Source organism: Bacillus sp. AF62 (genome assembly GCF_050312695.1).
Classification (GTDB): domain Bacteria; phylum Bacillota; class Bacilli; order Bacillales; family Bacillaceae_G; genus Bacillus_A; species Bacillus_A cereus.
In genome coordinates, this window is record NZ_JBNPJZ010000075.1 from 1 (window position 1) to 57,671 (window position 57,671).

Consider the following 57,671-nt stretch of genomic DNA (forward strand, 5'->3'; position numbering starts at 1 on the left):
CTATCTATTGCATGTTCAGCTAGTTTTTCTGATTCATAACATTGCATATTTATTTTAGTTTTGCAACACCCTCATATAAGTAAAGTGTTTTGAAATTAGGAATATTTGACTAGAATCTTAATGATAGAAATTAAATGTCAGATAAGTACTTTCCAACATACAGACCACTTGCAGCTGCTTGAGATAATGAGTGCGTAACGCCTGAACAATCTCCAATTAAAAATAGCCCATGTATACTAGTTTCAAAATGATTATTAATTTTTATCGTAGGAGCATAGAACTTTCCATCAATTCCATATAGTAAAGTATGTTGATCAATAGGTTCTTGTATAAATTGTTCTAAACGTAATAAAAATTCTTTGAGCCCTTCAATATATAATTGAGGAATTTCTTGATTCAAATCTCCATAATCCCCCTGTAGTGTAGGCTGTATACGGCTATGTTCCATGCTGTTTTCCGCCGTAGGTTGTTTCTTTAGTAAGTCCTCTAAGCGCTGTATAACAATCCGATCTCGTCCTTGGTTAATGCCTTTAATAATTGAACTTGCGTATACATTTGCTTCTTTGAGAGTTGGAAAATAGCGAGGAATAAATAAAGTGAAATTTAAATTAGAAGTGCCAGTTCCTTGCTCTCGAAAATTTTGACCGTCAGGCATAACTAAACCTTCTTCGTACTTTCGAATGATGCGTCCTTTTGGATTCATACAGTAAGTAGTTGCTGTGAAATGCTCACCTTGATAAGAAAGTTTTGTTTCAAAAGTATCTTTTAATATAGAACGTAATTGATGTTCTTTCATTTCTACTCTAATCCCTAAATCTACACGTGTTTGCTCCTGAGAAATATTTAGGGAACTGCACATTTCTTTTAACCAATCGGCCCCAGAGCGCCCAGTTGCAAATACTAGTTGCTTAGTTTGAACTGTTCCTTGATTTGTATCTATTGTAAAATGATCTTCCTGTTTCAGAATATGTTGTACATCTATATGAAATTGGATCTTTATTTTCGTCAGTAAAAATTCATAGAGCTGCTGAAAAATGTTACTGGAAAGTGTAGTACCAAGATGTCTTACTTCTGTTGTTAGCATTTGTAAACCACACGCTTCAGCTCTCTTAGTGAGACTTGAATTTTCAGTAGAATATTTTGAAACTGAACTTCCACCAAACTGACATAGAATTTCATCTACTTCAGCCATGAGTTGTATAAAACCCTCTTTACCGACTTTTTTCTCAAGTTCTCCGCCAAATCCGTTTGTATAATTAAATTTCCCTTCAGATTTGCCTAAACCACCAAACCCGAAATATTTATCACATGTAGTACAATTACACACTTTTCCTTCGTCTAAAGGACAATGGCGATCTTCTAGCGCTTTACCTTTATCAAGAATTAAAACTTTTTTGTTACTTTTAGCTAGTGAATAAGCCATAAAAATGCTACTTACTCCAGCGCCGATAATCGTAACATCATACATATTCTTCCACCTGCTAACGAATAGTTTGTTTTTTATTTTTCTAGTGTATAACAATTTTATGAAGTTAAGAAATAGCTTTTATTAATAAAGTGGGAGTTTTTGAACTTGATGCTTTATTAATTTCTACGAGTGGTGGAGTAAATACAAAAATTTTTATTTGAAAGAAGAAACAGTTTAAAAAATAACTATGTCATATGATTAATAACATCTTACATAGAAAAAAACAGACCTTTTAAGTGAAGAGGTCTGTTAATGATTTTAAATCTTATTTAGCAAACACATGATTACCAATTACTGCTACTGTTTGACGTGTCGTAATCCACTTGTCCGTTGATGTTTTTGGATTGTAGAAATAAATCCAGTCTGAATCTACTCCATTTGTGGAGATAGCCTCTTCTACAGCCATTTTTGCTTCTGCACTTGCAGGTTGATTAATTCTTCCATCTGTAACAGGAGTAAATGCATATCCGTATTTAATAGGTTCATAAATAACGCCTGTTATTGTATTTGGAAAACCTTTTGCATTTACACGATTTAGTATAACTTTGGCTACTGCTACTTTTCCTTTATAGGATTCGCCACCTGCTTCAGCGGTAACTAAGCGTGCCATTAAGTCTTTTTCTTTTTGTGAAATACTTGAGTTGATTTTTAAATGTTGTCCTGTATAAAGCTTGTTTCCGACTGTATTGTTAATTTGTTTTATAGATTGGACAGTGACATTGTAACGCTTTGCTATCGTTTCTAATGAATCTCCCGGTTGTACTTGATAAATAATTTGTTCAGAAATGTTCGCAGGCTTGGCGTTTTGAGGAACAGTGATTTCATTTGATTTCACGGACCCTGGAATATGTAACTGTTCGCCAATAAAGGTTTTATCGTTTCCTTTATTATTAGCCTGTTTAATGGATTGTATTGAAACTCCGTATTGTTTACTAATGCCCCAAAGTGTATCGTTCTTTTTTACTGTATGAATGGTAGAAGCTTCAGCTGTACTTTGACTACATACGAATGTAATTGCGGCCGCAGATAAAGGAATTATATGTTTTATTTTTAGTAATTTCATTGTAAATCCTCCTAAGAAAAAATTAAGGTGAAACGATTAAGTAATGTAGTTTGAAATGTGTATATGCGTAATATATTAATGTAAGTATATTAGCACATATAAAATAAATAATCACTATAAGTTTCATATTCATTTAGTGTAGAGTCAGAATATGAAATATTGCATATGAAAATACATTGAAGTTCATATTTCTGATTACTATAATCTATTTAGTAGAAAGGGAATACGTTATAGAATTAATCATTATAGATTAATATAATGATTAATAATTATTAATAGGAGGATTGATGTAATGAAAATATTTCAAAAAATGTGTGCGTCAACTGTAATCATTACAACACTTTTAGGAACAGGAGGCACTATCAATAGTGTATATGCTGATTCTATAGAACAGCAGAGTAAATTAGGGATAGAACAAGAAACAGATAAGCAAATCATTGTAAAATTTAAAGCGAATTTGGATTTGCCATATGAAGATGGTATTGAAAAACAAATACAATCTCAAACGAATGATAAAGTAATAAAAGATCTTTTGACAGAATATCCAGATGTAACATTTACTCGTTTATTCACATCTGTAAGCCCGGAACAAATACAAAACCTTGAAGTGAAAGCACCTAATCATGTATCTACAAGTCTATTAAACTACTATATTCTTCAAAATCAAAATAGTGAGTATGAAGAAGAAATAGTAGATAAGTTAAAGGCATCTTCTTTAATAGAAGATGCGTATATGAAGAAACAAGAGAAAATAATGCCACCTGAAGTGCAATCATCAAGTGTAGCTCTTAATCCTAATAACAATCCTAGATTTAAAAAACAAGGTTATCTTGAAGCAGCCCCATACGGTATTAATGCGCCTTTCGCCTGGGGAATTCAAGGCGGTAATGGAAATGGTATTACTTTTGTTGATATGGAATACGGATGGCTATTAAATCATGAGGATTTATTACATCAAAATATTGAATTAATGTCTGGAAGAAATATAAATCAGCATGTCGGTCATGGGACGTCTGTACTAGGAATTGTATCCTCTGAGGACAATGAAGTCGGGAATATTGGGATTGCGCCAAAAGCGAAAGCAAAGGTTATCTCTCAAATAAGAGATAACGGACAGTATAATACGGCTGATGCAATATTAAGCGCTGTAAATCAGTTAGAAGCTGGGGATGTTTTATTATTAGAGGCGCAAGCATCCTTTGATGGATATGGTGATAAATATTTACCTGTTGAAGTACAACCAGATATTTTTGATGCAATTCGTGCTGGTACAGATAAGGGAATTGTAATTATAGAGGCTGGAGCAAATGGGTGGAATGATTTAGATCAGTTCAAAGATAGAAAGGGTAAGCAAGTCTTAAATCGTAATAGTAAAGATTTTAAAGATTCGGGTGCAATTATGGTAGGAGCTGGCTCTTCATCTTTCCCTCATGAACGTATGTGGTTTTCGAATTATGGAAGCCGTATTGATGTGTACGGATGGGGAGAAAATGTAGATACAACTACAGCCGAGCAAAGTAGAAGTGCTGTAAATCTTTATACTTCAAGCTTTAGCGGAACATCTAGTGCTTCGCCAATTATTGCTGGGGCAGCGACTTTAGTACAAAGCATTGCTAAAGAACATTTAGGACAACCATATAGACCAAGTGAACTAAGAGCAATATTAAGCAACCAGAGCACAGGAACAAAATCTAAAGATCCATATGCAGATAAAATTGGTGTTTTACCAGATTTGAAGTCTATACTAGTAAACTTAGGTTATGAACAAAGAAAATCAAACGGTGGAAATGAGTTACAAGTAACAGAAAATGAACCAAACAATGAGCCTAGACAGGCAAATAAAGTTAACTTTCATACACCGGTGAAAGGAACGCTACATACTAGTGATAGAGTAGATGTATTTACTTTCCAAATTGACTCGCCGGAAAATATTAATATTTCTCTACTAAATGAACAAAATATCGGAATGACATGGGTACTTCATCATGAATCAGATTTAAATAACTATGTAGCATATGGTGAAAATGAAGGAAATGTAGTTAAAGGAACTTATAATGCAAAGCCAGGGAAATATTATTTATACGTCTATAAATATGAGAATAAAGATGGTTCATATGTATTGAACATAAAATAAGCAAAAGGAACTTCAGATGAAGTTCCTTTAAATTTTTCTAATTTAGTATATGTGAATGATTTTTTAACTTTACTTCTATGCAATATTTCATATTGATGAAATGTTATTTATTTTTTATGAACTAGCTTATATTATATTCAATAAGTTTGATGTAAAAACAGAAAAAGTGAGGGATAATAATGAGCAATAAGAAGTTAATTTTGAAATTATTCATATGTAGTACAATATTTATCACATTTGTATTTGCTTTACATGATAAGAGAGTAGTTGCAGCTAGCTCTGTTAATGAGCTTGAAAATTGGTCAAAATGGATGCAACCTATACCTGATAATATCCCGTTAGCACGAATTTCAATTCCAGGAACACACGATAGTGGGACGTTCAAGTTGCAAAATCCGATTAAGCAAGTGTGGGGAATGACGCAAGAATATGATTTTCGCTATCAAATGGACCATGGAGCTCGCATTTTTGATATAAGAGGACGTTTAACAGATGATAATACGATAGTTCTTCATCATGGGCCATTATATCTTTACGTAACACTGCATGAATTCATAAATGAAGCGAAACAATTTTTAAAAGATAACCCGAGTGAAACAATTATTATGTCTTTAAAAAAAGAGTATGAGGATATGAAAGGGGCAGAAGGTTCATTTAGTAGTACGTTTGAAAAAAATTATTTTGTTGATCCTATCTTTTTAAAAACAGAAGGAAATATAAAACTTGGAGATGCTCGTGGGAAAATTGTACTACTAAAAAGATATAGTGGTAGTAATGAATCTGGAGGATATAATAATTTTTATTGGCCAGATAATGAGACGTTTACCACAACTGTAAACCAAAATGTAAATGTAACAGTACAAGATAAATATAAAGTGAATTATGATGAGAAAGTAAAATCTATTAAAGATACGATGGATGAAACGATGAACAATAGCGAGGATTTAAATCATCTATATATTAATTTTACAAGCTTGTCTTCTGGTGGTACAGCATGGAATAGTCCATATTACTACGCTTCTTATATAAATCCTGAAATTGCAAACGATATAAAACAAAAGAATCCTACAAGAGTAGGCTGGGTAATTCAAGACTACATAAATGAAAAGTGGTCACCATTATTGTATCAAGAAGTTATAAGAGCGAATAAGTCATTAATAAAAGAATAAAGATGATGAGAGTAAGAAGCGATAAAATATATCGCTTCTTTTTCTTTTCCAATAACCAACAATAGAAATTGTACTTTTATAATAGAAAAAAATAAAAACATAAGATATAATCATACATATAAAATTTGTACCTATAAATTTTATATATGTGAATGAATTTGATTTGTTGTAATGAAATGGAGGTATATACTATGAAGTTTCCACATGATTTTTTATTCGGAGCTGCTTCAGCTTCTTATCAAGTAGAAGGTGCATGGAATGAAGATGGAAAAGGTGTTACGAATTGGGACGAGTTTTCAAAAATTCCTGGCAAAACATACAATGGAACAAATGGTGATGTAGCTGTTGATCATTATCATCGATATAAGGAAGATGTTCGCTTAATGGCTGAGATGGGATTAGAATCGTATCGTTTTTCTATTTCTTGGGCGAGAATATTGCCGACTGGAGATGGAAAGGTAAATGAAAAAGGGATTGAATTTTATAACAACTTAATTGATGAATGTTTAAAATACGGGATTGTGCCGTTTGTCACTTTATATCATTGGGATTTACCATTACCGTTAGAAAAAGATGGTGGATGGACGAATAAAAGAACAGCAGAGGCTTTCGTAAAATATGCAGAAACTTGTTTTAAGGCATTTGGTGACAGAGTTAAGCATTGGATTACTTTTAATGAGACCGTAATGTTTTGTGGATTAGGTTATTTAAAAGGTGCACATCCACCAGGAATACAAAATGATGTTCCAAAGTATTTTCAAGCGACTCATTATGTATTTTATGCACACGCGAAAACAGTTGCGGTGTACAAGCAGCTGAAACAATATGGTGAGATTGGGATTACACATGTTTTCTTACCAGCTTATAGTGTGGATGATCAAAAAGAAAATATACAAGCAGCAAATCATGCGAATGAATATGAAACGTATTGGTATTATGATCCAATTTTAAAAGGCGAGTATCCGTCTTATGTTGTACAACAATTAAAGGAAAAAGGATGGACTCCTAATTGGACGGTTGCAGAATTAGAAATCATTAAACAAAATGCAGAAGAAAATGATTTTATTGGCTTGAATTATTATCAACCAATACGAGTAGAAAGATACGATATGGATATAAAGAGTGAGGAACATTCTCGAGAAAACTCAACGCTTGCTCCAGGTAACCCTTCTTTTGATGGTTTTTATCGAACAGTTAAAATGGATGATAAAACATATACAAAATGGGGATGGGAAATATCTCCCGAAGGTTTCTTAGAGGGATTGCATATGTTGAAAGCGCGTTACGGTGACATAAAGATGTATGTAACGGAAAATGGACTTGGTGATGAAGATCCAATCATTGACGGAGAAATTGTAGATGTTCCGAGAATTAAATTTATTGAAGCGCATTTAAAAGTAATGAAGCGTGCAATTGAAGAGGGAATTAACTTAAAAGGTTATTATGCATGGTCAGTGATTGATCTTTTAAGTTGGTTAAATGGATATAAAAAGCAATATGGCTTTATTTTTGTCGATCATAATGATAACTTAAAACGTAAGAAGAAACTTTCGTTTCATTGGTATAAACGTGTGATCGAAACGAGAGGGGAAGAGTTATAACAGATAAAAGAGTATTTTAGGAGAAAGTGTATGAGTGCAAAGTATAAACAAATTGCAGATGTGTTAGAGCAAAACATTCGAGATGGGCTTTTTAATGAAACGAAAAAACTACCTACAGAAGAAGCGTTGATGAATCGATTTGAAGTAAGCCGTAATACGATACGTAAAGTAATTAGTCAGCTTGTGAATAGAGGTTATATTTTTCAAGTGCAGGGTAGTGGCATGTTTTTACGCGAAACTTCTGTAACAGATTACATTAATTTAGGAAGTTTACGTGGATTAACGAAAAATCTTGTTTCACAAAATATTGAAACGAAAGTGTTAGAGCTGGAAGTAATAGATGCGGACGAAGAGATAGCAAAGCGGATGCAATGCGAAGCTGGAACTAGGTTGTATTTTTTGAAGCGCTTAAGAATTGTAGATGCTAAACCATTCTCTATTGAAGTAAGTTATTTCAAAAAGGATATTATTCCATATTTGAACGAAGAAATAGCATTAAGCTCTGTATACAGTTATTTCATTGAAGATTTACGATTAAATATTGGTTTTGCTGATAAAGTTATTAGTTGTGAAAAAGTAAATAAAGAAAATGCACAGCTTTTAGAATTAAATGAAGGTGATCCGGCGCTTCTTATTGAAAATACAGTGTATCTTGTAAATGGAACAATTTTTGAGTTATCTCAGTCGATGTTTCATTATGAAAAGGCGAAACTTTTAAATCGAATTAATTTTAAATGAAAAATTATCGTGTGAAAAAAGCAACTGGTCCTAAGTGATCAGTTGCTTTTTATTTTTTTTAAGTGGATGAGCAAAAAAACACGAAAGTGGTTGGTCCGCTTTTTGCAAACATCTATTATGATAAGAGAAGAAAGGTAGTATGTTATCAACGTTTTAAAGAGGAAGGTTTTTATGTAAGTTCTTTAATTAAAATAGATGGGTCTTAGAGAGGTGAAAAGACAATGAGTTTTGCAATTTCACTAGTCGTTATTATTGTAATTGTATCGCTATTTGGGACTGTACTAGTTGCAAGAAACGTGGAGGAGAATTACGGTAAGTCTACAAAAAGAAATGTGAAAAACTTATCTGCAATCTATATTCTTCTTCTTTTTGTTCTACTGGCCGGGGTAACATGGTACGCGGTAATGATTTAATAGTTTGTAAAAGAACTGAAATGAGAGTATGAAGTTGGAATTTCAGAAGCTATTGAGTAATCAGAAAGAGAACCATTTTGGATATATCCATTTACGGATAAGAAAATGTGACTAATTAATACTATTTTTACGGTGAATACTGTTAGTAAAAAATGAGGATAGTTCGTTTTGAAAGGAGGAAACTAGATGGAATGGAAACCAAATCGTGCAGATAAGACACCTGTATATAAACAAATTGCTGATTATATTGAAAGAGGCATTTCTTCAGGTGAATTTCCTTCTGATAGTAAGTTACCTTCTGAGCGTATATTGGCAAAGGAATTACAGGTGAACCGGAGTACAATAGTAGCTGCGTATGAAGAATTAAAATCACTTGGAGTAGTAGAACGGCAAAAGGGAAGCGGAACACGGGTTAATACAGACATATGGGGTGTCTCACATAAACGAATACCGAACTGGGGTAGGTACGTGGAGGATGGATCGTTCTTACCTAACGTACCACTCGTTCAACAAATTCGAACGGAAACACAAAAAGATGATTTAATTAATTTAGCGAGTGGTGAACTGTCACCAGAATTAATTCCGAGTGATAGATTTCGAACAATTTTGGCGGAGAAAACATTTATGGAAAATCTCGGCTATGACCATCCACTTGGAAATGAGATGTTGAGAAAAACAATTGCAGCACATGTTCAGCAATATAAACAAATTGAAGCAGATTCAAGCTCTATTCTTATTACGTCTGGAGCACAACAGGCGCTTAATCTTATCGTTCAATGTTTATTAAAACCTGGCGATGCGATTGCGATTGAAGATCCGTCATATTGTTTTTCGCTTCCAATGTTTAAATCGGCCGGTTTAAACATATTTCATTTACCTGTTGATGAGCATGGAATGAATCCAGATGACTTAATCGATTTGCACAAAAAGCATCGCATTCGTATGGTATTTTTGAATCCAGATTATCACAATCCAACAGGTACTGTGCTTTCATTAGCGAGACGTAAAAAAATTTTAGAACTGTCTTCTGAGTTCGGTATACCAATTGTAGAAGATGATCCGTATAGTTTAATTTCTTTTAATGGAGAAGTGAACCCGACATTAAAATCAATGGACCAAAATGGAAATGTTCTTTATATAAGTTCATTATCAAAAATTGTTGCATCAGGATTACGTATTGGATGGATAATTGGTCCTACACGTGTAATTGAGCGTTTAGCAGATGCAAAGCAACAAGTTGATTTTGGCCATAGTGTATTTACGCAGTGGGTAGCAAATCAATTTTTAGAATCAAAGGATTTTCATACACATATTACGATACTTCGTGGACAATTGAAGCAAAGAAGAGATGAATTAATTGCAGAGCTTGAAGGAACATTGGGAGACCGAGTTGAATGTTTCGTGCCAGAGGGTGGAATACATGTATGGTGTAAAGTGAAAGGAAAGTTTGATGAATATCACTTATTAGGTGAATCTATACGGAATGGTGTCGCATTTGTTCCGGGCAGTGTTTTAGGTTCGAAAAATGAATATATACGATTTACGTTTGGTAGAGCGAATATAGAACAAATTCAACTTGGAATTAAACGGTTTGCCGACACGCTAAATGAAATTTCATAATATGGATGTGTGATAGTGAAATGAGGGAAAGAAATGAAGTACGTGATGCTTTTACTTCAAGTAGGCGTGCTATATATATTTAGCTTAGTGGGTACGTGGATTCAGGAAATATTCCATCTATCAATACCGGGAAGTTTAATAGGGATGTTAATGCTGTTCCTGCTCCTTTCCACTCGCATTTTACCGTTAAAATGGTTTGAGTTAGGTGCGGAAAAGTTAATCGTATTTTTACCGTTATTTTTAATCCCTTCGACAACAGGGCTGATGGAATACGGGTCTTTTCTTTTAAGTAAGGGGAGTATTATATTCCTTTTAGTAGTTGCAAGTACTGTAGTAACTTTGATTGTTTCAGGGTATATAAGTCAATTATTAATAACAACAAAAAAATAAAATCGACAAGGTGCACGATTCAAATGGTCTTAATTATTATTACTGTAGCAATTTATTTCTTGGCGACAAAGCTATATAAAAAATTTACGTTTGCATTTACGTTACCGGTGTTAACAGTTACGGCAATTATGATTTGTTTATTTTTCATTTTTGGTATTTCTCATCATGAGTATAGGGAACATGGAGGAGACATTCTTTCAAGCTTATTGAGCCCTGCAATTGTAGCATTAGCCATACCTCTATTTAAAGAGCGAAAGATACTTATGAAAAATTTTTTATCGATACTTATTGGAGTAGTGATAGGTATAGTGGCTGTAACGAGTATGAATGTAGTGATTGGCGGAATTTTAAATATAGATAAGGAACTTATATTAACTACTTTACCACAGTTAGCAACGATGCCTATTGCCCTATCATTAGCGGATCAAATTGGTGGTATTCCATCTATGACTTCTAGTTTTGTAGTTGTTGCAGGAATAACAGGCGCTATTATCGGACCAACAGTACTTAAGTTTTTCAGTATAACAAGTACGATTGGAAAAGGAGTTGGAATGGGCTGTGCATCACATATTATCGGTGTGAGCCGTCTCGTGAAGGAAGGCGAGAAAGAGGCGACAATCGGTTCGGTAACGATGATTGTAACTGGAATACTCATTAGTATACTAATACCGTATGGAACGAAATTTATTTTTTAAATGTAATGGAGATGATAACAATGACAACATGGTTTATAGTTACATTATTTGTTTTTGGAGCTATTAAAGTATTAGTTTCTAGCATGCCCACTTCTGTTGTAGAATCAATTATTAGTAAATTTGAATTGCATCAAAAGCTTGAGGCGGAAAATACTTCTATATCGATAGATGGAAAAAATATAGAGGGAGAAATGAAACTACAAGTTATTCATGAATTTAATGAGGCTTTGTTTTTAGATAAACATTATTTCCCGCCGCACGGAGAAGGGACACCAATAGTCATTGATACGAAGAAAGGGAATAAAGAGATTAGGTTTTCTCTATATAGCTATGAGGAACATGTTGATGTCATTAAGCAATATAAGAAGAAAGTCGTTGCCTATCGTTTACGCTCTAAAAGCCTTCAAACACTGGCACCATTAGCAATAATGGAAGAGTATGCTTAAGAAGGGACCTATAATGGTCTCTTTATTTTTTTATCCAATTATATACGTTCCAAATAAAAGAATAAAAAATCATATAACCAAATAAAGAATATGTATGGTTCCAATTCGCACTATGTACAAATAAACCTAAACTTTCAGCAATCTGTTCAAAAAGGCTAGCGCAAATACCGATCGAAATAATAAATAGAATTCTAGAAACTTTAGATAATTTTTTTGAAATGTGTATAAAGATAACTGTTAAAATCGGCAGTACGAACAATGTAAAAGCTATATTAACTAAAAATGTGGATGAGAAGGGTCTAGCTGGAAAGGAATATATTTGTTTATGGACAAAAAAAGCATCTAAACAAGTTCCAATAATAGAAGAGAGAAAGATTGTAACTACTAATGCTAGAAACTCATTCTTCTTCTCGGAGGAGGACATTTTTCTTTGCGAGAATTGCGAGTTCAATTTTTTCGAGTGTTTTGCAGTAGTCTTCTGTAATTTGTCCATTTATATTTTCCTCCTTATCAACTAAGTAATTTACAACTTGCCAATCGGTAAACCAATCTTCACTGTCAACTTCTTCATGCTTCATATCTCGCCATGCATAGATGAGTGAAGGACTGTATATACGATAAGCGCCACTTCGCAACTGGCATTTCTTTATTCGGCGCTTATAAAACTCACGGGAAAAAGATTCATTTACACTTGAAAATAAATGGGGCCAGTAATCTTTCCTTGAGCCTGTATGCGGATGATGTTGGGCCCAGCTTATTATTTGAGATAAAACATGTGTATCTCGAAATAATAATGAATACAATCTTTTTCCAATTAATATTCGTTCATGTAAGGAAGTGAAATGTTTCATTGTATCACCAAATAGTAATACTTTTTGTTTTTTATCATTTTCGTAGAATGGGAAAAGGATATGATTAAACTGAAAGAAATCAAAGAGTTTAAATCCAATACTATTTAGTACAGTCTTTTTAAATTGTACATTTTGAATCACTCTTTTTTCTAAGTAGTTTTGTTCATTAACAATAGTTGCAATCGCTAATGTTTTTTTGTTGCCTGTTTTCCAAAAATCGTTCCACATCGTTTCCATAAATGTAGAAACATTTAGGTGAGGGAGAAGGTGAAATAACTTTTGTGATCTCTTTACACTTTGTTCGTAAAGTAAAAATTGAGGGTATACATCTTGGAAAATAAGCCAATTCCCTCTTTCTAAAAAAGAAAAAAATATGAATTGATCTTTCTCTGATAAAATTCTCGTATATAAATCGCCCTTTAAATCAGTCATATTCCAACCGCCGTTACGTGATACCATATGCCCAAGCAGTGCCCAATGTATTTCTGGATATTGAATGTAAAATTGGTAGTATGCGCGTGTTCTTGTAACATTATTTTTATTTAGCTGTTCTGTTTGTATTTTTATTTTGTTGATGATGAGTTGCTCTTCTTTCGTTAATTTATACATGGTATCAGAAGGAATAAGTTTGCTTTTTTGTTTCAATTCATTTTTTACATCGAATAGGGAGAGAGGCAGTGCTTTGGAAGGTCCGTTATATGTATGATATGAATTGTTTCGGTCCATTCCGTTACCTCCCTTTTTCATAAATTTAAACATGATTATTGGCTATGAATCATTCTATTTATTTTATTACGAGTATAAGAAATAAATGAGCGGTGTTTTTTACAAGGAATTTATTTATCATGCAAACAGTATAAAAAATCTTACTGTTGTGAGGTGAAATGAAAAACAGAAACTAAGTTTAATAGTTTCTGTTTTTTTATTTTGTCAATTAAATGTAACAAACGACGATTATGATTTGAATCAATTGAAAATAATTCAATAAATATTATTTAAATTGAGATGTTTCGTAGGAGGAAAAGGAATGTTAAATAAAATAATTTTAATTACTGGTGGTACAGGTTCGTGGGGGCATGAACTTATAAAACAACTATTAGAAAAATCACCGAAAGAAATTAGAGTTTTTTCAAGAAATGAAACGGTCCAGTTTGAAATGCAGCAACAGTTTATAAATGATGATAGGCTAAAATTTATTATTGGAGATATTCGTGATAAAGATCAACTAGTCTATGCATGCCAAGGTGTACATTATGTATTCCATCTTGCAGCTTTAAAACACGTTCCAGTATGTGAGTATTATCCTTATGAAGCTATAAAAACTAACATACATGGTACGCAAAATGTAATTGAAGCCTCTACACAGACGCAAGTTGAAAAAGTTATATATGTTTCAACGGATAAAGCAGCTGATCCATCAAATACGTATGGGATGACAAAAGCAATTGGTGAAAAATTAATGGTTCATGCGAATATACAAACGAAGAAAACAAAATTCATTTGTGTTCGTGGTGGAAATGTTTTAGGAACGAGTGGAAGTGTAGTACCGCTTTTTAAACAACAAATTAAAAGATCTTCACAAGTAGGGATTACCGATGCGAATATGACTAGATTTTTCTTAACAGTTGAAGATGCTGTTGGATTGTTATTTAAAGCAGTATATCAAGGTAGAGGCGGGGAAATCTTTGTTATGAAAATGCCGGCATGTAAAATAACAGATTTAGCAGAAGTATTAATTGAAGATTCAAAAAAAGAAAACATTAAGGTGAAAGAGGTAGGGATAAGACCGGGTGAAAAATTAAGTGAAATGCTTCTATCTGAGGTAGAGAGTAAAACAAGTATAAGCTTTGATCAAAATTATTTTGTGGTACTACCGACGATTCCTATCGAAGGACTTCAAGAATATTATTCTAGCTATCCGCTAGTGGATGTGAAGAGTTTTAGTTCTCAACAAGACTTGCTTGCAAAACATGAGGTGAAACAAATGCTATTAAAAGGAGGGTTTTTGCGATGAAAAAAAATGCGAGCCTTTTAATAACTGGTGCAAATGGTTTCACAGGACGCCATGCTTGCCAATATTTTTTAGAGCAGGGCTTTCATGTAATTCCTATGTTTCAAAATCGTGCACATAGAGAAAAAATTAGAAATGGTATTACTTGTAATTTAACTAATAAGAGCGAAGTAATGAAGGTAATGAAACAAATAAAGCCAGACTACGTATTGCATTTAGCAGGAAGGAATTCGGTTATAGAATCTTGGACAGCTGCTCTTGAGTATATAGAGATTAATGTAATAGGAACGTTATATTTATTAGAAGCAATTAAGCAAGAAGCCTCGCATTGTAGAACATTAGTTATAGGATCTGCTTTGCAAGCAGATAGTATGAACGAAATAAAAATTTCAAATCCATATAGTTTAAGTAAAACGATGCAAGTCATTATTGCAGAGGCTTGGGGAGGATTAATGGATTCAAATATTATCATTGCAAAGCCCTCAAACTTAATTGGTCCAGGGGAATCGAATGGCATTTGTTCGATTCTCGCAAAGAAAATGATAGATATAGAATCAGGTAGAAGTAAAGCCATTATTGAAGTAAACAGTTTGAAAGATAGTAGAGATTTTCTAGATGTACGTGATGCGATTAAAGCGTATCATGTGTTATTACGAGATGGAATAAATGGAAAACAATATAATATCGGATCAGGAGTAAAACGATCTTTATTAAATGTACTAGAACAATATAAAGAATTAACACAGCTAAATTTTTTTATAGAGGAAACAGAGAAAAATGGGAGCGACTCAAATGAGAGTTTAGCAATAGAGGAGATAAAAAGGTTAGGTTGGATCCCAGAAATTGAATTTCATCAATCATTAAAAGATGTACTTGAGTATGCGAAGTGTAGTGACATCTGCATGCAATGAAAAACAAAAAAGGGTGTAAGAAATATATGAATGATTATGAAATAATAGATAATCAAAATACGCTATTTCTTTCAATTGTTGATACGTTGGATTGGAGAGATGAAGAAGCGCATGTATTGCGTCTTTATGAGGCAATACATAAATATCAAGCGTATGTAGAAGAAAAAAGGGTTAATCAAATAAAGTCAGCATTAGAGACGGAAACTAGATATGTGATTCAAATCTTTGCTCAATACGAGTGTAGTGAGTATGGAAATGATTTTTATGAACTCATTAAAGATCTTTTACAAGATATAGAGGTGGAGTTAAAGATTTATATAAAAAATAATAAGTTTATTTACATTTAAAAGGTAAAGAGATAGCTAGATTTTTAATAATAAAGGTGGGTATAAGTTATGAGCAAAACGATTCTTTTTACTGGGGGCGGTACAGCCGGACACGTTATGATTAATATTGTATTAATTCCTAAATTTATAGAGAAAGGCTGGAGAGTCGAGTATATTGGATCAAAAAATGGAATTGAAAAATCATTAGTGCAAAATGTTAAATACAATAGTGTTTCAACGGGCAAGCTTAGGAGATATTGGGATTGGGAAAATTTTAAAGATCCTTTTAAAATTATACGAGGTTGTTTACAAAGTTATAAATTAATTAAGAAAACAAAGCCTGACGTTATCTTTTCAGCAGGAGGATTTGTTTCAGTTCCTGTAGCTATAGGAGCATGGTTAAATCGTGTGCCTATAATTATACGTGAACCAGATAGCACATTAGGACTTGCCAATAAAATAGCATTACCTTTTGCTACAAAGCTATGCACAACATTTCCTCAGACAGGAGAAAATGTAAGTAATGAGAAGAAGGTTTATGTAGGACCAATTGTAAGGGAAGAAATTGAGAAGGGTAACGTATTACGAGGAAGAAGATATTGTGAATTTCAGCAAGATAAACCAGTATTATTAATTATGGGTGGGAGTCAAGGTGCTAAGTGGATAAATGATATGGTAAGGGAATGTTTAGATACAATACTATTAAATTTTAATATTATTCATATATGTGGTAAAGGAAAGGTAGACCCATCTATTGGCATGGAGGGGTATATGCAATTTGAATATATAGGCGACGAGTTGCCGCATATACTAAATATGGCAAGTGTTGTAGTTTCTAGAGCGGGTTCTACTGCTATTTCTGAATTGTTATTTTTGAAGAAACCGATGTTGCTTATCCCGTTAACTAACAGTTCCAGTAGGGGAGATCAAGTTTTAAATGCTGAATATTTTTCACGGCAAGGATATGCGGAAGTTATACTCCAAGACAGAGTAAGTACGAATACATTTATACATGCAGTAAATAAGTTGTATATAAATAAGGAGAAATATATTCAAAACATGAATGGGTATAAGAAAACAAATGATGAGGGGATTCATCAATTAATAGATATAATAAATGGAGTGGTGAATTAATAGAAATATAAATAGTAAAAAGGAAAGAAGGTATCTTCTTTCCTTTTTACTATATTTGTTCAAATTCATTATTATTTATTCTAATTAGTTATGTCCTATGGGTGAATGCCGTTTTCTAATAGCTCAGTAAATGCATGAATATGAATAGGTTTACTGTAATAATAACCTTGAATAAACTGACATTTATTTTTTTGAAGGAAATTTACGTGCTCTTTCGTTTCTACACCTTCAGCAATGACAGACATTCCTAATGTATTTGCTAATGTGATGATCGTTTTAATAATTTCCATTCCATCATCACATGTTTCAGACATTGTAATAAATTCTCTCGGGATTTTTAACGTATCAATTGGATACAAAGGTAAGTAGGCTAGCGAAGAATAACCTGTACCAAAATCGTCGATAGAAATGTGAATCCCTAAACTTTTTAGTGTACGCAGTTTTATCAATGTTTCTCGCTCATCCATCATTGCAATTCGCTCTGTTAATTCAAGATCAAGAGAGCTTGCTGGTAAACCTGTATTTGTTAAAGTAGAAGAAATAGATTTTACAAAATCCTCTTGTTCAAATTCTTTAGCAGATAAATTTACACCTATTTTTAAATGTGAATATCCGAGTGCGTGCCAACGTTTCATTTGCTTGCAAGCCTGCTCTAATGTCCATTTACCTATTGAAATAATTTGTAGTGTTTCTTCTGCAATCGGAATAAACTCGTATGGAGAAATAATACCTAATTCAGGATGATTCCACCTAATTAAAGCTTCTGCACCGATAATTTTATTAGATTCACTATCAACTTGAGGTTGATACAAAAGGAACAATTCTTCATTTTGTAGTGCGTTTGGTAAATCTTTTTCTAATCGTAATCGTCTTTCAATTTTTTTAGCGATTACATCGTCATAAATAGAGACAGAATTAAGCTCTTTTGCTTTTGCATCATACATTGCAACATTAGCGTTTTTCAGAAGTGTAGCGGTATCGATTCCGGAATGTGGATAAATAGCGATACCGATACTCAGTGATAAAGTTAATTTATGCTCATGTATGATAAATGATTTTTTCATGCATTCAAATAATTGGTTACATAATTGGAATAAGTAATCTTCGTCAGTATAGTTTTCAATTATGATTGTAAATTCATCGCCACCGATTCTTGAAAGATGAGTATGTGATGGAAGACATGATTGGAATCGCTTTGCTACTTCTTCTAAAATGTAATCTCCTGACGAATGTCCAAGTGTATCGTTAATTGCTTTAAAGCGATCTAAATCTAAATATAATAATGCAAACTCGCTTTCTGTTATTTTAGCATTTTTTATAACTCTCTTTAATTTCTTATGGAAAAAGGCACGGTTCCCAATTTTCGTTACAGTGTCATGGAATGCTAAATATTTTATTTCTTCTTGCTGTTTTTTTAGTGCAGTAATATCTTTCACCATAATATAGCTTCCTGAAATTTGTCCGTCTATTATAATAGGAATGATTGTAACGTATAAAAAATAAGTAAAGCCATCTTTATATTGAGAACTAAGTTGTAAGAATGCCGATTCTTGTTGTTTCACTTTTTCTAATGCCAATGCTAGCTTATGCTTATCTTCATCTAAAATGATCGAAAAACAAGTTTCGCCTAGTAACTCATCCGTTGGTGCCCCAAGTAGTACACTCCCAGCCTTATTTACATTTAAGAATGTTCCATTTAAATCAATGGTGAAAATAGGGTCAGGATGATATTCATATAATGATTTAAACTTTTGTTGTTTTTGAGAAAGAGCCTCTGATTTATGAACTAAATCAGACGTCCGTACAGTAACTTTTTCTTCTAGTTGGGCATTAAATGCCTGTAAACGTTTTGTTAAGGAATTGTTTTGCATACGTACGATAGAATGACGAATGAGTACGAAAATAAAAGTAATACAATTCCCTGTAATGAGAGTTGAAGATGATGTTTGTTCTTTTAATGTAAACCCGATTAGTATTGCAACAGCAAGATAGGGAAATACAACTAAAGCTTTTTTTCCTATTATAGGGTTTACAATGAAATAATTTTTATGGCTATTATGATCTTCTGAAATAGAGCCAGCTATTGCAATAAGTAATATAGGTATTCTATATAAAAGACGTAATAATATTATCGTTTCAGTTGATAAGTGGTTATTTAAGTAAAAATAAATATAGTTAAAAGTTGCAGAACTTATTAATACAAAAATAAAGATATAAATTTTCCGTTTGGAATTAAAAATTGTTGGACGGAAAAAGAGACTAACACCTAGCAGTAGAAATAATAAATCTGCAATTGGATATAAAAATGAAAGGAAAACATCTCCTAGTGAAAGAGCGAATATATTTAAATTTGGTTGATTAAATAAATACCATTCTAATGTAAATATGGAAGTAAGCACTATGCATATATCACAAATAAAGAACGCTTTTTCCCATTTATTGCATTCCTTTAAGATTTTATAGCAGAAAGCGATAAGACAGAAAAATAGAAAAAACATGTAAAATACATCAGAAATAGTAAAACGATCTATTGGAATTTCGAAGAAGCTATCTTGATATGTATATACTATTTTCCCTAATAAAAAACTACCAATTGCTATTGTAATACATATCCAAAATGGATTTGAACTGACTTTTTTAGAATATATAGAGTAAATCAGTGATACAAATGTAATAGCTTCGATGATAAGTGAAGCGAAGCGTACATCTGAATTTGAAAAATGAGTAGGGAACAGATAGAAAAACATAAAATAGATTGAATAGCATATTAATGTTCCGATTAATATACATAATTGTAAATTTTTATTTAATTTCAATGAAATCACCTTCTTTAATTATGCACTATGTTCGTTATATCTATACATAATAATATTATTTAAGAATTGTATCAGATTTCCTTATAAAAATCATGTTTATAAGGAAAGTGTTAAAGAGTGTAAGTATTCTTAAGGTTGAAAAAATATTGCGGTTGATAGTATAGACTGTATCAAGACTTTAAATAGAAATTGTATATTTAGTCATCCTTTGAATTGTAAAGTTTTTTTAGTGATTTGTAAGTGGAGATGCAAAATTGCATATAAAATGATGAGTATCTTTTTTGGTGAGCTTTTTATTTTTAATCTGAAAATTAATATTTGTGAAAATGTTGAGAAAAGATATAAAATAAGAACGTGTATTCTTACAGAGTGGAATAGTATTGCCACTAAATAGGGAGGCTTTTTTATGATATATCGAATTAAAGATGCAGAAATATACTATGAAATTGTGGGAGAGGGTAAACCGGTCATTATCATACATGGCTGCGCCCCTGACCATAGGTTAATGATGAAATGTATGGAATCAGTATTTCAGAAATATGAAGGTTATAAGCGAATATATATTGATTTACCTGGAATGGGAAAATCGAATGCTCCAAATTGGATAAATAGTTCAGATCGTATAGTAGAAGTGCTTATCACATTTATTGAGGAAATCATTTCTACTGAAAAATTTTTATTGGTAGGAGAATCATATGGAGGCTATTTAGCCAAAGGTATACTTACAAAGATGTTTGAGAGAGTTAGCGGATTATTATTAGTATGTCCTGTTGTTGTAGCGGAGCCAGAAAAAAGGATTCTTCCAGATAAACAGGTAATTGTACAAGATCAGGAATTTTTAAATACGCTCACTTCCGCAGAAAGAGAGGGGTTTTGTGAGTTAGCTGTAATAGCAAATGAATATACATATAAGCGATTTAAAGAAGAAATTAAGCCTGGGTTAGATGTTGCTAATTATGAATTTATTGAAAGGTTGCAAAAGAATTACTCTCTTGCTATGAATTTTCAGCATGAAAAATATGAAAATCCCGTTCTTTTACTGACTGGAAGACAAGATATATCAGTAGGTTATCAAAATATTATAGAAATTATTGAAGAATATCCAAGGGCAACATTAGCAGTGTTAGATATGGCAGGGCATAATTTACAAATTGAGCAGCCTGAATTATTTGAGAGTTTAGTAGGAGAATGGATTAGACGAACAAATCAGCACAGTTTATAAAGTATTTTAGTATTACCCCTAAGTGTTGAAATGGGATAAATGAACGTGATTTATTAACTTATCTCGCTATTTGCCGGGCAGCCCGATTAGTGAGGGCTGATTAAAGTTTCACTTTATAAAAAATTTTAAGGAGAAATTATGAGCACATATATTTATATGGTTAGACATGGTGAATCACCAAAACTAGAAGGAAATGAAAGAATGCGTGGATTAACTGAGAGGGGACATATGGATGCCCGTGGAGTAACTGACATATTAAAAGCGGAGAGGATTGATACTTTTATTTCCAGTCCTTATAATCGGGCTATGCTAACGATAGAGGAGTCAGCTAATTTCCATGAAAAAGAAATAGTAGTATATGAAAATCTTAAAGAGTGTATGTTTTCAAGTGAGGATCAGGTTATATCAGACAAGGAGGTGTATCCACTTGTACAGAAGATGTTCTCTAATCCGGACTTTGCACGAACGGAAGGAGAGTCATATGCAGATTGCCAGAGAAGAGTAGTGAAAGTATTAAAAGAAATCTTAATGGATTTTCGAGGATGCAAAATTGTAATTGGTACACATGGGCTTGTTATGACATTAATGATGAACTATTTTGATAAACAATATGGTTTTGAATTTTTAATGAATACGTCAAAACCGGATATATATAAGATGGAGTTTAAAGAAGAACAATTAATGAATATAAAGAGATTATGGAAAGCGGAATAAAATTAGTTGCATGGATTTTGTTGTAAAAGTTACTTTTATAGCAAAGTCTTTTTTTGAATAGAAAGCATCTTTATCAACTATTTTTAGAATGTTAAATCAATAAGTAATTATTCAGTATTTGAATAAATTATTGGGAAATTGGTTTAGGGAAACAATTTTAAATGTGTCAAAACTCCAAACGTTGGATTTATATTCAATAGGAGAAAAAGATGTAGAATTTTGTCTTACAGTCCCCGTTTACTTTTCATTTCATTACATATAGGCTTTGTGGTGTAAGGGAGGACATTACCTTTACGCAAAATCTATAAGGAGGTCATTGTAATGAAACAGATTAAAAAGTTTGCGGGAGTTGCTTTAGCGGGGACGATTGGATTAAGTGGACTACTGTTTTTAGAACCAAGTGTAAGCGTTGCGGAAGCACAGCAAGTGAAAGTAGAAAATTTCAATACAATTGATGTAACGATGAATCTAAATGAATTGTATGTATTAAGTGGCAGAAGCATTGATATTCTTTCTGGAGATAAAGAAGCAATTCAGTTAAATAAATACACAATTAGTTTTAATAAACCTGGGAAGTATGTGATTAAAGTAAATGGCTGTATTTATGATGATGTATATACTTTTATTGTAAATGAGTAGTATATATTCTTAAATTGCGAGATAAAAGCAGAAACACCCTATTTGCGATGAGAGTCGTAAATAGGGTGGATTTATTTGTATTAAGCTGTACTTTAAATATGTTCGCTAATTTTCTTTTTGCCATGTAAAGTATGTAAAAGTGTTTGAAACATCTTAAATGATTGCTGAAAGATTGGACTTTGAATAAAGGTGTACAGAAAAGTTACGATGAAAACAGGACCTCCTAGCATAAATCCAATAACTAGTACAATACATTCTACTATGATTCTAGCACGGCTAATAGAAAGTCCTGTTTTGTCTGAAATAGTAAGCATGAATCCATCACGGGGTCCAGCGCCAATCCCAGCCGCAACGTACATACCTCCCCCGATACCTGTAATGGCAATACCAGAAAATAAAATGAGTAAGTTTATCCATAAATAATTACTAGCGTCTGGAAGCATGTTTGATTGTAAGAAAAAGTCCATAATGGGACCGATAAGTAGTGCATTCAAAAATGTCCCCACATTTATATATTTTCGATCTACTAGTAAAGATATTAGAACGAGACATAACCCACATATGACACTCCACGTACCGATGGTCCATCCAAACTTTTGGTAGAGAGCCATATTTAAAACTTCCCAAGGGTGCAAGCCGAGAAATTTAACTTTGACTGCAAGAGCGTTTCCAAGGCCAAAGAAAATTAATCCTAAGAAAAAAAGAAAATAGCGAAAGAGAGTTAGCCTCATCTTTACAACCTCCCATATTTTATAATTATGTATGTTACCTGTTACAGTTTTAATGTACAAATATTATGTCTTTTTATCATTCGTTTAAAAGTGTTAACTATGTAAATGAAATATACATCTTCACAGTCAAAAAAGTTAAAATATTTCGTTTTAAGGATTATAATGGAGGGAGAAACATAAAAGGGAGTGAATGAACTTGAAACAAGAACTTATTGAAAGATTTACGAGATATGTAAAAATTGATACGCAATCAAATGAAGAAAGTCATACAGTACCAACAACACCAGGACAAATTGAGTTTGGTAAGTTATTAGTGGAAGAGCTAAAAGAAATTGGTTTAACAGAAGTAACGATGGATGATAATGGCTATGTAATGGCAACACTTCCAGCTAATACGGACAAGGATGTTCCTGTAATCGGATTTTTAGCCCATTTAGATACGGCAACAGACTTTACAGGGAAAAACGTCAAACCACAAATTCATGAAAATTTTGATGGTAATGCAATTACGTTAAATGAAGAGCTAAATGTTGTGTTAACACCAGAGCAGTTCCCGGAATTACCATCATATAAAGGACATACCATTATTACAACTGATGGTACAACACTTCTAGGAGCAGATGATAAAGCTGGTCTTACAGAAATTATGGTTGCAATGAACCATTTAATACATAATCCGCAAATTAAGCACGGGAAAATAAGAGTAGCATTTACACCGGATGAAGAAATTGGTCGTGGGCCAGCGCATTTTGATGTAGAAGCGTTTGGTGCATCATTCGCTTATACGATGGATGGAGGTCCATTAGGTGGTTTAGAGTATGAAAGTTTTAATGCTGCAGGTGCTAAGTTAACGTTTAACGGAACGAATACACATCCTGGAACAGCGAAAAATAAAATGCGCAATGCTACTAAACTTGCTATGGAGTTTAATGGGTATTTACCAGTAGAAGAGGGGCCAGAATATACAGAAGGCTATGAAGGATTCTATCATTTACTTTCTTTAAATGGTGATGTTGAGCAAAGTAAAGCGTATTATATTATTCGAGACTTTGATCGTGAAAATTTTGAGGCACGTAAAAATAACGTTAAAAATATTGTGAAGACTATGCAAGAAAAATATGGCGAAGATGCAGTCGTTTTAGAAATGAATGATCAATACTATAACATGCTTGAAAAAATTGAACCGGTAAGAGAAATTGTTGATATTGCATATGAAGCAATGAAAAGTTTAGACATTGAACCAAATATTCATCCGATTCGCGGAGGCACAGATGGATCACAATTATCATATATGGGATTACCGACGCCGAATATTTTCACTGGTGGTGAAAACTATCACGGTAAATTTGAGTATGTTTCGGTAGATACTATGGAAAAAGCCGTTCAAGTCATTGTGGAAATTGCAAGACGTTTTGAGGAGCAAGCTTAAAAAAGAACCAAGTAGTACGAATGTGCTACTTGGTTCTTTTAATATAGTACTCGCCACAAATAAAAAGTCGCATAAGACTCCCAATTAGCCCAGTTTGCCGCGAAATCTTTTATTTCATTTTTTGTCGGTTTATTTTCGGAACCTGTTATAAATTTAATTGCATTATGCAGACCAACATCATCAATTGGAAAAGCCGAAGGAAATCTTAAACAACGCATTAAAACATAGTTGGCAGTCCATGGTCCTATACCATGGATAGCAGTTAATTGTTTCTCAGCAACCTTTACATCTTGTGTTTGCAGTAAATCCTCTTTTGATAATTTTCTCTCTGTAATAAGCTTCGCAATACCGATTAAATATTCACATTTTCTAGTCGTCATTTTTAATTGTTGAAGATTTTCTACATGTAGATTTGCAATTGTTTCAGGTGATGGGAATATCCAATGTTTTCTACCGTCCCATTCTACATAACTTCCAAATTGCTCAACTAATCTCCTTTTTAGCGTATAAGCATATGTTAGGTTAATTTGTTGACCGATAATTCCCCAGGAAAGTGCCTCAAATAAGTCTGGAATGCCTAAAGTACGAAGGCCATAATATTGTTCAATTGGTCCTTGAAGGAGTAAATCATGTTTAGCTAATGTATAAAATGGGGCTAAATCAGTAGTTAAATCAAACCATTCTTTTACATAGTTAACTACAGCTTCACGTATCGATTTTTCAGATGTATATGGTTCTTCTAAACAACGTATTTGAATATTTCCATCTGTATTCACACTAATTTCAACTAAAGGATTTACATCTTGAACAGGGATAACTTTATAAATTTTGTTATCTTCAATATGGAACATACATTCATTGTTAGAACGTGATAGATAACGTAAATTTTCTTGGAAACAAAATTCTTTTGGAACTGCTATAGATAATGCGCTATTATATTCTGTTGTCATATGAATTCCACCTGCAACTTTTCTAATGTAAGCAATTTTTTCTTCATTTCTAATCCGCCCCTAAATCCGGTTAGTTTCCCATTCTTCCCAATAACGCGGTGACAAGGAATGGTAATAAGAAGAGGGTTAGCAGCAATAGCAGAAGCAACGGCGCGCGCAGCTTTAGGTTTTTGAATTCTTTCAGCAATTTCTGTATAAGAATATGTCTTTCCATAAGGAATTTCACGTACCGTATTCCAAACAGATAATTGGAAATTAGTTCCATAAGAATCGATAGGAAATGTGAAAGTTTCTCGCTTGTTTTCTAAATACTCGATAACTTCTTGCGTATATATTTGCAAGTAATCTGGACTATGGGTCAATATATGTTGGGGCAGTTTTTTTCTAGCCCATATATTTAATTCTTCAAAGTTTTCGTCTTGTGATCCAATGAAACATAGTCCATTTTCAGTTGCAGCAATATGAAATCGCCAATTTTTATGTGTAAGTAGCGTCCAATATATATAATTATTTTTGTAGGAATTCATTATCGTATCCCTCTTTCATTTCGTTCTTTTTTCGATATTCAGTAGGAGTAAATCCGGTTTTCTTTTTAAATAAAGTAGCGAAATACTCTGGGTTTTCTATCCCGACAGCAGTACTAATTTCTTTAATAGATTGATTTGTTTGTAAAAGGTATTCGGTTGCTTTAAGAACCCTGAATTGTTGTATATATTCTATAGGAGTTAACCCTATTATTCTTTTGAAAGTACGTTGTAAATGAAAAGGGCTACCGTGACACATTTCCGCAAGCATGTCGAGAGTTAAGGATTCGTCATAATGCTTTTCGATATAGTCTTTAATTTGTTCTACCCACTCTTCATTAGGTAAAGTGATCCCATTTGGCTTACAACGTTTGCACGGGCGAAAGTTCTCACTTAATGCTTGCTCTGCATGATGAAAAATTCGTACATTGTTTCTATTCGGTATTCTTGATTTGCATGATGGTCTGCAAAAGATTCCAGTTGATTTCACAGCATAAAAGAATTTGCTATCATAGGAAGAATCATTATGAATAATTGCTTGCCAATACTCATTTGTTAATGTAACTCCTTCATTGTGCATAGAACATCACCTCTGAAATTAGTATAACCTGAATAAAGTGCGTATGTATGTATTCATAAATGTAAGAGCAAGATTACAAAGGTGAAAATATGATTGTTTTCTATTTTGTGATAGCATGAAATTTGGAAATAAACATCAAGAGGAGGACTATAAATGAAGTTAATTTCATGGAATGTAAATGGTTTGCGAGCTGTTATCGCAAAAGGTGGATTTTTGGAATATCTTGAGGAATCAAGTGCTGACATATTTTGTCTACAAGAGATTAAATTACAAGAAGGGCAAATGGATTTAAATTTAGAGGGATATTATACATACTGGAATTATGCTGTGAAAAAAGGATATTCAGGAACTGCTATTTTTTCGAAAAAAGAACCGCTTTCAGTTACATATGGTTTAGGCATTGAAGAGCATGATCAAGAAGGGCGACTTATTACTTTAGAATTCGAAGATTTTTACATGATAACGTTATATACACCAAATTCAAAACGTGGATTAGAACGATTAGATTATAGAATGAAATGGGAAGATGATTTCAGGTCCTATATCAAACGATTAGATGAGAAGAAACCAGTTATTTTTTGTGGAGACTTAAATGTTGCTCATAAAGAAATCGATTTGAAAAATCCGAAAAGTAATCGTAAAAATCCTGGATTCTCTGATGAGGAACGAGAGAAATTTTCATGTATTTTAGAAGAAGGATTTATTGATACATATCGTTACCTTTATCCTAATCAAGAAGGTGCATACTCGTGGTGGTCGTATCGTATGGGCGCGAGAGCGAAAAATATCGGATGGCGTTTAGATTATTTTGTTGTTTCGGAAAGAATGAAAGACCAAATAACAGAAGCGAAAATTAATAGTGAAGTAATGGGGTCAGACCATTGTCCAGTTGAATTACATATAAATTTCTAAAAAAAGAAGTATCTCCCTAATATTAGGGAGATACTTCTTTTTTTAATTCAGTTTGTTAAAATTTTTCAAATCATTCTTGAAATAATTTCATATTAAATATATACTTAGTAACGATAATCATTATCAGTGAAAATGATTATCAAGTGATGAAGGTGTAAAAGAATTATAGTCTAGGGGAAGTGAACGGGAATGAGTTCTGGATAAAATTATTAATCTAATGAAATATATATGGGACAAGGTTCATATAGTTAAATTTTATTGAGAATATAGTTTGAAAATTCGAGAGGAGACATATAAAGATGAACAAGAAATTATTTACTTTAGGGATGGTTACAGTTTTAAGTGTAGGTTTAGCGGCATGTAATAGTGCGGATAAAACTTCAGGCGAGCAAAAACAACAGACAAAAGCTACGGAAACGAAAAAAGATGAAAAACGAAAAATCACATATTTAGGTAAAGAGTATACAGTGCCAGCAAAAGTAGATAAAATTGCGACAGCTAGTTTAGAGTCAATGGAAGATGCGGCAGTACTTGGAATTAAACCAGTTGGTGCCATTACTGTAGGTGGTAAATTACCAAAATATCTTGAAAAAGAGTTAGAAGGTGCGAAATCTGTTGGTGAGAAAATGCAACCCAATTTCGAAACATTACTACAATTAAAACCAGATGTTATTACATCGAGTACGAAATTCCCAGCAGAAACAGCTGAAAAGTTTACGAAAGTAGCTCCTACATTCCCGGTATCACACGTTTCAACAAATTGGGAAGATAACTTAAAGTTAATGGGAGAATTAACTGGTAAAAAAGATAAAGCAGAAAAAATTATTAAGGATTACAATTCGGACGCTGAAAAAGCAAAAGCAAAACTAGGAGATAAGTTAAAAGATAAAAAAGTACTTGTCATAAGACTAAGAGCAAACGAATTATTCCTATATCCAGAAGGAGTATACTTCAACCCTGTAATTTATAAAGATCTTGGACTAACTGCTCCAGAACAATTGAAAACTGTAAAAGCACAAGAGAAAATTTCATTTGAAAAACTTGCTGAACTTAACCCGGATTATATTTTCTTACAATATGAGGCAAGTGAAAATAAAAACCCGAAAGTGTTAGAAGAAATTGAAAGTAATCCAATTTGGCAAAGTATGAATGCTGCGAAGGAAAAGAAAGTATTTGTAAATGTTGTAGATCCAATGGCACAAGGTGGTACAGCTTGGAGTAAAACAGCATTCTTAAAAGAAGCCGTGAAAAATTTATCTAAATAATACAATAAGTAAGGTGCGTTGAATGATATGCAGAAAACAAATGCAGTACCAGTAACTATATTATGTATAGCACCCATACTCATCTTATTTACAGTTATACTTTCGATTTTGTATGGGGCAAAAAGTATTGACGCTGAAACAGTGTGGAACGCATTATTTCATTTTGATTCAAGCGATGTAAATCATAATATTATTATTACTTCACGTTTGCCAAGGGTAGTTGCAGCTCTTTTAGTCGGAGCATTTCTAGCCATATCAGGAGCACTTATGCAGGGGATGACAAGAAACTATCTTGCATCCCCTTCTATTATGGGTGTGACGGATGGCGCTGCCTTTGTTATTACACTTAGCATGATTTTTCTTCCGGGAATGTCATCAATTGGTATGGTTTTATGTTCAATGATTGGTTCTGCACTAGGAGCCGGTATCGTGTTTGGTTTTGGTTCGCTCCTTCAAAATGGCTTATCACCAGTTAGGTTAGCGATTATAGGAACAGTTATTGGAACATTTTTAAGTAGTGCATCGGCTGCAATGGCTTCGTATTTCCAAATTTCTCAAAATGTTAGTTTTTGGTTTAATGCAAAGTTAGATCAAGTAGATCCTAATATCATTAAAATCACGATACCGTTTGGGATAATTGGAATAATTTTAGCACTGTTAATATCAAAATCTATTACCATTCTTTCATTAGGCGAAGAGGTTTCTATTAATTTAGGGCAACGTACAAAACTAGTTAAAGCGATGGCAATTTTATCGGTAATTTTCTTAACAGGAACAGCAGTTGCTTTAGTGGGGAAAGTTGGTTTTGTAGGTTTAATTATTCCGCACATTACGCGCTTTATAATTGGGGTAGATTATAAGTGGATTTTGCCATGTGCAGGTGTTATTGGTGGCGTTTTCTTAGCGTTATGTGACGTTTTGAGTAGATTTGTAAACTATCCATTTGAAACACCTATTGGAGTCGTTACCTCTTTAATTGGAATTCCTTTCTTCCTTTATTTAATCCGTACTAGAGGAGGAGAGAGACATGCCTAAAAGTTCAAGTCAACGTTTCGGAATGACGATGGGGATTATTATATTTTTAATACTATGTGCTATTTATATTAGTTTAACAAATGGTACGTTCGATATTACGATTACAGATGTATTTAAAACACTGTTTAGAATTGATCCAGTACCAGAACATGATTTAGTTATTTTTGAGTTTCGCCTTCCGCGCATCGTAATTGCTGGATTAGTAGGATTAGGCCTTGGTGTTGCGGGTGCCGTTATTCAAGGGATTACGAGAAATGGGTTGGCGGACCCAGGTATTTTAGGCGTAAATGCCGGAGCAGGAACAGCGATTGTCATTTTTATGTTTTTCTTTCAAGGGCAATTAAAAAGCACAGACTGGGTTTCTATTATGATGATGCCAATGTTTGGTTTAGTAGGCGGATTAGGTGCAGCTATCATCATTTATCTGTTTTCTTGGAAAAACGGTAAATTAGATTCGCAGCGACTTTTATTAACAGGGATTGCAATTGGATCAGGATTTGGAGCCTTTTCTATGTACTTATCACTCAAAATGAAGTCAACTGATTTTGAAATGGCTGCAGTGTGGGTGTCTGGAAGCATATATAGTGCAAACTGGAAGTATATTGTGGCTATGTTACCATGGCTTATTATCTTAATTCCGCTTATACAAAAGAAAGCTTATTTATTAGATTTATTTCAATTGGAAGAAACGAGTATTACAAGTTTAGGTGTTTCAGTAGAAAGAGAGAAATCGATTTTACTATTAAGTAGTATCGGGCTTGTGAGCGCATGTGTTGCTGTTTCAGGGAGTATCGGTTTTATTGGCTTAATGGCACCGCATATAGCGAAAAGGCTTGTCGGTATTCAACATAAGTATATAATTCCTACGTGCGGCGTAATCGGAATGTTTCTTGTAATTGCTTCAGACTTTATTGCGAAAACAGTTTTTACACCTGTAGAGCTACCAGTTGGAATCGTTATTTCTATTGTCGGTGTACCGTATTTCTTATATTTACTTTATAAGGCGAAAGCGTAAGAGGAGGAATAAAAGTGAGTATTTTAAGTGCAAAAAATTTAGAAACAAGTTATGAAAAGCTTACAGTGTTTCGCGATTTAAATGTGGAAATACAAGAAGGAAAAGTAACGACAATTATAGGTCCAAACGGTTGCGGTAAATCGACATTGTTAAAAACAATGGGAAGAATTTTAAAACAAAAAAGCGGTAAAGTATATTTGCAAGGACAGGATTTACATACAATTCCAACGAAAGAAATTGCGAAGCAGTTAGCTTTACTCCCGCAAACTCCAATTGCACCAGGTGAGCTTAAAGTGGAAGAATTAATTTCTTATGGACGCTATCCACATCGAAATAACGTAAATAAGTTAACGACAAAAGATAAAGAAATGATTGATTGGGCATTAGATATAACGAAAACTTCTGAATTTCGAACGAGACAAATTGCAAATTTATCAGGTGGTCAAAGACAAAAGGTATGGCTAGCGATGGCATTAGCACAAGAGACAGAAGTGTTGCTATTAGATGAGCCAACTACATACCTTGATATGTCTCATCAATTAGATGTATTACAAATTGTGGAGAAGTTAAATAAAGAACATAATTGTACGGTTGTTATGGTATTACATGATATTAACCATGCAGCAAGATTTTCAGATGAAATTATTGCAATGAAGGAAGGAGAAATTGTTACAACTGGTAGCCCGGAAGAAATCATTACAAATGAAGTGTTAAAAGAAGTATTTCATATTGATGCACGTGTCATGATTGATCCGTATAACGGGGCTCCTGTTTGTTTCGGTTATGATAGCGTTGTATCTCAAGAAGAAAAAATCGAAATATATGTAACAAGTTAAAAAAGGGGGGATAGGGTGAATACTACAGTTGAAAAACAGCAGATTATAACATCTAATACAGAGCAGTGGAAAATGTATTCAAAATTAGAAGGTAAGGAATATCAAATTCATATTTCAAAGCCGAGGCAACCAGCACCGGATTCAGGATATCCTGTCATTTACGTATTAGATGGCAATGCCTTTTTTCAAACATTTCATGAAGCAGTTAAAATACAATCAGTAAGAGCGGAAAAAACCGGTGTTTCACCAGCTATTATAGTAGGAGTGGGTTATCCAATTGAAGGCGCATTTTCAGGGGAAGAAAGGTGCTATGATTTTACGCCTAGCGTAATTTCAAAAGATGCCCCTTTAAAACCAGACGGTAAACCGTGGCCTAAAACAGGAGGAGCACATAATTTCTTTACTTTTATTGAAGAAGAACTGAAACCACAAATTGAAAAGAATTTTGAGATTGATAAAGGTAAGCAAACTTTATTTGGGCATTCGTTAGGTGGCCTATTCGCTTTGCATATAGTATTTACAAACTTGAATGCTTTTCAAAATTATTTTATTAGTAGTCCATCTATATGGTGGAATAATAAATCCGTTCTTAAAAAAGAAGAGAACCTTATAATTGAATTAAACAATGCTAAGTTTGAAACAGGAGTGTTCCTTACAGTTGGATCACTTGAACGAGGGCATATGGTTGTAGGTGCAAATGAATTATCAGAGCGCCTTCTCCAAGTAAACCACGATAAACTTAAATTTAAGTTTTATGAAGCTGAAGGGGAGAATCATGCATCTGTTGTGCCGACGTCTTTAAGTAAAGGATTGAGGTTTATTAGTTACGTATAGGAAAAAAGGTTATGGATAAAACATTCCATAACCTTTTTTAATATGTAGAATTGTCCTTTTCGAAAGTTTTGTTTCAACTTTTCGTCTAAAGAGACAAAAAGTTGTCACAAATCGGTCACAATTAGCATAAACATAAAATAGACGAAATGAACTTATTTCCAAAAAGGCTTGGTTTATTTCAATCATGATTCGTAGAGTTGAAAAAGCATGGATTAAAAGTTCACTATATTCCCAAGGAGGTAGATCGTATGAAAACTATTCTTGCTATCGCTGGACTTATTTGGGTTCTATCGCATGGCATTCCAATTTATGAAGGAGAACAAATTCGCAGTGCTCTAAATAAAAATTTTAATGAATATCATATCATTGATCGGCAAGATAATGTTGTGACAGTTCGAGTAAATGACTGTTTTCATACGGTAACCGTTGAAGGAACTTCAGTAGTGAATGATACAAAAGTATGTGATCAGCAATAATTATATATGGAAAGAAAAATTCTTGGATTAAATATCTGAAAATTTAAATTTAAACATTATAGACGAAGAATAAGCGGGGGCGGGTAATCCCCGCTTATTCTTGTTTCACTTTATTGAATTTTGATGAGAGATATAATGATTTTTTTGGCAAAAAGGAAAGGGTATACTGAAAATTGAGATTAAGAAGCTAATGAGTTGTTAAGAATAATCATAAAGTGTAAATATACTCTTATGGGGTATCATGCGTAGATATTTAATGCTATAATTGGTATACTCATAAAAAACAATTGTTTTATTGGATGAAGAGAAACTTTAAGAAGGTGATAATATGGATCATAAAGAGCATGAAGCAGTAACACATAGATCAGAAAAAGAAAAAGAACAGATTATAAATAGATTAAAGAGAATTGAAGGACAGGTCCGCGGTATTCAAAACATGATTGAAAATGATCGTTATTGCGTAGATATTTTAGTGCAAATTTCAGCGATTAATGCAGCAATGAAAAAAGTAGGGATGGGCGTTCTCAAAAATCATACGAGTCATTGTGTTTCAGGAGCTATTAAAAATGGAAATGGTGACGAAGCAATTGAAGAATTAATGACAGTATTTGAACGTTTTTCAAAAGCGTAAAAACAAGCTAGTATTTAACTGGCTTGTTTTTTTGTTTACCCTCATATTGGATTTTGGTGTATTGTAGTGAAAAAGTGTGTGTAAAATAAACTTTTAGAAAATAATTGAAAAATCATGATACAAAACCATTGATTACCTTAGGGGGGTATGGTAAGATGTAATTGTGATTAACAAACAATGAATAAACAAGAGGAGGATTTTAAATGGAACAGTTAACATTACAAGTTGAAGGTATGTCTTGTGGACATTGTGTAAATGCTATCGAAAGCAGTGTGAAAGAGCTAAACGGTGTTGAACAAGTGAAGGTTCAATTAGCAGAAGGAACTGTTGAAGTTACTATCGACTCGTCTGCTGTAACATTAAAAGATATCGTTGCTGTAATCGAAGATCAAGGATACGATGTTCAATAATTATTTTTAGATATGGAAATAAATCGTACTTTAAATGAAGTACGATTTATTTTGCTAATAATTATACCTCATAAGGGTATATAGAGGTGAGAGACATGAATGAAAAAAAAGAGGCCAATCTTCAAATATCAGGAATGACATGTGCGGCATGTGCAAATAGAATTGAAAAAGGTCTAAAAAAAGTAGAAGGTGTTCATGAGGCAAATGTAAATTTTGCGCTTGAAAAAACAAAAATAATGTACGATCCAACTAAAACAAATCCGCAACAATTTAAAGAAAAAGTTGAATTATTAGGATATGAAATTGTAAGTGATAAAGCTGAATTTACTGTTTCAGGAATGACATGTGCAACATGTGCAAATAGAGTTGAAAAGCGTTTAAATAAGTTAGATGGTGTGAACAAGGCGACAGTAAATTTTGCTTTAGAATCAGCCACAGTAGACTTTAACCCTGATGAAGTTAATGTAAATGAAATGAAGAGCGCGATTACGAAGCTAGGATATAAATTAGAAGTGAAACCAGATGATCAAGATGCATCAACTGATCATCGATTACAAGAAATTGAAAGACAAAAGAAGAAGTTTATTATTTCGTTTATTTTATCTTTCCCATTATTATGGGCAATGGTTAGTCATTTCTCATTTACGTCATTTATTTATTTACCAGATATGTTAATGAACCCTTGGGTGCAACTAGCACTTGCAACTCCTGTTCAATTTATCATTGGTGGACAGTTTTATGTTGGGGCTTATAAAGCGTTACGCAATAAAAGTGCTAATATGGATGTCCTCGTGGCACTTGGAACGTCGGCCGCGTATTTCTATAGTGTATATTTAAGTATTCAATCTATTGGTTCTTCGGAACATATGACAGATTTATATTTTGAAACGAGTGCGGTACTTATTACATTAATTATTTTAGGTAAATTATTTGAAGCGAAAGCAAAAGGGCGCTCATCAGAAGCAATTAAAAAATTGATGGGTTTACAAGCGAAGACAGCTACAGTTGTGCGAGATGGAACAGAAATAAAAATTTTGATTGAAGAAGTAGTAGCTGGTGATATCGTCTATGTAAAGCCTGGTGAAAAAATACCAGTAGATGGTGAGATTGTAGAAGGAAAATCAGCGATTGATGAATCGATGTTAACGGGTGAAAGTATTCCTGTTGATAAGTCAATTGGGGATGTAGTAATAGGTTCGACAATAAATAAAAATGGTTTTTTAAAAGTGAAAGCAACTAAAGTAGGCAGAGATACTGCATTAGCTCAAATCATTAAAGTAGTAGAAGAGGCACAAGGTTCAAAAGCTCCTATTCAAAGGGTAGCGGATCAAATTTCAGGTATTTTTGTACCGGTTGTAGTTGTGATTGCGATTATCACATTTGCAGTATGGATGATATTTGTTACACCTGGTGATTTTGGCGGAGCACTTGAGAAAATGATAGCAGTACTTGTTATCGCTTGTCCATGTGCATTAGGTCTTGCAACGCCTACATCTATCATGGCAGGATCAGGAAGATCGGCTGAGTATGGTATTTTATTTAAAGGTGGAGAGCATTTAGAAGCAACGCACCGATTAGATACAGTTATTCTAGATAAAACAGGTACTGTGACAAACGGAAAGCCTGTGTTAACAGATATAATTGTAGCAGATGGATTCCATGAAGAAGAAATACTACGTTTAGTAGGTGCGGCAGAAAAAAATTCTGAACACCCACTTGCAGAAGCGATTGTAGAAGGAATTAAAGAAAAGAAAATTGATATTCCAAGTTCAGAAACGTTTGAAGCGATTCCTGGATTCGGTATCGAATCAGTCGTAGAAGGAAAACAATTATTAATTGGCACACGTCGATTAATGAAGAAATTCAATATTGATATTGAAGAAGTTTCAAAATCAATGGAAGAGCTAGAACGAGAAGGAAAAACAGCAATGCTTATTGCAATCGATAAAGAATATGCTGGTATAGTTGCCGTTGCAGATACTGTGAAAGATACTTCAAAAGCAGCTATCGCAAGACTGAAAAAAATGGGTCTAGACGTTGTGATGATTACAGGAGATAATACACAAACTGCTCAGGCGATTGCAAAGCAAGTTGGTATTGATCACGTAATTGCAGAAGTATTGCCAGAAGGAAAAGCAGAAGAAGTGAAAAAACTGCAAGCAAATGGTAAGAAAGTAGCGATGGTTGGAGATGGGATAAATGATGCTCCTGCTCTTGCTACAGCGAACATTGGTATGGCAATTGGAACGGGAACGGATGTAGCGATGGAAGCAGCGGATATAACGTTAATCCGAGGTGATTTAAATAGTATTGCTGATGCGATCTTTATGAGTAAAATGACGATAAGAAATATTAAACAAAATTTATTCTGGGCATTAGCTTATAACGCGTTAGGAATTCCAATTGCGGCATTAGGCTTCTTAGCCCCTTGGGTTGCTGGAGCAGCGATGGCATTTAGTTCTGTATCCGTTGTATTAAATGCATTACGATTACAAAGAGTTAAATTAAAATCTTAAAAAGCTACATTAAGTAATTGAATAGAATTAAAAAACAATACTTTGAATAAGTATTGTTTTTTTGTTCGTATAGAAATTAAAACGATATAATAAAGAAGAATTATTGAATCGTATGTAGTAGAAAAGTTAAGAGGTAGTTTGGTAAGGAGACTTATATATGTTAAAAGATATTATAGTTAGAACATTTCAGAAAGAAGATTTAAATCGAGTATTACAATTGTTCTATGAAACAGTTCATACGGTTAATGCAAAAGATTATAATGAGTTACAGCTACAGGCATGGGCACCAGATCGACTAGATAGAGAAAGCTGGTTAAAGTCTTTAGAAAAGAATATTAGTTATGTAGCGGATCATAACGGTGTGATTGTAGGGTTTGGAGATTATAATGAGGATCATTACGTAGATCGTTTATTTACACATAAATATTATCAAGGGAAAAGGATAGCCTCATCCATATTACAGAAGTTAGAAAAAGAAGCAGTGAACCTAGGGCATAGGGAAATCTATACAGAAGCGAGTATTACAGCAAAACCTTTCTTTGAAAGTAAAGGTTTTATTTGCATAAAGGAACAAAAGAAACAGCATAATGGTCAGATTTTTATTAATTATGTTATGAAAAAAATATCCTTCTCATAAATGAGAAGGATATTTTTCATTATTTTACAGCTTCTTTTAGTTCTTTACCAGCTTTGAAAGCAGGTACTTTAGAAGCTGCGATTTGCATTTCTTCACCAGTTTGTGGGTTACGGCCTGTACGAGCAGCTCTTTCACGAACTTCGAATGTACCGAATCCGATAAGTTGTACTTTTTCACCAGCAGCTAAAGTGTTAGTGATTGATTCTACTACAGTTTGTACAACTACAGTAGCTTCTTTTTGAGAAATCTCAGCATTTTGTGCTACGTTTTTAATTAATTCTGTTTTGTTCATGTTTTTCACCTCATATGTAAATAATGCTATTTAAGTTGTTATTATAACGTATAAAACATTCGAGAACAAGTGTACGTACATATATTCGCAAAAAAAATGAAATTTGTAATATTTTTTAGGACATTTTATAGACATTCCATTTAAGCGGACAGAGATTTGTTCTTCATTTCAGTCTTCTCTTGATGAGAAGGTAGTTTCTTATTATAAGATATGAAGTAAGGTAGTGCTACAAATAACATACCTCCTACTAAATTTCCAAAGAAAACAAAAATAAAGTTTGGAAAATATTCAGCCCAAGTGAAATGACCGGCAAAAATTGCGGCTGGGATGACAAACATATTTGCTACAACGTGTTGAAATCCAATCGCAACAAAAGTCATAACTGGGAACCAAATACCGATAATCTTTCCGATAAATTCTTTACTTCCCATGCTGAGCCAAACAGCTAAACAAACGAGCCAATTACATCCGATTGCAGAAATAAATGCTTGCAATGGTGTATCTTGTAGTTTCGCTTGAGCGATAGAAATAGTTTTCGCTAAAAAAGCTCCTTCAGTTAAGCCGACGATATGACCGAAAAAATAGGCTACGAATACAGCTCCTATGAAATTGCTAAATGTAACAATAACTAAATTTCGTATGAAATAAAATAAAGTAATTTTCTTTTGGAGCCAGGCCATAGAAACTGTCATCATGTTACCAGTTACTAGTTCACCGCCTGCAAGAATAACGAGAATGAGACCAACAGGGAATACAGCAGCGCCTAGAAAACTAGAAAATGATCCCCAATATTTTGGCATTGTCCCAATAACATGAATATCGAGTAAATACCCTAATGCGATAAAAGCGCCACCAAAAAAACCAAGAATTAGCATAGGGAGCAATGATAAATGAGCTTTTTTCCTTCCTGAATTCGCAGCAAGTTCCGTAATTTCTTCTGGTGTAAATACAGACATGAATAACCCCTCCGTAATAAAATGATGGAATGAATAGAAAAAATTTCAAAAATCTATGTATTATAAAAATATGTTATGACTTCTGTATAAAATTGTCAAAGTGAATAGAGAGGGAATTACATATTGATAACATTGTTCATGTTGTGACATGAATGTAACAATAAGGATTTAAAGTGTTTCTAGAGGTGAAAACATGAATACGAATTATGTAAAAAAAGAACGAAAAAAATCAATCGTAAAGATATTTATTATTAGTTTTATAAGTATATTAATGATACCAGTAAGTTTGTATTATTATGCGACAGAAATAGAACGAAAACTAGTAACAGTTACGTGGAATGAAATAGAAGCTTCTACAATTCCTAAAGAGTTTAATAATAAAAAAATATTGCAGTTTTCAGATGTACATTTAGGGCCAGAGTTTACATTGAAGCAACTTGAACATTTGGTGGAGAAGATGAATGAAATACATCCAGATATCGTAGTTTTTACTGGAGATTTAATAGATAAATTTGGGTCTTATAGTGCGGAAAGAGAAGAAGCAAAGGCTATTTTGCAGAAAATTTACGCGCCCTTAGGGAAATATGCTGTGTTTGGGAATCATGATAGGGGCGGGGGCGGTAGTTTATTTTACAAAAAATATATGGAGGAAGCTGGTTTTTCTGTATTAGTAAATGAAGTGCAGAAGATTAAAGTGGAAAACGGCAAATATATTACAATATCAGGTTTAGATGATTTTCTATTAGGGAAGCCACAAATAGATTCAACTTTAAAAAACTTGAAACAAAATGATTTCAACATGTTATTAGTACATGAGCCGGATGTTGTAACCAAAATAAATCGTTACCCAATGGATCTTCAACTGTCAGGACATAGTCACGGAGGACAAGTCCAAATTCCTTTTGTAGGTCCATTAATTACTACCAAACTAGCTGAGAATTATGTTGAAGGTATGTATGAAGTAGAGGGGAAGAGTAAGCTGTTATATTTATATGTAAATCGTGGCATTGGGACTACTAGGATGCCTGTTAGATTTTGGAGTGTACCTGAACTTTCAGTTTTTGTGTTGAAGCAAAATAGTAACTAATGTATTCAATTCCACATCATCATTCTCAATTTGATTTTGATGAACGAGATGTGGTAATTTGTGGTAAATAAAAAACAACAATAGGTCCTATAACCTATTGTTGTTTTTTATTATTTTTGCAAGGAAAGACCATCAAAATATGTTCTATAGTTACTAGAGAATTCAAAGTTGTTTTTTGCATCCCAATTAATAGACCAAGACATTAGGCCGCGGAATGCAGGATAGCCACTCTGGTTAGAAAGTTTATACTTTCCTCCGAACGGAACTCCTTTAATGATATAATTTAAAGCTTTTTTCATTTCAGTTGGCGAAATGTATCCACCACTTGGAGCTGCCGCTGGTGCTGCTGGAAGCCCAATCATAACTTGATCTGAGCGAAGAGCTGGGAAAATGTTATTTGGATTACCACCTACAGGAAAACCATGTAAGAGCATATCTGCCATAGCGACTTCGTAGTCTGCAGTACCTTGATTGTAGTTATTACCGTCCATTCCAACCCCGCTGCCAGCGTTGTAGTGTTGAACGTGAATGTATGTTAGTTTATCTTTCACTCCGTAAATAATTGGTAAATATGCACCCCAGATACTTCCGTATGCGCTATAACCGCCTTGAACATAAGCTGTTTCAGGAGCCATGCTTAATAGAAAATCTGGACCATAATGATCTGAGATTGTTCGAATAGCTGATATAAGATTTACGATTTGGGGAGTAGTTGGGTTTTTGAAATTAATGTCATTTCCGTTTAAGTAAATACCTGATTCAAGGTCAATATCTATTCCATCAAAACCGTATTTATCGATTAGAGATTGTATGGAATTAATAAAACGTTGCTTAGCGGCATTGTCAGGAAGTAAAACGACTCCATTTTGTCCTCCTATTGAAAGAACTACTTTCTTTCCTATACTTTTTAAATAAGAAATATCTGATTTGAAGTCTGCATCTGTACCATACACAGGAGAAAATTCAACAGTGGAACGATCACCACCAGTTTCACCAAAAGATACATTGATTACATCCCATTTTGGTGAAACGTCTTTTAATTTAATAATGCCAGTACCGTTATCAAAGTTATGCCAGTATCCAACGAGTAATTTTGAACCTAAATTGTTTGCTGCTTGTGTTTGGAAAGGGGATAGCGGTAGTAGTAAGAACAGTACTAAAATACAACAAAAAAATTTGAACTTGTTTAACATATCAACACTCCTATACAAAAAGTTGTCTAGATGTATAATCTTGTTTGTTTAATAATATCTGAAAATTCTCTCTTTTGTAAGAGGACTATAATTTTCTCAACAATTGTGTGTGGGAAAGTATTAAACCTAATGAAATAATTTTTGAAGGAGATTGAATTGCAATTGTTAAATTCAGAATATTTTGATATATTTTAACGTATAGAACAAAATCTTTCGCACAGTACTCTTACATAAATTTCAAAATTTAGTTTGGAAGGGGATGTACAAGAGTTGGATAAAAATCTAAAGAAAGATCTCAAAATACGCCACATTACAATGATCTCAATTGGCGGCGTAATAGGGGCTGGTTTGTTTGTTGGAAGTGGTGCCGTTGTACATTCGGCAGGACCTGGTTCTATCGTTTCATATGCATTAGCAGGACTTCTAGTCATTTTCGTCATGAGAATGCTAGGAGAAATGGCAGCTGTAAATCCGACAAGTGGTTCATTTGCAACGTATGCAAGAGAAGCAATTGGTCCATGGGCGGGTTATACAATAGGCTGGTTATACTGGTTTTTCTGGGTAATTGTTATTGCAATAGAAGCCACAGCAGGTGCTGGTATTATCCAATATTGGATTCCACAAATACCGCTATGGTTATTAAGTTTAATATTAACAATTTTATTAACGCTGACGAACGTTTTTTCGGTGAAATCATTTGGAGAGTTTGAATATTGGTTTTCTTTTATTAAAGTAATAAGTATTGTTTTGTTCCTTTGTCTAGGTCTTGCTGTTATTTTAGGATTTGTTCCAGGAACAGAAGCACCCGGCACTTCGAATTTAATTGGACAAGGTGGGTTTATGCCAAACGGTATAAGTTCGGTCTTGCTTGGAATTACTGTTGTTATATTTTCATTTATGGGATCAGAGATTGTAGCAGTAGCGGCTGGTGAATCTGCAGAACCTGTAAAAGCAGTAAAAACAGCAACAAACAGTGTGATTTGGCGTATTCTTGTATTTTTTATTGGGTCTATAGCGGTAGTTGTTACGCTACTGCCATGGAATTCAGCTAACATATTAAAAAGTCCATTTGTAGCTGTACTTGAACATATAGGAATACCAGCGGCAGCACAAATTATGAATTTTATCGTTTTAACAGCTGTACTTTCTTGCTTAAATTCAGGCTTATATACAAATTCAAGAATGCTTTTTTCAATGGCAGAAAGAGGAGATGCGCCAAAGTCATTTTTAAAATTGAACAGTAGTGGTGTTCCTGTTCGAGCGGTTTTATTTGGAACGGTCTTCGCTTATATTGGAGTTGTTTTTAGTTACATTTCTCCAGATAAAGTCTTTTTGTTTTTAGTGAATGCATCTGGCGGGATTGCGTTACTAGTTTATCTCGTTATTGCAGTTTCGCATTTAAAGATGCGTAAAAAAATGGGGAAAGTAGAACAAAAAAATTTGAAAGTGAAAATGTGGCTTTTTCCGTATGTAACTTATGTTACAATTGCTGCTATTATAGCAGTTTTAGTTGCGATGTTCGCAATTGATACTTTACGTTCACAAGCACTTTTAACAATGTTTGTTACAGTTCTTATCATACTTTCTTATTTTATTTTTAATAGAAATAAAAATAGCACAGTTTTGAATCCTAAAAGTAAGAATGAGGAATCTGTTCGATTCTAATTTTCTTATTTTCGAAGAGAGTTACACCCAGTCATTGCTATAAAAGAATCATATATAATCATAGAAACAAGTAATTACTATTGTCATAGTGGATATAAACTTTTTTCTTGACTTTTTATACGAAGGCGAGCAAAATGGTAAAAAAGGAAGGGGGGGGATGATGATGGAAGAGTACGTATTAGAGCTGTATAACCTGTTATATACGACAGAATGGCAAGATATTGTTTCGTTTCTAGGAATAGTATTTTGCATGAAAATTGTAATTGTATATATGGAAGAGCAAGGTATGTTCTATTCCTTCTCATCTCCGTTCGATGTGCAGCGCGAGCCGTTGCTAAACTATGCCAATGTGAATTACGAACAATTTCCTTTTGTAGTTTTCTTTATGATTCGATTTATTACAGCAATTGTAAAGAAGAAGGAAAGTGATGATGAAGAGTGCCACGCAACTTGTAAGGTAGCTAACGTTTTTTAAGCTAAATACAAGGAGGAGATTTATATGTGGTTTCGATTTCTTATGATTGGTTTCTTTTCATTAACAGCAATTTCATTAATGGGATATCAAGTGTCTGAAATTTTTCAAGCATATAGCGATACATTTTTTAACAAAAATTAATCGCGTTGCTATTTGAATAATAAAGCGATAAAATCCTTCTTAAGAAGTTTTATTAAGAAGGATTTTTTTCTTTGTTTTGTCTTGCTGTGTCAAACTATTGTCACATTTACACTGTGAATAATATGTTAAAATAGTGAGGTTACGTATACATACTTGAAGGAAGAGGGAGTGACCATTTTGGTGGATCAATCAACAAATCAGAAAAGCTATGCTCCTATTGTGATAACGCTTTCTGTAATTGTAAATGCGATTATTTTATTTTTGTTCTTTGGACCTGTTGGCTATGAAGGAGAAGTACATTTTGATGTAACGATTTTACCAATGTTAAACGCGATTTTTAATAGCTTTACGTTCGTATTTTTATTAGCAGCGTTATTCTCTATTATTAAAAAGAATGTGAAAATGCATCGTGGTTTCATCCTTGCAGCATTTACGACAACTTTACTATTTTGTGTGTCGTATTTATCGTATCATTACTTAGCACCGGCAACACATTTTGGCGGAGAAGGATTCATTAAATATGTGTATTTCATCATTTTAATTACACATATTATCCTAGCAGCAATTATCGTACCACTTGCATTGTTTGCACTTGTATTTGGTTTTACAAATCAATTAACACGTCACCGTAAAATTGTACGTTGGACAATGCCAATTTGGTTATATGTAAGTTTATCTGGTGTTATTGTGTACTTAATGATCTCACCTTATTATCAATAAAAGTCTCAGCCTTTAGGCTGGGGCTTTTTTGTTAAGCAAATCTTTTTGTGAAATGAAAAAAATATGGTATACAAAAGTATAGTTGCTTTTCAAATAGAAGGGATGGTAAAGAAATATGCAAAATTTTGTATTTCGTAATCCAACGAAACTTATTTTCGGTAAAGATCAATTAGAACAGTTAAAAACTGAAATTCCACAGTTTGGTAAGAAGGTTCTTCTCGTATATGGAGGAGGCAGTATTAAAAGAAACGGTATTTATGATAATGTGATTTCTATTTTAAAGGATATTAATGCAGAAGTATTTGAATTGACGGGTGTTGAACCGAATCCTCGTGTATCAACTGTAAAGAAAGGGATTCAAATTTGTAAAGATAATGGAGTCGAATTTATTTTAGCAGTTGGTGGAGGAAGTGTAATCGACTGTACGAAAGCGATTGCTGCTGGTAGTAAATATGATGGAGATGTATGGGATATTGTAACGAAAAAAGCATTTGCTAGTGAGGCATTACCATTTGGTACTGTACTTACTCTTGCTGCGACAGGTTCTGAAATGAATGCAGGCTCGGTAATTACAAATTGGGAAACGAATGAAAAGTATGGATGGGGAAGCCCAGTTACATTCCCGCAGTTTTCAATTTTAGATCCAGTTCATACTGCATCTGTGCCGAGAGATCAAACGATTTATGGTATGGTAGATATTATGTCACATGTATTAGAACAATATTTCCATCATGGAACGAATACAGAACTACAAGATCGTTATTGTGAATCTGTTTTAAAAACAGTAATTGAGACAGCTCCCAAGCTTTTAAGTGATTTAGAAAATTATGAACATAGGGAAACAATTTTATATTGCGGAACGATGGCGTTAAATGGTATTTTAGCGATGGGAGTAAGAGGTGACTGGGCAACTCATAATATTGAACATGCAGTTTCTGCTGTTCATGATATACCGCATGGAGGCGGCTTAGCAATTCTATTCCCTAACTGGATGAAGCATGTCGTAGATGAAAATGTAAGTCGTTTTAAACAGTTCGCTATTCGTGTATTTGAAATAGAAACAGATGGAAAAACAGATAAAGAAGTGGCGTTAGAAGGAATTGAGGCACTGCGTCAATTTTGGACTTCAATTGAAGCGCCAGCAACATTAGCTGATTACGGTATTGGAGAAAATGAAATTGATATAATGGCTAATAAAGCGATGGCGTATGGTGAATTTGGTAACTTTAAAAAATTAAATAAAGATGATGTTCTAAGTATATATAAAGCTTCTTTATAAGTGAATTTAGAAAAGAAACCTATTTGATTGTTTGATCGAATAGGTTTCTTTTTTTGCTTTTTATAAACGTTTATGAATGTTTGTGATTATTTTTGATTGTTTATGGTTGATTTTTGTGACCGTTTTCATTATACTGTAATCAAAGAAGAGGTGAATAAAATGTTAACTCCTGAACGTCATCAAATGATATTGCAACTTGTAAAAGAACAGAGAGTTGTAAAATTACAGCAATTAGTTGAAAGAACAGAAAGCTCTGAGTCGACAATTCGCCGTGATTTAGCACAATTGGAAAAGCAAAGGTTATTAAAAAGAGTTCATGGTGGTGCCGCTGTTTTAACAGGAAAAGGGCAAGAACCAACGATGGTTGAAAAATCATCCAAAAACATTCAAATAAAACAACAAATTGCTAATTATGCAGCTAGCGTTGTTGAACAAGGTGATTGTATTTATTTAGATGCGGGGAGTACAACATTTGAAATGATTCCATTTTTAATCAATAAAGATGTTACTGTCGTTACGAATGGACTTATGCATATTGAAGCTTTAGTTGAAAATAATATTCGTGCGTATTTACTAGGCGGAATGATGAAGAGTAGGACGAAAGCTTTAATCGGTGCTATGGCACAGGAAAGTATGCAGAAGTATCGCTTTGATAAATGTTTTTTAGGTGCAAATGGTGTACATGAACAGCTTGGCTTTACAACGCCAGATCCAGAAGAAGCGCTCCTAAAACAAATGGCACTAACATTAGCAAACGAAGGATATTTCTTAATTGATGAAAGTAAGTTTTCAGAAGTTGCGTTTGCGAAAATTGCAAATGTTGAAGATGCAAATATTATTACAAACCATTTAGAAATTGATTTAGAAAAATATAAAAAACAAACCAATGTAATTGAGGCTGATAAACAATGATCTATACAGTTACTTTAAACCCATCTATTGATTATGTAGTGCAAGTTCCTTCTTTTGATTTAGGAACAATAAATCGAGCGGAGAAAGATATGAAGTTTCCTGGAGGAAAAGGAATTAATGTTTCTCGTGTTCTTCAGCGTTTAGGTGTTAAAAATATAGCACTTGGATTTACTGGTGGATTTACTGGTCAATTTATTAAAGAGGTATTACATGACGAAGGTGTAACAACAAACTTCGTCCAAGTAGATGAAGATACTCGCATTAATGTGAAAATAAAAGGGAAAGAAGAAACAGAATTAAATGGCCAAGGTCCTATTGTAACAAAAGAGCAGTTCGAACAGTTAATGAAAAAAATTGAGAGTATGCAACCTGGAGATTGTGTTGTACTCGCTGGGAGTGTACCAGTCTCTATTCCAAGTACCTTTTACGAATCAATCGCTGCGTTTGGAGCTGAAAAAGGTATTCGTGTAGTAGTAGATGCAAGTGGAAGTGCACTGCAACATGTAATTAAAAATAAGCCATTTTTAATTAAGCCAAACCACCATGAACTTGGTGAGTTGTTTGGAGTGGAGCTTTCAACAGTAGAAGACATTTTACCTTATGGAAGAAAATTAATTGAACAAGGTGTAAAACACGTTATCGTATCGATGGCTGGAGAGGGAGCTTTATTATTTACGGCAGAAGGTATATATGAAGCGACTGTTCCAAAAGGTGTTGTAATTAATTCAGTTGGGGCCGGAGATTCTCTTGTTGCAGGGTTTGTAGGCAAATATGAACAGACAAAAGATATTGAAAAGGCATTTCAATACGGCGTTGCAACAGGGAGTGCAACAGCATTTTCAGCTGATTTATGTAAGAAGGAAAAAGTAGAAGAATTATTGTCGCAAGTAATTGTAGCTAAGCGATAGGGGGAAGCAACATATGAAAATTACAGAACTATTAAAAAGGGATACAGTCATTATGGATTTGACAGCTTCAAATAAAGAAGCTGTCATAGATGAATTAGTTGAGAAATTAAACGGGGCAAATCGTTTAAATAGTAAAACGGAATTTAAAGAAGCTATTTTAAAGCGGGAGTCCCAAAGTACGACTGGAATAGGGGAAGGTATTGCAATACCTCATGCGAAGACAAAGGCTGTTAAACAACCATCGATTTGTTTTGGTAGAAGTGTAAGCGGTATCAATTATGAGTCGCTTGATGGACAACCGGCATACTTATTCTTTATGATTGCTGCAAGTGAAGGAGCGAATAATACTCATTTAGAAACGTTGTCTCGTTTATCGACATTATTAATGGATGAAGGGTTTCGCAAGCAACTATTAGAAGCGAAGGATGAAAGTGAGCTTCTTCAACTATTTGATGAAAAAGAGAATGAAAAAGAAGAAGAGATTGAAGTCGCAAAACCAGAAGGAAATGAACCGTACGTACTTGCTGTTACAGCTTGCCCAACTGGAATCGCTCACACATATATGGCGGCGGATAGCTTAAAAGCAAAAGCGGCAGAGTTAGGAATAGCGATTAAAGTTGAAACGAACGGATCAACAGGTATTAAAAACGGTTTAACGAAAGAGGATATTGAACGTGCAACAGCTATTATTGTTGCGGCAGATAAACAAGTAGAAATGAATCGTTTTGCTGGTAAACATGTCATTCAAGTGCCAGTTGCTGATGGGATTAGAAAAACGGAAAATCTGCTTAAACGAGCTGTCAAACAAGATGCACCAATCTTTAAAGGTGTAAAAGAGGATGGGAAAACAGAAAGTATTGAGAGAGAAAAAGGATTAGGAATTTATAAGCATTTAATGAGCGGTGTAAGTAATATGCTTCCATTCGTTGTTGGTGGCGGGATTTTAATAGCGCTAGCATTTTCGTTTGGTGGTATAAAGGCGGAAGGTCCTTTAGCTGAATTGTTCATGTCAATTGGTGGAGGAAAAACAGGTGCATTTTTATTCCTTGTACCAATTTTAGCTGGATTTATTGCAAGCTCTATTGCTGATCGTCCTGGTTTTATGCCTGGTGTTGTAGGTGGATTTTTAGCGGCGAATGCGAATGCTGGATTTTTAGGTGGATTAATTGCTGGTTTCTTAGCTGGATATGTTGTTTTAGGGTTAAAAAGATTATTTTCAGGACTACCAGTACAATTAGAAGGAATTAAACCTGTTTTGTTATATCCAGTCTTTGGATTATTGATTACAGGAGTTGTAATGCAAAAAGTAGTAATTCCGCCTGTAGTAGCATTAAATGAAATGTTGACAGGGTGGTTAAATGGTTTAAATGGTACGAATGCTATATTACTAGGTCTTATTTTAGGTGGTATGATGGCAATTGATATGGGTGGTCCAATTAATAAAGCGGCATTTACGTTTGGTATTGCTGCAATAGAAGCACAGAATTTTGGAGTGCACTCAGCAGTTATGGCTGGTGGTATGGTACCGCCACTTGCGATTGCATTCGCAACTACATTCTTTAAATCAAAGTTTACAGAAGCGGAACGTAAATCTGGTTTAACAAATTATATTATGGGAGCATCGTTCATTACAGAAGGTGCGATTCCGTTTGCAGCTGCAGATCCGGTTCGAGTAATCGTAAGTTGTGTTGTTGGTTCAAGTATTGCAGGTGCGTTATCTATGTTATTCCAAATTACATTACCGGCACCGCATGGTGGATTATTTGTAATAGCGTTAGTAAATAAACCGTTACTATATATTTTCTCTATATTAATTGGAACAATTGTCTCGGCTATTATGCTAGGTGTTTGGAAAAAGAAAGTTCAATAACAAATAAAAAGAGAGTAGCTTTTAGTAGCTGCTCTCTTTTTATTACAAAAAAATAAGTTAACAATGGAATATTGATGTTTTTTGGTAAAAGATGTAACGAATTGTGAATTTTTTGTAACAAAAAAGTAACACTGTAATTTTTTCTGGAAAAAAGTTCTTGTGCTCGTATATGAAAAATATATGAAAACCACTGGAGATTGTATGAGAAATATATTTTATTAATATGGAAATTTATGTTACAACTCGTTAATTGTATATTACGAATGCTTTGTAATTGTGTGATTTCTAAAAATTCTAAAAATCTGTTGCTATAATGAAAATACGAAAACAAAGCAAATGGAGGCTATTCATGAAAAAATTATTAAGTATAGCAACAGCAGCAGTTTTTGGTCTTGGGATTTTTGCGGGTTCTGCTAAAGCGGAAACAATTGTAACAACAGACGTATTAAATGTTAGAGAAAACCCAAATGTAGAGTCAAAGCTTGTAGGTAAAGTGTTAAGTGGGAATACACTAGATGTTATAAATACAGAGAATGGATGGACAAAAATTAAGTTAAACGGTAAGGAAGCGTTTGTAAGTGCTGATTTTACAAAGAGCACATATTATGTAACGGCGGGCGTATTAAATGTTCGTGCTGGAGCGAATACTGATTCTGAAATTTTAGGTAAACTTAATAAAAATGATGTGATTGAAACGACGAATCAAGTTCAAAATGAATGGTTACAATTCGACTACAATGGAAAAGTCGGATATGTTCACGTGCCATTTTTAACAGGAACGGCACCTGTAATTGAAAAGAAAGAGGTTGTAGCTCAAGAAGAAGCGCCGGTTAAAAATAATACAGCAGTTAAGAATAAAGAGTCTGTTAAGAGTAACGATTCTATTAAGAATGTAGAATCAAGTAAACCTGTGGTAAAAGAAAAGCCGGCTGCAAAACCAGTTGCGAAATCTACTGAAACAAGTGCGCCTACTGGTGGTCGTGAAATTACAGTAGAAGCGACGGCATATACAGCAGATCCGAGTGAGAATGGTTCGTATGGTGGTCGTGTATTAACTGCAATGGGGCATGATTTAACAGCAAATCCAAATATGAAAGTAATTGCTGTTGATCCGAAAGTAATTCCGCTTGGATCAAAAGTATGGGTAGAAGGATATGGAGAAGCGATTGCTGGAGACACTGGTGGTGCGATTAAAGGAAATCGTATTGATGTATTAGTCGGTTCAGATGGTAGTGCTAATAGCTGGGGGCGCAAATCTGTAAAAGTGAAAGTTATACAATAGGTTATCGATATTAATATAAAAAGCGGTTGCTTGAAATTATGTAAGCAGCCGCTTTTTATGGATTATTGAAAGGGATAAATAGTTTTACCTGTAATAATTTTATATGCACTGCAAAATTGTGTTTGTATATATTCTGTATTTTTATTTTCTGGATGTGATGTTGTTTCATGGAGAGTAGAATGAAAAGCCCGTAGTAAACAATTTAGGGCGAAGTATAATTCCTCTTGTGAACAATTTTGTTCTTTTGTAGAAGTAGCTAAAATGAGGTCTTTTGTCAAAGATGAAAAATTGATGGTGGATTGTTTCATAGTTAACTCATCCTCTCGAAACTATTTTTATCATGTATATGCAGAATTGGACAAACTATGTTCTTTTTTATATGTAATTTCATGTACCGAAATGAAAGAACTTGCAATCATGCCGTTAAAATTGGTAAGATTGGGTATAATCAATAGATGGAGTATATTACATAAAGAGAGTTGAATGCTATGGGAGAAGTGCAACGTGAAAAAGTTGCTGTCATCATTGGACCAACAGCTGTTGGAAAGACGAAGTTAAGTATCGATCTTGCCAAAGCGTTGAACGGTGAAATTATTAGTGGTGATTCCATGCAAATCTATCGAACGATGGATATTGGAACTGCAAAGGTAACACAAGCAGAGATGGACGGAATTCCACATTATATGGTCGATATAAAAAATCCGGAAGATTCATTTTCTGTCGCGGAATTTCAAGAACGTGTTCGCAAACATATTCGAGAAATTACAGAACGTGGTAAATTACCAATTATAGTTGGTGGGACCGGTCTTTATATACAATCTGTTTTATTCGATTATCAGTTTACAGATGATGCTGGTGATGTGATATACCGAGAGCAAATGGAAAAGTTAGCTTTAGAACGCGGTGTGGAATATGTACATAAAAAATTGCAAGAAGTAGATCCGGAAAGTGCGGAGCGTATTCATGCAAATAATGTACGACGTGTCATTCGGGCGTTAGAAATTTTCCACACGACGGGTGAAAAAATGAGTGACCAAATTGAGAAACAAGAAAAAGAGTTACTCTATGATGTTTCATTAATTGGCTTGACAATGGATCGAGAAATGCTATACGATCGCATTAACTTACGAGTGGATTTGATGATGGAACAAGGCCTATTAGAGGAAGTAGAAGGTCTGTATAATAGAGGGATACGAGATTGTCAATCTATTCAAGCAATTGGATATAAAGAAATCTATGATTATTTTGAGAATCGAGCCCCTTTAGAAGATGCGGTATCACAATTAAAGACGAATTCGCGTCGTTATGCAAAGCGTCAATTAACGTGGTTCCGTAATAAAATGGATGTCACGTGGTTTGATGTTACAGACGGTGAAAAAACGTCAGAAATTTTACGATACATAGAAGGAAAGTTACAAGTAAAGTCGAATAATAGTAAGTAGAGAAAAAGAGGAGGATTCGACATGAAGCAATCAATCAATATTCAAGATCAGTTTTTAAATCAACTCCGTAAAGAAAATACGTTTGTTACGCTGTACTTATTAAATGGTTTCCAGCTTCGTGGACTAATTAAAGGATTTGATAATTTTACAGTCCTGCTGGAAACAGAAGGTAAGCAACAGCTTATTTATAAACATGCAATTTCTACATTTGTACCACAAAAAAATGTTTCAATTGAATTAGAATAGTAATGAATTATTGTACATAACAAAAAAAGAGCGAGTTTCCTCGCTCTTTTTTTATTTGTCATAAACAATCTATGATGAAATTTAAGCGATTCTAAATACAGTAAGGCGGATGTTAGTATTTCCTGTCGCAGGGATCGTAATCTCATTAAGAGTAGATTGAACAGAAATTCTTGCACCAGCTGCTAATGTTTCGATTGTAGTAAATGAAAGTGAGTCGCCTATTAAATTTGAAGAGAAATTATCAGTTGCGACTGCTCCATTAATTGAAATTCCTACTCCGAGTGGAGCGCATCCTGGCGCAGTTGTAGAAATGGATACGCTAATTACATAAATACCACCGTTAATAACAGTAACTGTATCTGTGCCGTTGAAGATAATATTGTTTACGTTAATTGCAGTACTAAAAATAAAGTTATTAAATTGCAGTACTGTTTGCTGAATATTGTTTGTTACAACAATTGTTGCTATAGGGAAGCTAGGTCCAGTTGGCCCAGTAGGTCCGGTAGGTCCACCAGAAGGTCCAGTAGGTCCAGTAACTCCTATACCAGTAGCGCCGGTAGCACCTGTTGGTCCTTGAATGCCTTGAGGTCCGGTAGCACCCGTGTTACCTTGAACGCCTTGAGGTCCAGTAGCGCCAGTAGCACCAGTAGCACCTGTGTTACCTTGAGCACCTTGAGGTCCGGTAGCACCAGTAGCACCAGTAGCACCTGTGTTACCTTGAGCACCTTGAGGTCCGGTAGCACCGGTAGCACCTGTGTTACCTTGAACACCTTGAGGTCCAGTAGCACCGGTAGCACCCGTGTTACCTTGAACGCCTTGAGGTCCAGTGGTACCGGTAGCGCCTGTGTTGCCTTGAACACCTTGAGGTCCAGTAGCGCCAGTAGCACCTGTGTTACCTTGAGCACCTTGAGGTCCAGTGGTACCGGTAGCGCCTGTGTTGCCTTGAACGCCTTGAGGTCCAGTAGCACCAGTAGCACCAGTGTTACCTTGAACACCCTGAGGTCCAGTAGCGCCGGTAGCGCCGGTAGCACCGGTAGCACCAGTGTTACCTTGAACGCCTTGAGGTCCAGTAGCGCCGGTAGCACCAGTGTTACCTTGAGCACCTTGAGGTCCGGTAGCACCAGTAGCACCTGTGTTACCTTGAGCACCTTGAGGTCCGGTAGCACCAGTAGCACCTGTGTTACCTTGAGCACCTTGAGGTCCAGTAGCACCAGTAGCACCTGTGTTACCTTGAGGTCCCTGAGGTCCAGTAGGTCCAGGAGGCCCGCCAGAAGGTCCGGTAGGTCCGGTAACTCCTATACCAGTAGCGCCAGTGGCACCGGTAGCACCGGTAGCACCGGTAGCACCTGTGTTACCTTGAACACCTTGAGGTCCAGTAGCACCAGTAGCACCTTGAGGTCCAGTGGCACCGGTAGCGCCAGTAGCACCCGTGTTACCTTGAGGTCCAGTGGCACCGGTAGCGCCAGTAGCGCCCGTGTTACCTTGAGGTCCGGTAGCGCCAGTAGCGCCCGTGTTACCTTGAGGTCCGGTAGCGCCAGTAGCGCCCGTGTTACCTCGAGGTCCAGTGGCACCGGTAGCGCCAGTAGCGCCCGTGTTACCTTGAGGTCCGGTAGCGCCCGTGTTACCTCGAGGTCCAGTGGCACCGGTAGCGCCGGTAGCACCCGTGTTACCTTGAGGTCCAGTGGCACCGGTAGCGCCCGTGTTACCTCGAGGTCCGGTAGCGCCAGTAGCGCCCGTGTTACCTCGAGGTCCGGTAGCACCAGTAGCGCCTGCTGGTCCAGTAGGTCCGGTAGGTCCTTGAATGAACGAAGCAGAATTAACTAGAGCAGTTTGTAATGCTGCTATTAATTTAAGAAGCTCTTGAAGTGTGCAAGGGTCAATTCGGAATAATTTTGTAATGTATAGTAAATAGTTAATGAGATTTTGAAGCTCAATAAATACAGCGCTTGCTACAAAGGTTGGATTTCTTAATATAGTTATTAAGTTTTTAATAATAGCTAACCCTTGTGCTTTCAGGGAGGAAGTAGCGTCTAGTGAACAAATAAAATTACTTAGTAGGTTCAATGTATCGATTAGATCTTCAATATTTTTTGGGGATGGATTTGCAAAAAGTGTTGGGATTATTTTTGTTAAATCAATAATAATCGCACGAAATGTTCTAAGTTGAGCTTTAGTAATTGGGATTGATGGAGTATTTGGGATTCGTCCAGCGCTACTTGGAAAGCATGGTTTGGAGAATTTGTTTTGATTGTCGTTATAACGAGACATTAAATCTCTCCTTTCTCACGAAAATGTGAACGAAACTCATCATAGTAGATGCAGAAATTAGTTAAATGGTCATAGTAAAATCGTTTGTTTAAAGAAAAAATAGAAAAAACGCCTTACAATAAGGCGTTTTTTCTATTTTCTGCGTATTGATAATATCGCTTTAATGAAATTTTTGATTTGAATCCAGCGAGTTTTATAATTTCTGATTCAGGAGTTTCTTTTTTTATTAAGTTTAAAATATAGGTGTTACGAAAATGTTGTCCTGAAATTCCTTTACGTAAATTGGCTCTAGCCACTTCGAGGCGAATCATTTTTTGTATAGCAATTTCCGTTAATGCCTTTGGTGCATCATTTTCATATACCCACCTGTATGTTCCGCGGTTAAAATCAAATGCGACAAACAATGAATCATCACTATGATACTTAGGACGAACTGGTTCTGGGATACTTTTGTAATAATTATATAGTTGTTTTTTGTCTTCTTTTGCTAATGTAATTGTTCTTTCTACACCTGCGGTTGCTGGGATTGACAATGTGTTAGTTTCAAAGTGAACGTGATGCATTGTTAATGCTGTAAGTTCCTGTAAGGATAAACCGTAGTCGATCAATAGATTTAAAATAGCAATATTGCGATCCGTTAATAAAGGGCGCACAGGAAGTTGTTTTTCTGAAAGTCCTTCTAATGAAGTGACTATATACTTTAATCTTTTTTCTTCATCAGGTGAAATGAAATCTTCGTTACGAAGTGTACGGTCTGGTTGAATAGATATTTCCATATTCTTCAATGGATTGGGAATGTTTAGAAAGTGATGCATTCTATTTAATACAGTAAATACACGATGCATCGTTTTTTCTGAGTAATGTCGATTCGTTTTTAAATCGGAAAAGTAATCTTCGTAGTCTTTTGTACAAAGTGTAGCCCATATATTACTGGAAGGGAGCTTTTTGTTTTTTTCTAACCAATGTCCGAAGTCTTCAACGTCATAAACATAACGTTTAATAGTTGAGGGTTTTCGGCCTTTATTCAATAAAAAAATAGAAAAGGCTTGTATTGTATCATGGAATTCCGTTGTCTCCATAGTCCCACCACCTTAATTATTTCTTATATTATAGCAAACTTTTCTGAAAATAGGCATTTACAAGGGGGACAGGAATAATAATATTTGGTGAGTGGATAAAGTGAAACTATAATCAGTGGGGATTTTGTTCATCCTCTGCGATTATTAGTTGAACCAATCGGGCATTTACGGGCGGTTATCTCCCGCTTAAATACCAAACGTTTGCTGAATGTCGAGGTGGGAGTCTTACTGCTCGCAAATAGCGGGATAAAATGAGGTGATTGTATGGAACAATCGATGCGAAAGAAAAACAACAATCAAATTAATATTGTGTTAAACCATCGAAAGAAAATTTCTTTGCCAGCCGCAGAAAATAAAACGGTAATTTCAAATGAAACTACAATTAAACATGAAATGCTGCAGAGAATTGAAGAAGAGATGGGGAAGCTTGTTGGGATGGATGATATAAAAAAGATAATAAAAGAAATATATGCTTGGATTTATGTGAATAAAAAAAGACAAGAGAAGGGATTGAAGTCTGAGAAGCAAGTGCTTCATATGCTGTTTAAAGGGAATCCGGGTACAGGGAAGACAACTGTTGCTAGAATGATAGGAAAATTGCTGTTTGAGATGAATATTCTATCGAAAGGCCACTTGGTTGAAGCTGAACGTGCTGATCTTGTAGGAGAGTACATCGGCCATACAGCTCAAAAAACAAGAGACTTAATAAAAAAAGCAATGGGAGGTATTTTGTTTATTGATGAGGCGTATTCTTTAGCTCGAGGAGGAGAGAAGGACTTTGGAAAAGAAGCAATTGATACGCTTGTAAAACATATGGAAGATAAACAACATGGTTTTGTATTGATTTTAGCTGGATATTCAAGAGAGATGAATCACTTTCTTTCGTTAAATCCAGGGCTGCAATCTCGTTTTCCATTTATTATTGAATTTGCGGATTACTCGGTAAATCAGCTATTGGAAATTGGAAAGAGAATGTATGAAGATCGTGAATATCAGTTATCAAAAGAAGCTGAATGGAAATTTAGGGATCATTTACATGCGGTGAAGTATTCGTCGCAAATTACATCATTTAGTAATGGGCGGTATGTACGGAATATTGTTGAAAAATCAATTCGTACACAGGCGATGCGGTTGTTGCAAGAAGATACGTATGATAAAAATGATTTAATTGGAATATCGAGTATGGATTTGATGCTCGAAGAGGAGACGCACAGTACATAAACTGTGCGTCTATTTTTGTGTATAAGTTCGTTTACTCTTTTTTTGCTTTTTCTTGGTGCGCTTTATGGAAGCGTTCCATTTTAGCGCTCTTTTCGTGTGCTGAATTAGGGTCGTGTCCAAATTGGTTTACTGAACTTTTTTGAGCTCCTTTATTAACGTGGTTTGTCATTTGTATTCACCTCACTTTAAAAATTAGTATAAACATTATATAAAGAAAAAATCGTTAGAAAAGAAAAACCTCTTTACGATATGTAAAGAGGTTAGATTGCTATTTATGCATTGAACGTTCTTTCGTTTCGATACGTCTGTGCGGTAAATGCCATTTGTAATGAATAGAAACCATGCGGAAGCAAACAATTAAAATAAATAAAATGTAAAGGGCCCAATCGCTAACAATAATTTGAGCGCCAATTAAGAAACCTGCTAAAATTGTCCAAAAGGCATATACTTCAGCTCGAAGAACGAGAGGTTTTCTGCGGGCTAAAAGGTCGCGAATGATACCGCCGCCGATACCAGTTAAAACAGCTGCCACGATTGTGGCACTAATTGGTAAATTTAATTTTTGAGCATATAATGCTCCTTGTACAGCAAATGCTGATAAGCCGATAGCGTCAGTGATATTTTCCCACTTTTTCCAATGTCTAATTAACTTATTTGGAAAAAGAAAAATAATAGTCATTGATAAAAGTGCGATTTGGAATAACATGTCTTGTTGCCAAAACGCGACAATCGGATAACCGATTAATAAATTACGAAGGGCACCTCCCCCAAATGCGGTTGCCATTCCTAAAATATACACCCCGAAAATATCATAATCCTCTTCCATTGCAACAATGGCTCCGCTTAGTGCGAAAGCGATTGTGCCTATGATGCTAAAAATCTCCCATGCCATGAATTTTCTCCCCCGCTAACTAGATGAAATGTGCTTCCTCTGCTATTATATTAGAAGGTTTAAATTTCGAAAAGGATGAGTGAACATATTTGATGGAAGAAAAAGAAAAAGTCATATTAGTAGGCTGTCAATTGCCGCAAGATGATGATGAAAAATTTATGCATTCCATGAAAGAGCTTGCATCACTAGCTAAGACTGCGAGAGCGGAAGTGTTAGTTTCAACAACGCAAAAACGACCGAAGTTTCATCCGGCAACTTACATAGGTAAAGGGAAATTAGAAGAGCTTACAATGCTAACTGAAGAATTAGAGCCGGATGTTATTATATTTAATAATGAATTAACGCCGAGTCAAATTCGGAATTTATCCTCAGTATTAGATGCGAGAGTAATTGATCGAACGCAACTAATACTAGATATTTTTGCGCAACGTGCGAAGTCGAGGGAAGGTAAGCTTCAAGTAGAATTAGCTCAGTTGCAATATACAATGCCACGTCTTATGGGGCAAGGGTTGTCCTTATCACGTCTTGGTGGTGGTATTGGAACGAGAGGACCGGGTGAGACGAAACTTGAGACGGATCGTCGTCATATTCGATCGCGTAT

General features: G+C 34.4%; 58 protein-coding genes (1 of these 58 running past the window's edge). 41 read left to right on the top strand and 17 right to left on the bottom strand.

Going from position 1 to position 57,671, the window contains the following annotated elements; genetic code table 11:
• Window positions 1-130: 130 nt before the first annotated feature.
• Together ACQRBL_RS17825 and ACQRBL_RS17830 are read right to left on the bottom strand one after the other, a co-directional pair.
• A complete protein-coding gene (locus ACQRBL_RS17825; RefSeq protein WP_023522822.1) occupies window positions 131-1,468 on the bottom strand; it encodes an NAD(P)/FAD-dependent oxidoreductase in 1,338 nt (445 codons plus the stop codon).
• A gap of 265 nt (window positions 1,469-1,733) precedes the next feature.
• On the bottom strand, window positions 1,734-2,531 hold the full coding sequence (locus ACQRBL_RS17830; RefSeq protein WP_000771003.1) for a cell wall hydrolase: 798 nt from the start codon (window positions 2,529-2,531) through the stop codon (window positions 1,734-1,736).
• Between the two features lie 292 nt (window positions 2,532-2,823).
• Between ACQRBL_RS17830 and ACQRBL_RS17835 the strand changes: the two genes are divergently transcribed.
• From ACQRBL_RS17835 to ACQRBL_RS17875, 9 genes are all read left to right on the top strand, one after another.
• Window positions 2,824-4,665: a S8 family peptidase gene (locus ACQRBL_RS17835; RefSeq protein ID WP_411996272.1), complete on the top strand. Its 1,842-nt coding sequence runs from the start codon at window positions 2,824-2,826 to the stop codon at window positions 4,663-4,665.
• Window positions 4,666-4,844: 179 nt separating this feature from the next.
• A complete protein-coding gene (plcA, locus tag ACQRBL_RS17840) occupies window positions 4,845-5,834 on the top strand; it encodes a phosphatidylinositol diacylglycerol-lyase (protein ID WP_000066296.1) in 990 nt (329 codons plus the stop codon).
• Between the two features lie 191 nt (window positions 5,835-6,025).
• A complete protein-coding gene (locus ACQRBL_RS17845; protein ID WP_044307324.1) occupies window positions 6,026-7,435 on the top strand; it encodes a glycoside hydrolase family 1 protein in 1,410 nt (469 codons plus the stop codon).
• Between the two features lie 30 nt (window positions 7,436-7,465).
• Complete coding sequence (locus ACQRBL_RS17850) at window positions 7,466-8,173, top strand: GntR family transcriptional regulator (RefSeq protein ID WP_001274912.1); 708 nt, start codon at window positions 7,466-7,468, stop codon at window positions 8,171-8,173.
• Window positions 8,174-8,394: 221 nt separating this feature from the next.
• Window positions 8,395-8,586, top strand: coding sequence for a hypothetical protein (locus ACQRBL_RS17855; RefSeq protein WP_000006458.1), 192 nt, complete (start codon window positions 8,395-8,397; stop codon window positions 8,584-8,586).
• A gap of 186 nt (window positions 8,587-8,772) precedes the next feature.
• A complete protein-coding gene (locus ACQRBL_RS17860) occupies window positions 8,773-10,206 on the top strand; it encodes a PLP-dependent aminotransferase family protein (protein ID WP_411996273.1) in 1,434 nt (477 codons plus the stop codon).
• Window positions 10,207-10,239: 33 nt separating this feature from the next.
• Window positions 10,240-10,596 (top strand): CidA/LrgA family holin-like protein, encoded by a 357-nt coding sequence (locus ACQRBL_RS17865; protein WP_000878380.1) that lies wholly within the window; start codon window positions 10,240-10,242, stop codon window positions 10,594-10,596.
• A 23-nt stretch (window positions 10,597-10,619) separates the two neighbouring features.
• Window positions 10,620-11,291 (top strand): LrgB family protein, encoded by a 672-nt coding sequence (locus tag ACQRBL_RS17870; RefSeq protein WP_023522815.1) that lies wholly within the window; start codon window positions 10,620-10,622, stop codon window positions 11,289-11,291.
• Window positions 11,292-11,311: 20 nt separating this feature from the next.
• Window positions 11,312-11,737, top strand: coding sequence for a YfmQ family protein (locus ACQRBL_RS17875; protein ID WP_000214633.1), 426 nt, complete (start codon window positions 11,312-11,314; stop codon window positions 11,735-11,737).
• 22 nt (window positions 11,738-11,759) lie between these two features.
• Here ACQRBL_RS17875 and ACQRBL_RS17880 read toward each other — a convergent pair whose 3' ends face one another.
• Window positions 11,760-12,161 (bottom strand): CBO0543 family protein, encoded by a 402-nt coding sequence (locus ACQRBL_RS17880; RefSeq protein ID WP_015406501.1) that lies wholly within the window; start codon window positions 12,159-12,161, stop codon window positions 11,760-11,762.
• Window positions 12,136-13,314, bottom strand: a complete 1,179-nt coding sequence (locus tag ACQRBL_RS17885) for a DUF2515 domain-containing protein (RefSeq protein WP_000375774.1) — start codon at window positions 13,312-13,314, stop codon at window positions 12,136-12,138. The genes ACQRBL_RS17880 and ACQRBL_RS17885 overlap by 26 nt, the downstream gene beginning before the upstream one ends.
• Window positions 13,315-13,615: 301 nt before the next feature.
• On the opposite strand from ACQRBL_RS17885, the gene ACQRBL_RS17890 reads away from it, so the two are divergent.
• The 4 genes from ACQRBL_RS17890 to ACQRBL_RS17905 are packed head-to-tail and all read left to right on the top strand — an operon-like array spanning window position 13,616 to window position 16,970.
• On the top strand, window positions 13,616-14,602 hold the full coding sequence (locus ACQRBL_RS17890; protein WP_097920681.1) for a UDP-N-acetylglucosamine 4,6-dehydratase family protein: 987 nt from the start codon (window positions 13,616-13,618) through the stop codon (window positions 14,600-14,602).
• Window positions 14,599-15,510, top strand: a complete 912-nt coding sequence (locus ACQRBL_RS17895) for an NAD-dependent epimerase/dehydratase family protein (RefSeq protein ID WP_000739091.1) — start codon at window positions 14,599-14,601, stop codon at window positions 15,508-15,510. Before ACQRBL_RS17890 ends, ACQRBL_RS17895 begins: the two co-directional genes overlap by 4 nt.
• The gene (locus ACQRBL_RS17900; RefSeq protein WP_002094117.1) at window positions 15,507-15,857 is read left to right on the top strand and encodes a DUF6572 domain-containing protein; all 351 of its coding nucleotides are present in this window, start codon (window positions 15,507-15,509) and stop codon (window positions 15,855-15,857) included. The genes ACQRBL_RS17895 and ACQRBL_RS17900 overlap by 4 nt, the downstream gene beginning before the upstream one ends.
• 48 nt (window positions 15,858-15,905) lie before the next feature.
• Window positions 15,906-16,970: an undecaprenyldiphospho-muramoylpentapeptide beta-N-acetylglucosaminyltransferase gene (locus ACQRBL_RS17905; protein ID WP_000047555.1), complete on the top strand. Its 1,065-nt coding sequence runs from the start codon at window positions 15,906-15,908 to the stop codon at window positions 16,968-16,970.
• A gap of 95 nt (window positions 16,971-17,065) precedes the next feature.
• Here the strand turns inward: ACQRBL_RS17905 and ACQRBL_RS17910 are convergent, their stop codons facing one another.
• Window positions 17,066-19,786 (bottom strand): sensor domain-containing protein, encoded by a 2,721-nt coding sequence (locus ACQRBL_RS17910; RefSeq protein ID WP_141435867.1) that lies wholly within the window; start codon window positions 19,784-19,786, stop codon window positions 17,066-17,068.
• A gap of 406 nt (window positions 19,787-20,192) precedes the next feature.
• On the opposite strand from ACQRBL_RS17910, the gene ACQRBL_RS17915 reads away from it, so the two are divergent.
• The 3 genes from ACQRBL_RS17915 to ACQRBL_RS17925 all read left to right on the top strand — a co-directional run bounded on the left by ACQRBL_RS17915 (window position 20,193) and on the right by ACQRBL_RS17925 (window position 22,361).
• Window positions 20,193-21,008 carry an alpha/beta fold hydrolase gene (locus ACQRBL_RS17915; protein WP_411996274.1) on the top strand — a complete coding sequence of 272 codons (816 nt, stop codon included), beginning with the start codon at window positions 20,193-20,195 and terminating at the stop codon, window positions 21,006-21,008.
• 138 nt (window positions 21,009-21,146) lie between these two features.
• Window positions 21,147-21,722, top strand: coding sequence for a histidine phosphatase family protein (locus ACQRBL_RS17920; protein WP_097920683.1), 576 nt, complete (start codon window positions 21,147-21,149; stop codon window positions 21,720-21,722).
• 321 nt (window positions 21,723-22,043) lie between these two features.
• Window positions 22,044-22,361, top strand: coding sequence for a hypothetical protein (locus ACQRBL_RS17925; RefSeq protein WP_000809495.1), 318 nt, complete (start codon window positions 22,044-22,046; stop codon window positions 22,359-22,361).
• 92 nt (window positions 22,362-22,453) lie between these two features.
• Here the strand turns inward: ACQRBL_RS17925 and ACQRBL_RS17930 are convergent, their stop codons facing one another.
• Window positions 22,454-23,092: a YczE/YyaS/YitT family protein gene (locus ACQRBL_RS17930; RefSeq protein ID WP_001241256.1), complete on the bottom strand. Its 639-nt coding sequence runs from the start codon at window positions 23,090-23,092 to the stop codon at window positions 22,454-22,456.
• 196 nt (window positions 23,093-23,288) lie between these two features.
• On the opposite strand from ACQRBL_RS17930, the gene pepT reads away from it, so the two are divergent.
• The gene (gene pepT, locus ACQRBL_RS17935) at window positions 23,289-24,521 is read left to right on the top strand and encodes a peptidase T (RefSeq protein WP_411996275.1); all 1,233 of its coding nucleotides are present in this window, start codon (window positions 23,289-23,291) and stop codon (window positions 24,519-24,521) included.
• Window positions 24,522-24,559: 38 nt separating this feature from the next.
• Here pepT and ACQRBL_RS17940 read toward each other — a convergent pair whose 3' ends face one another.
• From ACQRBL_RS17940 to ACQRBL_RS17950, 3 genes are read right to left on the bottom strand one after another with little or no spacing between them, the layout of a single operon-like run.
• Entirely contained in the window at window positions 24,560-25,471 is a 912-nt protein-coding gene (locus tag ACQRBL_RS17940) for a DNA glycosylase (protein WP_023522808.1), read from the bottom strand.
• The gene (locus ACQRBL_RS17945; RefSeq protein ID WP_411996276.1) at window positions 25,468-25,998 is read right to left on the bottom strand and encodes a methylated-DNA--[protein]-cysteine S-methyltransferase; all 531 of its coding nucleotides are present in this window, start codon (window positions 25,996-25,998) and stop codon (window positions 25,468-25,470) included. The genes ACQRBL_RS17940 and ACQRBL_RS17945 overlap by 4 nt, the downstream gene beginning before the upstream one ends.
• On the bottom strand, window positions 25,979-26,575 hold the full coding sequence (locus ACQRBL_RS17950) for a bifunctional transcriptional activator/DNA repair enzyme AdaA (protein ID WP_016123262.1): 597 nt from the start codon (window positions 26,573-26,575) through the stop codon (window positions 25,979-25,981). The genes ACQRBL_RS17945 and ACQRBL_RS17950 overlap by 20 nt, the downstream gene beginning before the upstream one ends.
• 153 nt (window positions 26,576-26,728) lie before the next feature.
• Between ACQRBL_RS17950 and ACQRBL_RS17955 the strand changes: the two genes are divergently transcribed.
• The 11 genes from ACQRBL_RS17955 (at window position 26,729) to ACQRBL_RS18005 (ending at window position 37,142) form a co-directional block, all read left to right on the top strand.
• Window positions 26,729-27,487: an exodeoxyribonuclease III gene (locus ACQRBL_RS17955; protein WP_411996277.1), complete on the top strand. Its 759-nt coding sequence runs from the start codon at window positions 26,729-26,731 to the stop codon at window positions 27,485-27,487.
• Window positions 27,488-27,786: 299 nt separating this feature from the next.
• Window positions 27,787-28,752: an iron-hydroxamate ABC transporter substrate-binding protein gene (locus ACQRBL_RS17960; RefSeq protein WP_001035506.1), complete on the top strand. Its 966-nt coding sequence runs from the start codon at window positions 27,787-27,789 to the stop codon at window positions 28,750-28,752.
• Between the two features lie 27 nt (window positions 28,753-28,779).
• Window positions 28,780-29,787 (top strand): FecCD family ABC transporter permease, encoded by a 1,008-nt coding sequence (locus ACQRBL_RS17965; protein ID WP_023522807.1) that lies wholly within the window; start codon window positions 28,780-28,782, stop codon window positions 29,785-29,787.
• Complete coding sequence (locus ACQRBL_RS17970) at window positions 29,780-30,802, top strand: FecCD family ABC transporter permease (RefSeq protein WP_023522806.1); 1,023 nt, start codon at window positions 29,780-29,782, stop codon at window positions 30,800-30,802. Before ACQRBL_RS17965 ends, ACQRBL_RS17970 begins: the two co-directional genes overlap by 8 nt.
• 14 nt (window positions 30,803-30,816) lie before the next feature.
• Window positions 30,817-31,638 carry an ABC transporter ATP-binding protein gene (locus ACQRBL_RS17975; protein WP_000025764.1) on the top strand — a complete coding sequence of 274 codons (822 nt, stop codon included), beginning with the start codon at window positions 30,817-30,819 and terminating at the stop codon, window positions 31,636-31,638.
• A 15-nt stretch (window positions 31,639-31,653) separates the two neighbouring features.
• Entirely contained in the window at window positions 31,654-32,472 is an 819-nt protein-coding gene (locus ACQRBL_RS17980; RefSeq protein WP_411996278.1) for an alpha/beta hydrolase, read from the top strand.
• Window positions 32,473-32,720: 248 nt separating this feature from the next.
• Window positions 32,721-32,948 (top strand): hypothetical protein, encoded by a 228-nt coding sequence (locus ACQRBL_RS17985; protein WP_000849103.1) that lies wholly within the window; start codon window positions 32,721-32,723, stop codon window positions 32,946-32,948.
• Window positions 32,949-33,276: 328 nt separating this feature from the next.
• The gene (locus ACQRBL_RS17990; RefSeq protein WP_000349637.1) at window positions 33,277-33,579 is read left to right on the top strand and encodes a metal-sensing transcriptional repressor; all 303 of its coding nucleotides are present in this window, start codon (window positions 33,277-33,279) and stop codon (window positions 33,577-33,579) included.
• Window positions 33,580-33,782: 203 nt separating this feature from the next.
• Window positions 33,783-33,989, top strand: a complete 207-nt coding sequence (copZ, locus tag ACQRBL_RS17995) for a copper chaperone CopZ (RefSeq protein WP_000436973.1) — start codon at window positions 33,783-33,785, stop codon at window positions 33,987-33,989.
• Window positions 33,990-34,084: 95 nt separating this feature from the next.
• Complete coding sequence (locus ACQRBL_RS18000; protein WP_411996279.1) at window positions 34,085-36,505, top strand: heavy metal translocating P-type ATPase; 2,421 nt, start codon at window positions 34,085-34,087, stop codon at window positions 36,503-36,505.
• Between the two features lie 157 nt (window positions 36,506-36,662).
• Window positions 36,663-37,142: a GNAT family N-acetyltransferase gene (locus tag ACQRBL_RS18005; RefSeq protein ID WP_078994042.1), complete on the top strand. Its 480-nt coding sequence runs from the start codon at window positions 36,663-36,665 to the stop codon at window positions 37,140-37,142.
• Window positions 37,143-37,161: 19 nt separating this feature from the next.
• On the opposite strand, the gene ACQRBL_RS18010 is transcribed toward ACQRBL_RS18005, so the two are convergent.
• On the bottom strand, window positions 37,162-37,434 hold the full coding sequence (locus tag ACQRBL_RS18010) for an HU family DNA-binding protein (RefSeq protein WP_001043904.1): 273 nt from the start codon (window positions 37,432-37,434) through the stop codon (window positions 37,162-37,164).
• Window positions 37,435-37,574: 140 nt separating this feature from the next.
• Complete coding sequence (locus ACQRBL_RS18015) at window positions 37,575-38,390, bottom strand: formate/nitrite transporter family protein (protein ID WP_000110542.1); 816 nt, start codon at window positions 38,388-38,390, stop codon at window positions 37,575-37,577.
• Between the two features lie 193 nt (window positions 38,391-38,583).
• Between ACQRBL_RS18015 and ACQRBL_RS18020 the strand changes: the two genes are divergently transcribed.
• Window positions 38,584-39,477, top strand: coding sequence for a metallophosphoesterase (locus tag ACQRBL_RS18020; protein WP_023522802.1), 894 nt, complete (start codon window positions 38,584-38,586; stop codon window positions 39,475-39,477).
• Window positions 39,478-39,587: 110 nt separating this feature from the next.
• Here the strand turns inward: ACQRBL_RS18020 and ACQRBL_RS18025 are convergent, their stop codons facing one another.
• Window positions 39,588-40,670 (bottom strand): chitinase, encoded by a 1,083-nt coding sequence (locus ACQRBL_RS18025; protein WP_411996280.1) that lies wholly within the window; start codon window positions 40,668-40,670, stop codon window positions 39,588-39,590.
• A gap of 270 nt (window positions 40,671-40,940) precedes the next feature.
• Between ACQRBL_RS18025 and gabP the strand changes: the two genes are divergently transcribed.
• The 8 genes from gabP to entD all read left to right on the top strand — a co-directional run bounded on the left by gabP (window position 40,941) and on the right by entD (window position 49,922).
• Entirely contained in the window at window positions 40,941-42,335 is a 1,395-nt protein-coding gene (gene gabP / locus ACQRBL_RS18030) for a GABA permease (RefSeq protein WP_000360114.1), read from the top strand.
• A gap of 163 nt (window positions 42,336-42,498) precedes the next feature.
• Window positions 42,499-42,810 (top strand): hypothetical protein, encoded by a 312-nt coding sequence (locus ACQRBL_RS18035; protein ID WP_000393491.1) that lies wholly within the window; start codon window positions 42,499-42,501, stop codon window positions 42,808-42,810.
• Window positions 42,811-43,128: 318 nt separating this feature from the next.
• On the top strand, window positions 43,129-43,671 hold the full coding sequence (locus tag ACQRBL_RS18040; RefSeq protein WP_000228315.1) for a DUF420 domain-containing protein: 543 nt from the start codon (window positions 43,129-43,131) through the stop codon (window positions 43,669-43,671).
• 115 nt (window positions 43,672-43,786) lie between these two features.
• Window positions 43,787-44,950, top strand: coding sequence for an iron-containing alcohol dehydrogenase (locus ACQRBL_RS18045; RefSeq protein ID WP_001179068.1), 1,164 nt, complete (start codon window positions 43,787-43,789; stop codon window positions 44,948-44,950).
• Window positions 44,951-45,109: 159 nt separating this feature from the next.
• A complete protein-coding gene (locus ACQRBL_RS18050) occupies window positions 45,110-45,862 on the top strand; it encodes a DeoR/GlpR family DNA-binding transcription regulator (protein ID WP_097920685.1) in 753 nt (250 codons plus the stop codon).
• Window positions 45,859-46,770 (top strand): 1-phosphofructokinase, encoded by a 912-nt coding sequence (gene pfkB, locus ACQRBL_RS18055; protein ID WP_023522800.1) that lies wholly within the window; start codon window positions 45,859-45,861, stop codon window positions 46,768-46,770. The genes ACQRBL_RS18050 and pfkB overlap by 4 nt, the downstream gene beginning before the upstream one ends.
• A 13-nt stretch (window positions 46,771-46,783) precedes the next feature.
• Entirely contained in the window at window positions 46,784-48,640 is a 1,857-nt protein-coding gene (locus ACQRBL_RS18060; protein WP_063548405.1) for a PTS fructose transporter subunit IIABC, read from the top strand.
• Between the two features lie 349 nt (window positions 48,641-48,989).
• Window positions 48,990-49,922, top strand: coding sequence for a cell wall-binding protein EntD (entD, locus tag ACQRBL_RS18065; protein WP_023522798.1), 933 nt, complete (start codon window positions 48,990-48,992; stop codon window positions 49,920-49,922).
• A 62-nt stretch (window positions 49,923-49,984) separates the two neighbouring features.
• On the opposite strand, the gene ACQRBL_RS18070 is transcribed toward entD, so the two are convergent.
• The gene (locus ACQRBL_RS18070) at window positions 49,985-50,230 is read right to left on the bottom strand and encodes a hypothetical protein (RefSeq protein ID WP_000814431.1); all 246 of its coding nucleotides are present in this window, start codon (window positions 50,228-50,230) and stop codon (window positions 49,985-49,987) included.
• Window positions 50,231-50,410: 180 nt separating this feature from the next.
• Here ACQRBL_RS18070 and miaA point away from each other — a divergent pair, with 180 nt between their 5' ends.
• Window positions 50,411-51,364: a tRNA (adenosine(37)-N6)-dimethylallyltransferase MiaA gene (miaA, locus tag ACQRBL_RS18075; protein WP_000504953.1), complete on the top strand. Its 954-nt coding sequence runs from the start codon at window positions 50,411-50,413 to the stop codon at window positions 51,362-51,364.
• Window positions 51,365-51,385: 21 nt separating this feature from the next.
• On the top strand, window positions 51,386-51,610 hold the full coding sequence (gene hfq / locus ACQRBL_RS18080) for an RNA chaperone Hfq (RefSeq protein WP_000813896.1): 225 nt from the start codon (window positions 51,386-51,388) through the stop codon (window positions 51,608-51,610).
• An 81-nt stretch (window positions 51,611-51,691) separates the two neighbouring features.
• On the opposite strand, the gene ACQRBL_RS18085 is transcribed toward hfq, so the two are convergent.
• Together ACQRBL_RS18085 and ACQRBL_RS18090 are read right to left on the bottom strand one after the other, a co-directional pair.
• Window positions 51,692-53,878, bottom strand: a complete 2,187-nt coding sequence (locus tag ACQRBL_RS18085; RefSeq protein WP_427735070.1) for a Gly-Xaa-Xaa repeat protein — start codon at window positions 53,876-53,878, stop codon at window positions 51,692-51,694.
• 113 nt (window positions 53,879-53,991) lie between these two features.
• Window positions 53,992-54,957 (bottom strand): tyrosine-type recombinase/integrase, encoded by a 966-nt coding sequence (locus ACQRBL_RS18090; protein WP_097826470.1) that lies wholly within the window; start codon window positions 54,955-54,957, stop codon window positions 53,992-53,994.
• Window positions 54,958-55,221: 264 nt separating this feature from the next.
• On the opposite strand from ACQRBL_RS18090, the gene spoVK reads away from it, so the two are divergent.
• Window positions 55,222-56,178 (top strand): stage V sporulation protein K, encoded by a 957-nt coding sequence (spoVK, locus tag ACQRBL_RS18095; protein ID WP_000438177.1) that lies wholly within the window; start codon window positions 55,222-55,224, stop codon window positions 56,176-56,178.
• A 31-nt stretch (window positions 56,179-56,209) separates the two neighbouring features.
• Here the strand turns inward: spoVK and ACQRBL_RS18100 are convergent, their stop codons facing one another.
• The gene (locus ACQRBL_RS18100) at window positions 56,210-56,347 is read right to left on the bottom strand and encodes a hypothetical protein (protein WP_000181505.1); all 138 of its coding nucleotides are present in this window, start codon (window positions 56,345-56,347) and stop codon (window positions 56,210-56,212) included.
• Window positions 56,348-56,446: 99 nt separating this feature from the next.
• On the bottom strand, window positions 56,447-57,070 hold the full coding sequence (locus ACQRBL_RS18105; protein ID WP_000312267.1) for a trimeric intracellular cation channel family protein: 624 nt from the start codon (window positions 57,068-57,070) through the stop codon (window positions 56,447-56,449).
• 92 nt (window positions 57,071-57,162) lie between these two features.
• Between ACQRBL_RS18105 and hflX the strand changes: the two genes are divergently transcribed.
• Window positions 57,163-57,671, top strand: partial view of a GTPase HflX gene (gene hflX, locus ACQRBL_RS18110; protein ID WP_043924696.1) — the start only. The gene runs 766 nt beyond the window's last position; the window shows 509 of its 1,275 coding nt (coding positions 1-509); its start codon is at window positions 57,163-57,165; the stop codon falls past the right edge of the window.

Excerpts from the sequence above, each read along its gene's own strand:
- ACQRBL_RS17930 (WP_001241256.1), bottom strand. The coding sequence starts at position 23,092 with ATGAGGCTAACTCTCTTTCGCTATTTTCTTTTTTTCTTAGGATTAATT.
- ACQRBL_RS17940 (WP_023522808.1), bottom strand. The coding sequence starts at position 25,471 with ATGACAACAGAATATAATAGCGCATTATCTATAGCAGTTCCAAAAGAA.
- ACQRBL_RS18010 (WP_001043904.1), bottom strand. The coding sequence starts at position 37,434 with ATGAACAAAACAGAATTAATTAAAAACGTAGCACAAAATGCTGAGATT.
- ACQRBL_RS17830 (WP_000771003.1), bottom strand. The coding sequence starts at position 2,531 with ATGAAATTACTAAAAATAAAACATATAATTCCTTTATCTGCGGCCGCA.
- ACQRBL_RS17890 (WP_097920681.1), top strand. The coding sequence starts at position 13,616 with ATGTTAAATAAAATAATTTTAATTACTGGTGGTACAGGTTCGTGGGGG.
- ACQRBL_RS17985 (WP_000849103.1), top strand. The coding sequence starts at position 32,721 with ATGAAAACTATTCTTGCTATCGCTGGACTTATTTGGGTTCTATCGCAT.
- entD (WP_023522798.1), top strand. The coding sequence starts at position 48,990 with ATGAAAAAATTATTAAGTATAGCAACAGCAGCAGTTTTTGGTCTTGGG.
- ACQRBL_RS17850 (WP_001274912.1), top strand. The coding sequence starts at position 7,466 with ATGAGTGCAAAGTATAAACAAATTGCAGATGTGTTAGAGCAAAACATT.
- ACQRBL_RS17905 (WP_000047555.1), top strand. The coding sequence starts at position 15,906 with ATGAGCAAAACGATTCTTTTTACTGGGGGCGGTACAGCCGGACACGTT.
- ACQRBL_RS18100 (WP_000181505.1), bottom strand. The coding sequence starts at position 56,347 with ATGACAAACCACGTTAATAAAGGAGCTCAAAAAAGTTCAGTAAACCAA.
- ACQRBL_RS17885 (WP_000375774.1), bottom strand. The coding sequence starts at position 13,314 with ATGGACCGAAACAATTCATATCATACATATAACGGACCTTCCAAAGCA.
- ACQRBL_RS17955 (WP_411996277.1), top strand. The coding sequence starts at position 26,729 with ATGAAGTTAATTTCATGGAATGTAAATGGTTTGCGAGCTGTTATCGCA.
- ACQRBL_RS18060 (WP_063548405.1), top strand. The coding sequence starts at position 46,784 with ATGAAAATTACAGAACTATTAAAAAGGGATACAGTCATTATGGATTTG.
- ACQRBL_RS17900 (WP_002094117.1), top strand. The coding sequence starts at position 15,507 with ATGAAAAACAAAAAAGGGTGTAAGAAATATATGAATGATTATGAAATA.
- miaA (WP_000504953.1), top strand. The coding sequence starts at position 50,411 with ATGGGAGAAGTGCAACGTGAAAAAGTTGCTGTCATCATTGGACCAACA.
- ACQRBL_RS17970 (WP_023522806.1), top strand. The coding sequence starts at position 29,780 with ATGCCTAAAAGTTCAAGTCAACGTTTCGGAATGACGATGGGGATTATT.
- ACQRBL_RS18025 (WP_411996280.1), bottom strand. The coding sequence starts at position 40,670 with ATGTTAAACAAGTTCAAATTTTTTTGTTGTATTTTAGTACTGTTCTTA.
- hfq (WP_000813896.1), top strand. The coding sequence starts at position 51,386 with ATGAAGCAATCAATCAATATTCAAGATCAGTTTTTAAATCAACTCCGT.
- ACQRBL_RS18090 (WP_097826470.1), bottom strand. The coding sequence starts at position 54,957 with ATGGAGACAACGGAATTCCATGATACAATACAAGCCTTTTCTATTTTT.
- ACQRBL_RS18015 (WP_000110542.1), bottom strand. The coding sequence starts at position 38,390 with ATGTCTGTATTTACACCAGAAGAAATTACGGAACTTGCTGCGAATTCA.
- ACQRBL_RS17960 (WP_001035506.1), top strand. The coding sequence starts at position 27,787 with ATGAACAAGAAATTATTTACTTTAGGGATGGTTACAGTTTTAAGTGTA.
- ACQRBL_RS17895 (WP_000739091.1), top strand. The coding sequence starts at position 14,599 with ATGAAAAAAAATGCGAGCCTTTTAATAACTGGTGCAAATGGTTTCACA.
- ACQRBL_RS17990 (WP_000349637.1), top strand. The coding sequence starts at position 33,277 with ATGGATCATAAAGAGCATGAAGCAGTAACACATAGATCAGAAAAAGAA.
- ACQRBL_RS17925 (WP_000809495.1), top strand. The coding sequence starts at position 22,044 with ATGAAACAGATTAAAAAGTTTGCGGGAGTTGCTTTAGCGGGGACGATT.
- ACQRBL_RS17865 (WP_000878380.1), top strand. The coding sequence starts at position 10,240 with ATGAAGTACGTGATGCTTTTACTTCAAGTAGGCGTGCTATATATATTT.
- copZ (WP_000436973.1), top strand. The coding sequence starts at position 33,783 with ATGGAACAGTTAACATTACAAGTTGAAGGTATGTCTTGTGGACATTGT.
- ACQRBL_RS18105 (WP_000312267.1), bottom strand. The coding sequence starts at position 57,070 with ATGGCATGGGAGATTTTTAGCATCATAGGCACAATCGCTTTCGCACTA.
- ACQRBL_RS17920 (WP_097920683.1), top strand. The coding sequence starts at position 21,147 with ATGAGCACATATATTTATATGGTTAGACATGGTGAATCACCAAAACTA.
- ACQRBL_RS17945 (WP_411996276.1), bottom strand. The coding sequence starts at position 25,998 with ATGAATTCCTACAAAAATAATTATATATATTGGACGCTACTTACACAT.
- ACQRBL_RS17915 (WP_411996274.1), top strand. The coding sequence starts at position 20,193 with ATGATATATCGAATTAAAGATGCAGAAATATACTATGAAATTGTGGGA.
- ACQRBL_RS18020 (WP_023522802.1), top strand. The coding sequence starts at position 38,584 with ATGAATACGAATTATGTAAAAAAAGAACGAAAAAAATCAATCGTAAAG.
- ACQRBL_RS17965 (WP_023522807.1), top strand. The coding sequence starts at position 28,780 with ATGCAGAAAACAAATGCAGTACCAGTAACTATATTATGTATAGCACCC.
- ACQRBL_RS18005 (WP_078994042.1), top strand. The coding sequence starts at position 36,663 with ATGTTAAAAGATATTATAGTTAGAACATTTCAGAAAGAAGATTTAAAT.
- spoVK (WP_000438177.1), top strand. The coding sequence starts at position 55,222 with ATGGAACAATCGATGCGAAAGAAAAACAACAATCAAATTAATATTGTG.
- ACQRBL_RS17845 (WP_044307324.1), top strand. The coding sequence starts at position 6,026 with ATGAAGTTTCCACATGATTTTTTATTCGGAGCTGCTTCAGCTTCTTAT.
- ACQRBL_RS18070 (WP_000814431.1), bottom strand. The coding sequence starts at position 50,230 with ATGAAACAATCCACCATCAATTTTTCATCTTTGACAAAAGACCTCATT.
- ACQRBL_RS17860 (WP_411996273.1), top strand. The coding sequence starts at position 8,773 with ATGGAATGGAAACCAAATCGTGCAGATAAGACACCTGTATATAAACAA.
- ACQRBL_RS18000 (WP_411996279.1), top strand. The coding sequence starts at position 34,085 with ATGAATGAAAAAAAAGAGGCCAATCTTCAAATATCAGGAATGACATGT.
- ACQRBL_RS18085 (WP_427735070.1), bottom strand. The coding sequence starts at position 53,878 with ATGTCTCGTTATAACGACAATCAAAACAAATTCTCCAAACCATGCTTT.
- ACQRBL_RS17880 (WP_015406501.1), bottom strand. The coding sequence starts at position 12,161 with ATGTCCTCCTCCGAGAAGAAGAATGAGTTTCTAGCATTAGTAGTTACA.
- ACQRBL_RS17825 (WP_023522822.1), bottom strand. The coding sequence starts at position 1,468 with ATGTATGATGTTACGATTATCGGCGCTGGAGTAAGTAGCATTTTTATG.
- ACQRBL_RS17870 (WP_023522815.1), top strand. The coding sequence starts at position 10,620 with ATGGTCTTAATTATTATTACTGTAGCAATTTATTTCTTGGCGACAAAG.
- ACQRBL_RS17835 (WP_411996272.1), top strand. The coding sequence starts at position 2,824 with ATGAAAATATTTCAAAAAATGTGTGCGTCAACTGTAATCATTACAACA.
- ACQRBL_RS17855 (WP_000006458.1), top strand. The coding sequence starts at position 8,395 with ATGAGTTTTGCAATTTCACTAGTCGTTATTATTGTAATTGTATCGCTA.
- ACQRBL_RS17950 (WP_016123262.1), bottom strand. The coding sequence starts at position 26,575 with ATGCACAATGAAGGAGTTACATTAACAAATGAGTATTGGCAAGCAATT.
- ACQRBL_RS17875 (WP_000214633.1), top strand. The coding sequence starts at position 11,312 with ATGACAACATGGTTTATAGTTACATTATTTGTTTTTGGAGCTATTAAA.
- ACQRBL_RS18035 (WP_000393491.1), top strand. The coding sequence starts at position 42,499 with ATGGAAGAGTACGTATTAGAGCTGTATAACCTGTTATATACGACAGAA.
- ACQRBL_RS18050 (WP_097920685.1), top strand. The coding sequence starts at position 45,110 with ATGTTAACTCCTGAACGTCATCAAATGATATTGCAACTTGTAAAAGAA.
- ACQRBL_RS18045 (WP_001179068.1), top strand. The coding sequence starts at position 43,787 with ATGCAAAATTTTGTATTTCGTAATCCAACGAAACTTATTTTCGGTAAA.
- pfkB (WP_023522800.1), top strand. The coding sequence starts at position 45,859 with ATGATCTATACAGTTACTTTAAACCCATCTATTGATTATGTAGTGCAA.
- plcA (WP_000066296.1), top strand. The coding sequence starts at position 4,845 with ATGAGCAATAAGAAGTTAATTTTGAAATTATTCATATGTAGTACAATA.